The sequence below is a fragment of the Nocardia anaemiae NBRC 100462 genome (genome assembly GCF_001612725.1).
Taxonomy (GTDB): Bacteria; Actinomycetota; Actinomycetes; order Mycobacteriales; family Mycobacteriaceae; genus Nocardia; species Nocardia anaemiae.
In genome coordinates, this window is the sequence record NZ_BDAZ01000046.1 from 57,536 (window position 1) to 115,206 (window position 57,671).

Consider the following 57,671-nt stretch of genomic DNA (forward strand, 5'->3'; position numbering starts at 1 on the left):
GCCCGCGCTCCGGGCACCAGCACCGAGCCGATGACCAGATCCGCCGCCAATACGGCCCGCTCGATCTCGACCGCATTCGAGGCCACCGTCGAGACGCGCCCCTCGAACCGCGCGTCGAGCTCGCGCAGTCGCGTCAAATTCGTATCCAGCACAGTGACTTTCGCGCCCATCCCGGCCGCGACGGTGGCCGCGTTCGTCCCCGCGACGCCACCGCCGAGCACCACCACATGGGCCGGAAGCACCCCCGGCACCCCGCCGAGCAATAGCCCGGCACCGCCGAGCGGCGCCATCAGGTGATACGCGCCGACCTGCGGGCCGAGCTTGCCCGCGACCTCGCTCATCGGCGCGAGCAGTGGCAGCGACCCATCGGCCGCCCGCACGGTCTCATAGGCGATCGCGGTGATTCCGGACCGCAGAATCGCATCGGTGCATTCGCGCGACGCCGCCAGATGCAGATAGGTGAACAGCACCTGCTCCGGTCGCAGCCGCGGATATTCCTCGGCGATCGGCTCCTTGACCTTCAGCACCAACTCGCCCTCCCACCACAGCTGCTCGGCGGCGGGCACCATCCGCGCACCCGCGGCGATATAGTCCGCATCCGAGAATCCGGACCCCACCCCCGCACCGGCCTGGATCAGCACCTCATGCCCGTGCCGCACCAGTTCCCCGGCACCGGCCGGGGTGAGCGCCACCCGAAACTCCTGCTCCTTGACCTCCCGCGGAACTGCGATCCTCATATCGCCATCGTGGACCACCGACGGTCCCCGCGCCATGAACGCCGCGCTAACAGGGCCGTCGGTTTGCGAGGGCGCTCACACAGTGAACGTCTCACCCAGCTTCGGAATCCGAAGCTGCGCACCCCGCCCGGCGTACCCGAAATTCCGCTCCAGGCGCTCGAGCGTCTCACTGAAGTGCGCCCACCCCTCGGCGTGCACCGGCACGATCACCGCATCACCCAGCGCCTCGGCGGCCTGCACCGCGGTACGCGCGTTCAGCGTGAGATCGATATCGCCGAACCGGCCGACATTCGCGGCACCGGCGAACAGGATCGCGATATCGATCCTGCCGATCCGCGCCACGATTTGCTCGACGAGCTCGACCGAGGCATTGTCACCCGAGACGTACACGGTCGGCAGCCCCTCGGACTGCAATACGAACCCGGTGACCACACCGGTCTGCGATTCGCACCCCGCTGGCCCGTGCAGCGCGGGCACCGCGGTCACACGCACGTCACCCAGTGTGACGGTCTCCCAATTCGCCAGTCCCCGAACACCTTCGATTCGACCGGCCGCATCGGGGGTGGACAGCACGGTCGGCACCGTCGACAGGAATTCGCGGCCGGAGTGGTCCAGATTGTCGTCGTGCTGGTCGTGCGAGAGCAGTACGACGTCCACCGGTCCCACCTGCTCCACCGGAACCGCCGGACCGGTGAGCTTGTGCAGTGTGATCGGGCCCGGGTAATCACCTGGAGCGTCGAAGGTCGGATCGGTCAGCCACGTTAGGGTGCCGTACCGGAAGCGCAGGGTGGGCCCGCCGATGTGCAGGGCTTCGAACGTTGTGCGTGCGATCGTCTCGGTCATGGGATCAATACTTGTCGCCCCGATATTCGATCAATAGTGGCCCGCGAGCCGTGTAGCGATAATATCGGGCCATGCGTTCCGTTGCCGCTCTGGCCTTCGATGGGGTCATCCCCTTTCATCTGTCGGTGCCGACACTGGTTTTCGGCCGGGTCGGCACCGAGGGGACACCCGACTATCGCGTCGAGGTGTGTGCCGAACAGCCCGGCACGCTGCGGACCCCGGCCGGTTTCGACATCGTCGTGCAGACCGGACTCGACGCCTTCGAGCGCGCCGACCTGGTGGTGATCCCGAGCTGGCAGCGCGGCATGGGCATCTCCGAGCAACTGCGCGACGCACTCCATGCCGCACATGCCAGAGGTGCCCGGATCGTCGGCCTGTGCCTCGGTTCCTTCGCGGTGGCGGCGAGCGGCTTGGCGGACGGTCGGGAAGTCACCACCCACTGGGCCGCGGCCGCCGAATTGGCCGCGACCTATCCGCGGGTTCGGGTTCGCGCCGACACCCTCTGGACGGACCTCGGCGATATCGTGACCTCCGCGGGCGTCGCCGCCGCACTCGATTGCTGCCTGCACCTGGTCCGCGACGATCTGGGCAGCCGCGCCGCCACCGAACTGGCCAGATCGCTCGTGACCGCCCCGCACCGCAGCGGATCGCAGGCCCAGTACATACCGGTCGCCGTGCCCGAAGCCGCCGACGACGATCCGATCGAGCGCGCAATGGTCTGGGCGCGAACGAATCTCGGCGAGCCGATCGACCTGGACAACTGGGCCCGCATCGCCCTCATGTCCCGACGCACCTTCACCCGCCGTTTCCGCGAACGCACCGGGACCAGTCCGCAGCAATGGCTACTGCAACAACGCACCGACCGCGCCCGACTACTCCTGGAGTCCACCACCGACACCATGGATCGCATTGCCGCCGAAACCGGCTTCGGTACCGCGGTCAGCCTGCGCCACCACTTTCACCGCATCCTCGGCACCAGCCCGGCCGCCCATCGCGCGCTGTTCGCGGGAACGCCGGTCCCCGAATACGCGGCCGCGGAGTAACAGCGACGGATCGGATGCCGCCGACCGCCTCGTCTCAGTTCGCCCGCGCCGCAGCCTCCGTCCAGCCGTTTTGGCCCCCACCAGCTCTGCTGGCATCCGGCCGCTTATGTTTTCGGCATGAGGATCGAGGTAAGCGGACATACACCCGAAATCGACGAAACCGCGTGGATCGCACCGAACGCCACCGTGATCGGACGCGTGCAACTCGCCGCCGAGGTGAGCATCTGGTACAGCGCGGTGCTGCGCGGCGACCTCGAAGCGATCAGCGTCGGCGCGCGCACCAACATTCAGGACGGCTGCGTACTGCACGCCGATCCGGGCTTCCCGCTCACCGTCGGCACCGGAGTTTCGGTGGGACACAATGCGATCCTGCACGGCTGCATCGTGGGCGACGATGTGCTCGTCGGCATGGGCGCCACGGTGCTCAATGGCGCGGTGATCGGCGCGGGCAGTCTGATCGCCGCCAATGCCCTGATTCCCGAGGGCGCCCAGATTCCGCCCGGTTCGCTGGTCGCGGGTGTGCCCGGCAAGGTGCGTCGCGAGTTGAGCGAGGCCGAGCAGGACGGCATCCGGCTGAATGGCGCTGTGTACCTACACAACATGGCCAACCATCGAGATGCGAAGCAGGTGTGAGACAGAGCACACTGATCAATTGACCAAACTAAATCGCTGATAGCATTTTGCCAGCGTGCCCGGTGTCCCGGGATCTCCCGCCGACGCAGCTGTCGAGTGGTCTGTAGCACGGAGGGCGAGCCCACCGGGATGTTGGCCGCGCAGCGTGCAGGTAGGAGGTATCACGGTGGCGTACGTGCAGCAGAGTATGCACCGGCCGTCGGGGCGGATCAGCGTGGCCGATATCGCGGCCCAACCGGGTGGGATCGAGGCGCTAGAGCGGCGGGTGCACGAGTTGCGCTCCAGTGGAGTGGATTTCGCCGCCAATGCGATCGAAAAGGAGATGGCGGAACTGAATTTGCCACGCACCTGACTGTCATCGGTCGAGTCTCCTGCCGATCCGCGGTCGCACCGCCGCACCCCGGTGAAATAATGAACGGCACGCACCCGCACCGTCGCGACGCCCAGGCACCATCGGCGTCCCGAGCCGATTTCGACTGGAGCCTCGATGCCGACCGTTTCGCCCATCCTCCAGCGCATCCTGGAAAAGCCCGTCAGCGACGGCGAGAAGCTGCTGGAGAGCGCGCTGTCGGCGTTCCTGGACTTCGGCATCAAACGCACCAGCATGGGCGAGATCGCCCGCCGCGCCGGAATCAGCCCGGCCACCCTGTATCGCCGCTTCGAATCGAAGAACGATCTGGTGGAGGCGGTCAGTGTGCGCGAGGCGCAGCGTTTCGTCGCCGAGATCGATAAGCGGGTGCAGAAGGTCGAGGGCGTCGAGGAACAGCTGATCGAGATCTTCGTCGCGGTCATCACCGCGATCGCGGGCAACGAACTGTTGCGGCGGCTGCTGCGCACCGAGCCCGATCTCATCCTGCCCCGATTGACCACCGAGGCCGGACCGATCCTCGCGGTCGGGCGCACCTATCTGGCGGAGAAATTGCGCGAACTCCGCAGCGGCGCGGATGACGATTTCGACTTCGAACTCGTCGCCGAGATCATGGCGCGGCTGGCACTGTCGCTGGCATTGACGCCCGACGGGCTCATTCCGATCGATGACGTGGCGGCGGGTCGGGATTTCGCGCGACGCACCCTGCTGCCGATGGTCGGCGTCCGCGCCACCGCATAGCGATCAACGCATTTCGAATACCCGGGTGCCGAACGCGGCCGCCACCCACTCATCGAGCAGCCGGAGCGAATTCGCGTCGGGCACCCGGCCGTCGTCGATGAATTCCCGCACCAATTCGACGACTCCACCCGCCCGCATCGTGGTCGGATCCGGCAGCGGCAACCGTGACACATACTGGGTGATCCACCGTCGCCTACCCGAATACAGCCGATTCCCGCACACCGCATCGTAGAACCGCAGGCCCAACGCCGAATTCGCGACGCCCATCAGCAAATACGCCAACCGCTCCGCGGCACCGTCCACCCCGAGATCGGCCAGCGACATCCAATAGCAATCGCCGTTCACCACCGCCCCGGACCGATCCAAGGCGAATCGCGCCCGCTCACTGATATCGGGAAAGACGACCTTCGGCACCCGCCACAGATGCGGCCGCTGCGGCACCCAGATCTCGAACCATTCCCTGCCGCTGTCGGTCAGATATTTCCGACCGGCCAAGGTCTGCCGATGTGACTCCAAATATGCCGCCGCACCGGGAAACTCACGCAGGTCGACCGGCGTCCGGGCGGGCTGGGCCGTGTCATACGGATACAGCACCCGCACGTCGCGCTCCCGCGAGATCCGCCACGGATCGACATCCTGATGGGTGATCAAGTCGAATAGCAGCTCCCCCTCCGGCCGCGGCCGCACCTCGCCCCACCGATCGGAAATGAACACCCGATCCGCGGTCGTCTTGATCCCCACCCGAATCCGCCCAACCGCACCGAATGTCCGCCAGGTCCCGGCCTCTATCTCCGCCAGCCACCTGTCGACATCCGGCCGGGACATTCGCCACGCGCCGCTGTCCCCATCCCGGTCACGGCCATCCGCTTCATCACTCTGGCCGGAGTCGGCGATCCGCCAGGCAACCACCGGATCGCTTCGAATCGATCCATCCCCCATGATCCGATCGCCGCAAGCCCGACCGATCACCGTCCGATCACCGGTCGCCAACGTACCGACCTCGACCGCGAAAGTGCGCCCACCATGCTCCACACAGTGACTGGTTTCGGCCGCCAGTGCCTCGAAAAGATCGGTCCCACCGATGGTTTCGACAGCCTGCACCTCGTAGGCCGAAACATAGCGGCAGACCGCTTGCGATGCCGTACGAGTGGCGATGGTGACCGCGGGCAGCACCGCCGCCTCGAACAACTTCGTATCGCCGAGGTCGTACAGTTCGACCGGAGCCAACTCGGTGCGCAGCAGACTCCGAATATTCGCACCGGCCTTGGTGGTGAGAAACCGGTTGGCACACAGCAACCCGAGCACCCCACCCGACCGCAGCAGCCGCGGGGCAACGGCGACGAATGGATGGGTGAGATCGATCCGCCCCTGCAACCCGAACTGCTTGCTGAGCAACCGCGCGGTCTTCCCACCCAACTGCTGGGTCCGCACATACGGCGGATTGGTGATGATCGCATCGAACGATCCCGCAACGATCCCCGCCGATTCGATCAGGAAATCCCCGACATGCCACTCGACCGCGACTCCGGCGGCCGCCGCCCGCTCGCGCGCCGTCGCCACCCCGGCCGCATCCAGGTCGTACCCGACCAACTCCACCCGCACCCCCGGCAACATCTCCCGCACCACCCCATCCAGCGCAAGCAGCAATTCACCATCACCACAAGCCGGATCGAGCACCCGCAACACCCCGCCACCCGGCACATATTCGAGCAGCCGCCGCGCGAGAAAGCGCGCCAGGGCGGGTGGCGTGTAGTGCCTACCGTGCCGTTTGCGGTCGCGCGCGGCGGGCTCGCCCGGATTCATGCCTGGGATTCTGCCTCGTCAGAGCGCAACCGAGGCGCTAACGCGGTCAACCCGTTTCGCGTCGTCCCGGGCGCGGCGGCTGCCCAAGCGACGCATGACCGGTTCCGCACTGATCGACGGCCGAGCTGGCCTTCCGACCGGACTCGGCCGCCCCGATCAGCACACCGACGGAACATCGCCTGCGCGCTGGCCGACCGCGCTAGGGTGGCGGAACGAATCGGGGGTGGTTCGGTAACCCCTGCCGTTGATTGCACAACGAGGAGGTCGGCTTTTATGCGTTCCATCAGTGCACTCTCGACAGTCGTCGCGGCCGCGGTTCTGGCACTCGGCTTGGCGTCCTGCGACAAGGCGGACAACGACAACACCAAGGCCACGAGCACCACCGCGTCCACCGCGCGCACGACAACCACATCCGCCACCACAACTTATGCGCAAACCCCGACCACCGAACCGCCGACCACGGTCACTACCCCGCCGGTCCCCGAGCCCGCCACGATCTCCTGCGGCGCGGGCCCCTTCGGCCTGGCCGTCTTCGCCGTGACCACCAAGGGCGACGCCGCCTGCCCCACCGCCCTCGCGGTCACCAATGCCTATGCCGTGCAATCGGATCTGTGGGACGTCGGCTACGTCGTCCCCATCACAATCGGCACCAGCACCTGGGACTGCCAGGAACACATCGGCACCCCCAACCCCTACCAAGAGTGCGTCAGCCGCGACAACCCCGCCGAAAAGGCCCGCCTCGCTTCGTAATTACGCTATCGCATATCCAATGAGTCCCTCGCACAAGCTATAGCCTGTGCGAGGCACTCACTAGTTATGCGACCGCGCCCTAGGCTGATGCCTCTTCCGACGAGTAGGCGACCATTGGGTCCTTGTCTTCCAATGGCGGCACCTCTTCACCGTCGAGCACCTTGCGCATTCGGTCCGAATCCAACTGTCCCTCCCACTTCGCGACCACGAATGTCGCGACGCAATTGCCGAGCAGATTCACCGTGACTCGCATCGAATCCATCAGCCGATCGGCTCCGAGCAGCAGCGCGACCGCGGCCACCGGAATCGATCCGTGTCCGATCGCGGTGATCGTCGCCGACAGCGCCAGGAAGGACGAACCCGGCACGCCCGCCATACCTTTCGAGGTCAACATCAGCACGCCGACCGCCGTGATCTGTTCGCCGAGACTCAGATCCACCCCGAGCGCCTGCGCCAAGAACAGCACGCAGATGGACAAGTACAGCGTCGCGCCATCGAGATTGAACGAATATCCGGTCGGTATCACCAGCCCGGTGGTCGCCCGGGAGCAACCGGCCTCGGTCAGCTTGATCATGATCCGCGGCAGCACCACCTCGGTCGACGCGGTGCCCAGCGCGAGGAACAGCTCATCCTTGATGTATTTGACGAGCTTCCACAGGCTCACCCCCGCGAAGATCCGCACCACCACCGCGAGCACCAGCAGGAACAACACCGCCGCCCCATAACAACAGGCGATCAACTTGCCATAGCTGCTGAGTGCGGAAAGTCCGTACTGCCCGACGATATAGGCCATCGCCCCGAACGCACCCAGCGGCGCCAATTTCATGATCCAGCCGATGATCGTGAAGAAGATCTTCCCGATGTGATCGACCGCCTCCAGAATCACCGGCGGACCGTGTTCGCCGAACTTCGCCAGCGCCAAACCGAACAGCACCGCGAAGAACAACACCTGCAGCAGCGCATTCTCCGCGAATGCCGAAATCACCGATGCCGGAATGATATTCAGCACAAAGTCGACGGTATGCGGCAGCTCGCCGTTCTTGGTTGTCTTTGCGATCTTCTCGGCACCGGTCGCCAGGGTCTGCGCGTCGACATGAAAGCCCGCACCCGGCTTCACCAGGTTGCCGACCAGCAAGCCGAAGAGCAGCGCGAAGGTGGTGATCGCCTCGAAGTAGATCAGCGCCTTCACACCGATCCGCCCCACCGCCTTCATATCGCCCACATGGGCGATGCCGAGCACCACCGTGCAGAAGATGATCGGCGCGATCACCATTCTGATCAGCTTGATGAATCCGTCGGCCAGCGGTTTGAGATCCGCGCCGAAGCCGGGCCACAGCTTGCCGACCAGAATTCCGGCCACGATCGCAACCAGCAGTTGCAGGAATAGCGACCGGTACCAGGGCGGTTTGCGCACCGGGTCGGCTGCTGCGGTGGTTTCGATCGTCACGCTCATGCGCGCAACATACGAGCTATTCGTATCGCCGAAGTTTCAACTTTATTTCGGCGCGGAAACCCGATTGTCATCCCACGTCCGCCGAGCAGAACAATACGAACGAAAAGCGGGCCCCGGGAAATCCCGAGACCCGCTTTCCCAACCGAATTACAGCGGAATGTTCTTGTGGTGACTCTTGCGCACCGGCGCCGCCGCCAATGCCGCGGCGATGATGCTGCGCGTCTTGGCCGGATCGATGACCTCGTCCACCACGCCGATCGCGATCGCGCGCTCGACACCACCGGCGATGCGCTCGTGCTCGACCGTCAGACGCTCGTGCAGCGCCTCACGCTCTTCCTCCGGCGCGGCCGCGAGGGCCTTCTTGTGCAGGATGCCGACCGCGGCCTTGGCGCCCATCACGGCGACCTCCGAACCGGGCCAGGCATACACCGCGGTCGCACCGAGCGAACGGGCATTCATCGCGATGTAGGCGCCACCGTAGATCTTGCGGGTGACCAGCGTGACCCGCGGCACCCGGGCCTCGGCGAATGCGTGCAGCAGCTTCGCACCGCGTCGCACCACGCCTTCCCACTCCATGCTGACACCGGGCAGGTACCCGGGCACATCGGTGAGCACAACAAGCGGAATGCCGAACGCGTCGCACAACCGCACGAAACGCGCTGCCTTCTCGGCACTTTCGGAGTTCAAGCAGCCACCGAGGCGGATCGGGTTATTGGCGAGCACGCCAACGGTGCGCCCGCCGAGCCGTCCGAGACCGGTGACGATGCTGCGCGCGTAACCAGCCTGCAGTTCCTCGAACGAGGACTCACCGTCGACGTTGTCGAGCAGCTCGTGGACGATCGGCTTCACGTCGTAGGCGCGCTTGGCCGATTCCGGCATCATCGCCTTCAGATCGACATCACCGTGCGCGGCCGCGACCAGATCGAATTCGCCCTGTTCGGCGAACATCGAGACCAGGCGCCGACCACGATGCAGCGCATCGGCCTCGTCATCGGCGACGATGTGCGTGACACCGGACTTCTTGCCGTGCGTCTCCGGACCGCCCAGGGTGGCCATATCGACCTGCTCACCGGTCACACTGCGCACCACATCGGGACCGGTCACGAAGATCCGACCTTCGGGCGCCATGATCACGATGTCGGTGAGAGCGGGACCGTAGGCGGCGCCACCGGCCGCGAAGCCGAGCACCACCGAAATCTGCGGCACCAGACCGGATGCGCGAACCATGGCCTCGAAGACCAGACCGACCGCGTGCAGCGCCTCGACACCCTCGGCCAGTCGAGCGCCGCCGGAATGCCAGATGCCGACCACCGGAATGGCGGAATCGATAGCGGTGTCGATCGCGTCGACGATGTGCTTGCAGCCCTCCACACCCATCGCGCCGCCCATGACGGTGGCATCGGAGCAGTAGGCGACGGTGCGGACGCCGTCGACCTCGCCGATCGCGGCGAGCACACCGGACTTGTCGCGCGGATGCAGCGGGAGAACCGTTCCGGGGTCGAAGAAGCGTTGGAGCCGACCGAGCGGATCACGTGGATCGGTTGCAGTTTCTGGTCGAAACGCGGGAGCCATGATTGTCATCGCGTTTACTCCTCACCTCTAAGACGTGCGCCGCTACCGCGGCTGCGTATGTCGAACACCGGTGGGGTCGACCGATTCTGGCGTTGGTCGACCCCACCGGGGATTCGTCTGCAGTCTGTCGGTCTGTGCGGTCAAGCCCCGGAGGAACCAGCTCGGGTAGCCACGGAGGGCTCCGCACCGACCGAATCAGATACCGCGCGGCTATGCGCGACCGAAGGCGAGCGCGACATTGTGCCCACCGAAACCGAACGAGTTGTTGATGGCGTACTCGATCTCCTGACGGCGGGCCTCGCCGTGCACCACATCCAGATCGATCTCCGGATCCTGGTTGTCCAGGTTCAGCGTCGGCGGAACGAGGCCGTCCCGGATGCTGAGCACGGTCAGAATCGATTCCAGTGCGCCAACCGCGCCGATCGAATGTCCCAGCGCGGATTTCGGCGCGTACACCGAAGCGTGGTTACCGACGGCCTTGTTGATCGCATTGGCCTCGGCGGTATCGCCGATCGGGGTAGCGGTCGCATGCGCGTTGATGTGGGTGATGTCCTTGGGCGTCAGACCCGCGGTCTGCATCGCCCGCGTCATCGCCCGGGCGGCACCGTCACCCGTGGGATCCGGTGCGACCAGGTGGTAACCGTCGGAAGTGATACCGGCGCCCAGCAGGCGCGCATGGATCGTCGCGCCACGAGCCTTGGCGTGCTCCTCGGTCTCGATGACCATCAACGCACCGGCCTCGCCGAAGACGAAACCGTCGCGATCCTTGTCGAACGGACGCGAAGCGCCCTTCGGGTTGTCATTGCGGGTGCTCATCGCGCGCATCATGGTGAATGCCGCGATCGGCACCGCGTCGATGAAACCCTCCACGCCACCGGTGACGACCATATCGGCGTCACCCATGACGATCATTCGCCACGCATTGGCGATGGCCTCGGAGCCCGATGAGCATGCCGAGACCGGAGTGACCACTCCTGCCCTGGCCTTCAATTCGAGACCGACGACGGCCGACGGACCATTCGGCATGACCATCTGAACAGCCAGCGGCGAAATCTTGCGATAGCCACCGTTCTTCAGCTTGTCGACCGAGTCGATGAGGGCGTCACCGCCACCGAGCCCGGTACCGATCGCCACACCCAGCCGCTCCGGGTCGACCTCGGGGCTGCCCGCGTTCTGCCAGACCTCGCGACCGAGTACGGTCGCGAGCTGCTCGACGTAGGCCATGCGCCGACATTCGACACGGCTCAGCAGGGCCTCTGGCCGGACCTTCAGGTGACCGCCGATGCGGACCGGAAGGTCGTACTCCTCGACGAAGGGGTCCTCGAGAGTGTCGATTCCGCTCTCGCCGTTGAGGAGTCCCTTCCACGTCGCATCGACATCACCAGCGATCGACGTGGTCGCCGCCAGGCTTGTAACGACGACGTTGGGGAAGTTCCCGTTCAAGGTGGAAGGAGTGGTCACAGTGTCGGCCCTACTCGGCGTCGAACTTGGCCTTGAGCTCCGCGGCCGCCTCAGCGTTCTCGGCCTCGAGCTTCTGGATGTAGGCGACAGCGTCGCCGACCGTCTTCAGGCTGGCCAGATCCTCGTCCGGGATCTTGACGCCGTACTTGTCCTCGGTCTGAACCGCGATCTCGACCATGGACAGCGAGTCGATGTCCAGGTCATCGACGAAGGACTTCTCGATCGTCACCTCGGAGGGCTCGATACCGGTCACCTCTTCGATGATCTTGCCGAGTTCCTCGACGATTTGTTCCTGGGTCAGAGCGGCCACTTCGTGGCTCCCTTCTTATCTACTTTGTAGGGCTTCACTGTTGTTTTTCGAATCGAGCGAGCCGATGGTTACCGTCCGCTCGGTCACGATCGTGCATTTGGTTACACGGTCGCGGGGGAAAGCTAGCCGGAATTGGTGAGCCCGGCCAACGCGGGGAGGTCTTCGGGGGTCTTCAGGGCCAATGTTGGCGTGCCCTTCAGTTCCCGTTTTGCGATGCCGACGAGCGTGCCCGCCGGCGGCAGCTCCGCCACTGCCGAAACCGCCGCGGCACGGACGGTCTCGGTGCACAGGTCCCACCGGACGGGCCGGGTGACCTGCGCCGCGAGCTTAGCGACAGCATCGGCTCCTGAGGTAACCGGCTTGCCGTCGAAGTTCGAAAGCAGGGTCCTGGTCGGCTCGTTCGGTGCGATCTTGGATATGGCATCCGTCACAGCGTCCTGAGCCGGGGCCATGAACGCGGTGTGGAACGCACCCGCGACGGGCAGCGCACGCACCCGCGCCTTCTCGGGCGGGTTGGCGGCGAGTTCCGCAAGGGCGGTCAAACGTCCGGCGGCCACGATCTGACCCGCGGCATTGCGGTTGGCCGGGACGAGTTCGAGCTCTTCGAGCCGGGCGAGCACGGCGGCCTCATCGCCACCGAGCAGCGCGGACATGCCGGTCGGCTCCAGTGCGCACGCCTTGGCCATCTCCGCACCGCGGATGGCGGCCAGTCGCACCGCATCATCGGCGGAGATGACTCCGGCGACCGCGGCGGCGGCGAGTTCACCGACCGAATGTCCGGCGACGATGGTATCGGCCGGAAGTGAATCCGACTCGATTTCGGCGAAGGCCAGCAGTGCGGCGGCGACCACGAGCGGCTGGGTAACGGCGGTATCGGTGATCTCCTCCGCCGTAGCCGTGGTGCCGAGCCGTACCAGATCCAGGCCGGAGGCCTTGGACCAGAGGGCGAGGCGGTCAGTCGCGCCGGGAAGGTCGAGCCAAGGCGCGAGCATGCCGGGTGTCTGGGACCCCTGTCCTGGGGCGAACAACGCGATCACACCTCTAAGAAAACACTGTGAGGTGGGCCGCACGAGATGTCGACGCGAATGAACCTTTCGGAGCGCTTTTGTGGGGGTCCCACAAAAGCGCATGTGGGTTGTCCCGATCGACCGTTTCGACGGCTGCGTTACAGGCCTTCGTGACTCAGTGGGAATTGAGTGACTTCTGGGGTAGGAGTCGACGATTCGTTACGGGTTCGTGTCAAACGACCTACTGTGGCGGCGATCCGGAGCACATATGCGTCCCTCGGATTCATCGGATCACGCCCCGTGATCTCGGCTATCCGCTTGAGGCGATAGCGCACCGTATTTGGATGAACGTACAGCTGACGCGCACACGTCTCGACCGCGCCACCGCAATCCAGATAGGCCTCGAGAGTGTCGGCCAGCGCCGATCCGGCGGCGGCCAACGGTAGGACAAGATACTCGTTCAACGCGTCGATTGCAGCTCGGTCACCCAACAGCGCTCGCTCCGGTAACAATTCCGCAGCGTGCACCGGCCGCGGGGCCCCGCGCCAGCCGACAACGGCCTCCATTCCGGCCAGCGCCTCCACCGCGCTGGCATGCGCAGCACCGAGCGTGCGCATGGTCGGGCCGATCACCACCGGACCGTCGGAGAACACCTCGGCCAGCAGATCCGCGAGAAAGGGTGAGGCATAAGACGTATCGCCCAGATTCCCGCTGACCACCATCACCAGCCGCGAACCCTGGACCACGGCCAGCGCCGCGCGACCGTGCCGCGCGGCGATGGTGTGCACCGAGCCGACCATCGAGACGCCCTGATCCCCCGGCGGCGTGCCGACCAGCACCGTCGCCGGGGCGGTGGCATCCCAGTTCAGGGTCGCGGCCCGCGACAACATGTCCGGGCCGGTATCGCCGCGCACGACCGCGTCCACGACCAATGCCTCGAGCCGGGTATCCCATGCGCCACGTGATTCCGCGGCGCTCGCGTACACCGAGGCGGCGGCGAATCCGAGCTCGCGCCCGTAGCGCAACACCGCCTCGGTGAGTGCGACCAGCTGCCGGTCGTTGCGCGCGAGCGCGGGCAGCCATTGTTCGAAGAACTCCATGGCCACGCGAACCATGTCCACGGTCTGGCGCAGCGTCAGCCGCCGCGCCAGATCCTGCGGGATCACTTGGAAGGCGTCCAGGCTGAACCGGATATCGCTATCGGGGTCCTGTAGCCATTCCAGGAAGTTCACCACCGCGGTCTGCACCAGCATCTGCACGCCCGCGCGTTGCGCGGCATCCAGATCGGCGAAGAACGGCAACCGATCCTGCATCGACCCGACCGCCTCGGTGGAGAGGCGTCCGGAGAACTGCTTCACGCGTTTGAGCAGCGTGTCCGGCAGCGGGTCGCGAGTTTGCCGGTTCGGGGAGAGCGCGCCCGTCGGCAGATACACCTCGTGCTCGGAGGAGCCTTCGGAGATCCGACGCGGCCGCGGCGGTTTACGTTCCACCATCCAATCGTCCGCTATGCGAGTTCGTCTTCGGTGCCGGGAGCCGACTTCGGCGCGGCGTCGACATCATCGATGCGGTATTTGGCCGCAGCCTCGACGGCCTTGACCGGATCGATCTTGCCGGTGCGGCCGAGCGCGGCCAGAGCCGCGACCACGATCGACTGCGCGTCGACGTTGTAGACCCGGCGCGCGGCGGGACGGGTATCGGAGAAACCGAAACCGTCCGTGCCGAGCGTGGTGAAGTCGCCGGGCACCCACTTGCGCACCTGATCCGGCACCGCGCGCATCCAGTCCGTCGCGGCCACATACGGCCCCTCGACCCCGGCCAGCGCCTGGGTGACGTACGGAACGCCCGCATCGGTACCCGGATTGCGCAGCTGGGCGACCTCCTTGTCGAGTGCCTCCTTGCGGAGCTCACCCCACGAGGTCACCGACCACACATCGGCCTGCACACCCCACTCCTCGGCGAGCAGCGCCTGGGCACGCACGCCGTCGGGCACCGTGACGCCCGAGACCAGGATCTGAGCGCGCACATTGCCCTCACCGCCGCGCTTGTACAGATAGAGCCCTTTGAGCAGTCCGGCGATATCGAGATCGTCGGGCTCGGCGGGCTGTACATATGGCTCGTTGTAGAGGGTGATGTAGTAGAAGACGTCCTCGCCACCGAAGCCGCCCGCGGAACCGTGCGGATGCGTGCCCGGCAGTGCGCCGGGACCCGGCTCCGGGGTGCCGCCGCCGTACATGCGACGCAGACCATCGCGCACGATATGCGCGATCTCGAAGGAGAACGCCGGATCGTAGGTCACCACGGCCGGGTTGGTGGAGGCCAGCAGCAGCGAGTGGCCGTCGTTGTGCTGCAGCCCCTCACCGGTCAGCGTGGTTCGCCCGGCGGTTGCGCCGAGCACGAAGCCGCGGGCCAATTGGTCTGCCGCCGCCCACAATCCGTCGCCGGTGCGCTGGAATCCGAACATCGAGTAGAAGATGTACAGCGGGATCATCGGCTCGCCGTGCGTGGCGTACGAAGTGCCCGCCGCGGTGAACGATGCGGTCGATCCGGCCTCGTTGATGCCCTCGTGCAGAATCTGCCCGACGGCACTCTCTTTGTAGGCAAGCATCAATTCCGCGTCCACCGACGTGTACAACTGCCCATTGCGGTTGTAGATCTTCAACGAAGGGAACCACGAGTCCATACCGAACGTACGGGCCTCGTCCGGAATGATCGGCACGATCCGCTTGCCGATCTCCTTATCCCGCAGCAGCTCCTTCATGAGCCGAACCAGGGCCATCGTGGTGGCCACGTTCTGCTTGCCGGAACCCTTGCGCACCGACTTGTAGGCCTCGTCCCCGGGCAGTTGCAGCGGCTTTGCCGCGGCGCGTCGTTCGGGCAGGAAGCCGCCGAGCGCCTTGCGGCGATCGAGCATGTACTGGATTTCGCGTGCCTCCATACCCGGGTGGTAGTACGGGGGCAGGTAGGGATCCTTCTCCAGTTCGGCATCGGAGATCGGAATCCGCTGCAGGTCACGGAAATCCTTGAGGTCCTGCAGGGTCAGCTTCTTCATCTGGTGCGTGGCATTTCGGCCCTCGAAGTGCTTGCCGAGGGTGTAGCCTTTGATGGTCTTGGCCAGGATCACCGTCGGCTGGCCCTTGTGCGCCATCGCGGCCGCATAGGCGGCGTAGACCTTGCGGTAGTCGTGACCGCCGCGCTTGAGGTTCCAGATCTCCTGATCGGTGAGATCCTGCACCAGGGCTTTGGTGCGCGGATCGCGGCCGAAGAAGTGGTCGCGGACGTACGCGCCGTCATTGGCCTTGTAGGTCTGGTAGTCGCCGTCGGCGGTAGTGTTCATCAGGTTCACCAGCGCGCCGTCGCGATCGGCTCCGAGCAGCGCGTCCCACTCCCGGCCCCAGATGACCTTGATGACATTCCAGCCCGCGCCACGGAAGAACGACTCCAGTTCCTGGATGATCTTGCCGTTACCGCGCACCGGGCCGTCGAGGCGCTGCAGGTTGCAGTTGATCACGAAGGTCAGGTTGTCCAGCCCCTCGTTGGCGGCCACCTGGATCAGACCGCGCGACTCCGGCTCGTCCATCTCGCCGTCGCCGAGGAAGGCCCAGACGTGCTGATCGGAGGTGTCCTTGATGCCGCGGTCGTGCAGGTAGTGGTTGAACCGCGCCTGGTAGATGGCGTTCATCGGGCCCAAGCCCATGGACACCGTCGGGAACTCCCAGAAGTCGTTCATCAACCGCGGATGCGGATACGACGGCAGGCCGTGGCCCGGACCGCCATGGCTGTACTCCTGCCGGAAACCGTCCATCCGGTCGGTGCTCAACCGGCCCTCGAGGAAGGCGCGAGCATAGATGCCAGGCGAGGCGTGACCCTGGATGAAGATCGAATCGCCGCCGCCGGGATGGTCCTTACCGCGGAAGAAGTGGTTGAAGCCGACCTCGTATAGCGCCGCCGAGGAGGCGTAGGTCGAAATATGGCCGCCGACACCGATGCCGGGACGTTGCGCCCGGTGCACCATGATCGCCGCGTTCCAGCGGATCCAGGCACGGAAGCGCCGCTCAACCTCTTCGTCGCCGGGGAACCACGGCTCGTTCTCGGTGGGGATGGTGTTGACGTAGTCGGTGGAGGTCAGGGATGGAATGGCGACCCTACGCTCACCGGCGCGTTCCAACAGCCGGAGCATGAGGTAACGCGCGCGGCCCGGACCTTCCCGGTCGAGCATGTCGTCGAACGATTCGAGCCATTCGGAGGTTTCCTCCGGGTCGATGTCCGGTAGATAGGACGCCACCCCTTCGCGGATAACCCGCACCCGCCCGCCCGCAGGCGGCACCTGCGATCCATTCGGATCGCGCGGCGCGGAGTCGGTGCCAACGGATTTCGCTGGCGCGGAAGAGTGGATCAGGTCGGTCAAATCTGCTCCTCGTACAGGGGTGGACAAGCTGATGGGCGTCTGTTTCCCCGGGCGGCACACTTGGTTGGCGGACCACCCGTTTTACGAAAGGTTCCGGGCGCACCTCCATCCTTGCGGAAGATGTGGCCCAGGTCATCATGTCAGGGACATCTGCAGTACGGTTCCGCAGGGAACGTGAGTCGAGGACCGCCGGTGACACAGAGAGGCACGGAGGACGATGAAGGTGCTGGACCCACGCGGGTTCGCAGCGGTGTGCGCGGCAGCGGCGGTCGTGGTCGGCCTGACCATCGCGGGATGCGCGAAACACGTTGACGGCGTTGCCAATCCGAACACCTCGGAGCTGGCCGCCTACAAGACCGAGGCGGCCTCCTCCTCCGCGGCGGCGACCTCATCGCGCAAGGCGGCGGCCCAGGCCCAGGCGATCAGTGACAACTGCGGTCAGTTCGCCACAACCACAGGTGTGGGCGTTTCGAAGTACAACGAATTCGTAGACGCGCACGATGCGAACGCCGCAGACTACAACGCCAAGCGCGACACCGCGGCCAAAACCCTCGAAGACGCCGCGACCAAGGTGGAGACCGGGGTGAACAACGCAAACGGCGCGCTGCCCGCGGACCTGCAGGCCAAGTTCACCGAATACGTCGCCGCCGCACGCCAGCTCGCGGCGGAGACCCGCAAGATGACCTACACCGCTCCGGTCGGCGCACTCAACGATGCGAGCAAGCGGGTCAACGAGGCGCGCAACGCGGTGAAGGACGCCTGCCCGAAGCGCTGAATTCGGGGTGCCGGTGGCGAAAATCGGCCAACGACACGAGGTTGTCACGCGACATTCCATGGGTATTTCGTCCGATCAGCTTGCGCTCGAGGCGATAACCATGTTCGCTTGCAACTACCTATTGTCTGGAGTTGAGGAGGACACCACCGTGGTCGCCGCGGCGGACGCGCAGAACTACGCTCAGAAGCTTGGCATTACACACGGCATGGTTGTCCAGGAGCTGGGCTGGGACGAGGACACCGACGACGACCTGCGGGCCGACGTCGAAGAGGCCAGCGGTGGGGAGATGGTCGACGAAGACTCCGACGAGGTTGTCGACGCTGTCCTGCTGTGGTGGCGAGAAGGCGATGGCGACTTGGCCGATGAGCTGATGGATGTCATCACGCCACTGGCCGACGAAGGCTTCGTCTGGGTACTCACCCCTAAGACCGGCCAACCTGGTCATGTCGATCCAAGCGATATCGCAGAAGCAGCACCCACGGCGGGTCTGACACAAACCTCGGCGATCAGCCTCGGTGCCTGGTCCGGCAGCCGACTCGTGCAGCCCAAGGCACCCTCGAAACAGCGCTGACCGCTTTCGCTATGGTTTCGCCGGGCGGTGTTTCACCGCCCGGTGTAGCCCGACACGAGGAGGATCAGTGATGCCAGTCGAGGTTGGCCCGCTGGAAGTCGGCACGCTCGCGCCGGATTTCACTCTCAAGGATCAGAACAACCAGGACGTCACGCTCTCGAACTACCGGGGCAAGAAAAACGTGCTGATCGTGTTCTATCCGCTCGCCTTCACCGGCATCTGCCAGGGTGAGCTGTGCAAGGTCCGCGACGAGTTACCCAAATTCCAGAACGATGACGCGGAAATCCTCGCCATCTCCGTCGGCCCACCGCCCACCCACAAAATCTGGGCCGCCGAACAGGGCTACATCTTCCCGCTGCTGTCCGACTTCTGGCCGCACGGCGCCGTCGCCCAGTCCTACGGCGTCTTCAACCAGAAATCCGGCTACCCCAACCGAGGCACCTTCGTCGTCGACCGCGACGGCGTCATCCGCTTCGCCGAAATGAACGGCCCCGGAGAGCCCCGTGACCAGGCGGCTTGGGAGAAAGCGCTCGCCGCGCTAGAGTCCTAGACCGGCCCGTCGGTCACCCACCGACGGATCCCGGGCGTATAGCTCAGTGGTAGAGCTCTGGTTTTACACACCAGCGGTCGGGGGTTCGAACCCCTCTGCGCCCACAACTGAAGTTCCTGATAGGAGCAGTTTTCCCTCCTCTGAACAGACCGGCGGATCTGTCCGTCTGCTTTGGCCCTGGTGTGGGTCGGGTTGCACAGAGTATCGGGCAGGCACCGCCTGCCCGATAAGGCCTGCCTTTTTCGCGTAGAGGCTCCAGGTGGGTGGCCGCCAGGCCGCGCAGGCGACGCCGCCAGGCGCCCTTGACACTGGAGGGGCGCGGAAACACAATGCGGGCCGACCCACCACTAGGGCCACGCGACCGAAGGTCGCGAATGTTCCACGAGCATCGCTCGTGCACGCGGGCACCCATCGCCCGCGCATCGACCACGCATCGTGAACCGCCGTCCGATGACTTGTACCGTGCAGTTCTCGCGGATCTGTAGACCGCCACCGATGCAGACGAGTCGACCAGCTGGAAGCGACACCCCGAGGTGTCGATACGAACGACAACGGAGTCGGCGCCGGTACCGCCACCAGAGGTCCCGCCGACGGTGATCGAGGGCCCCTTGGTGGAGTAGTCGCCGATGCCCCATGTATCCGACAGCCAACGACACGAAGCGACGGGCTGGAACATGCGCCTGCTCCACGGTTTGCTCCACGCTGCTGCTGCTGGAGAAGATCATGGGCGCGGAGGATGCGACGGTCGCGGTAGTGCTAGGTCAGAAACAAGAGCCTTCGCTAAGCCGGTGCTGGGACGTGACTTCATTCTCTGAACCCATTGCGCGATGGCTGCGATGGCCGAGAATATCGCCGTCGCACCGGCCAGCCACGCGGTATCGGTGAGTTTCGCGGTCTCGAACTCGACCTTCCGTAGCCCCGGCACTGGATATTGTCCGTTGCCCGAGGCCCATCGGATCACGAAGCCGACCTGGGTCCCGAGGTCGGTCGGAGGGCCGGAGCCGATCATGGAGCGCAGCTCCGGTCCCTTCCCGTTGAGATAGACCAGCGTGAACGTGATGAAAAGTGCCACTGCCACCGCGGAAACGGTCGTCAAACCGGCAAGGGCCTTGGTGCGCGCCCAGAGATTGATCGACGCGGCGAGGATGGTCAGGAAGATCGCGAGGCTGGCGAGAATGGCCCACTTGCCGCTGAGGTTGGAGTGGGACGGTGGATTCTTCGACCAGAGACCCACGAGCGTGGTGGTGATGTGGGTTTGGCCGAAGGCATTGCTCCAGATCGTGCCGTCGGGGCCGCCCGTGGCGAGCCACGGTTTGAACAACAGGGTGAACGTGATGATGCTCCCGATCGCGGCACACAGGAAACCCCAGTTGTCACGGAGCAGGGTCGCCAGTGGTTGCACCCCCATCCGGAGTTTGGCGAGGTCGACCCGGCGCCTCCGGGCACGGCCCGGAGAGCTTCTCGTCGAGCCTGCCTGCAGCTGCCGGTCTCGACTCGCTCGCCAAGGAGTTGGCTGCACCATCGCGCTAGTTCCTCCTCATTGGATCGATAGATGATGTGCCATCCATTAACGGCTCGCTGATCATGGAAGGAGGTTGTTCCGTTGGTTTCGCCACGGACAGCGGATCCGCGATGTCCTCCAGGGACTGACCTTCGGCGTTCACGCCGAAGAACCAGGCGACCAGACCACCGAAGATCATGAACCCGGCGCCGATGATGTACCCCACCGTGAGCGGGAACCGGTCGGGACTCGGGTTGTCGGCGCCACCTACCAGATGCCCGAAGAGGAACGGCGCTACGACCCCGCCGGCGCCCTGCGCGATGGCGAAGAAGAACGAGATGGCTTGACCGCGCAATTCCAGCGGGAAGATCTCGCTGACCGTGAGATAAGCAGAGGACGCCCCCGCCGAGGCGAAGAAGAAGATGACGCACCAGAAGAGAGTCTGGGTGGTGGCATCGAGAATGCCCGCATTGAATGCCCATGCGGAAACGAAAAGCAGGAAACCGGAGCCCAGGTAGGTCGCGCATATCATCTTCCGGCGACCGATGTTGTCGAAGAGGGGGCCAAGTACCAATGGGCCGATCAAGTTACCGATGGCGAACGGGAAGAAATAGTATCCCGTGTGATCGGCTGGGACGTCGTAGAAATTGATCAGCACCAAACCGACGGTGAAGAAGATTGCATTGTAGAGGAATGCTTGCGTTGCCATCATCGTGAAGCCGAGAAAAGACCGGGAAGGGTAGCGGCCGAAGAAGATCCGAGCCATCTGAATATAGGAGAGCCGGTCGGTGTCGACGATGTCGAGGGCTTTGCTGTCATCGACCGGAGGCAGTTCGACGCCTTGGCCGCGGACCTGCGCTTCGATCTCATCGACGGTGCGTTCGGCTTCGGCTGCCCGGCCGTGGGTGAGCAGCCAGCGCGGGCTTTCGGGAATGTGGCGGCGCACGAATATGATGATGAATCCGAGGACGGGTCCGATGAAGAAGCCGAGCCGCCATCCCCATTCGGTTGGAATGAATCGCTCATTGAACAGGATGAGGCTGGCCGCCGCGCCTATTGCCGCGCCGCCCCAATAGGTCCCGTTGATCGCGATGTCCACGCGGCCCCGATACCTGGAAGGCATGATCTCGTCGATGGCCGAGTTGATCGCGGTGTATTCACCGCCGATTCCCGTGCCTGCGATGAAGCGGAACAGATACAGCGACCAGGCACTCCAGGCGAACCCGGCGAGACCACTGCCGACCAGGTAGATCGCAAGTGTGAGGATGAACAGTCGCTTGCGGCCGAGCCGGTCGGTAAGCCGGCCGAACACGAGCGCGCCGACGACTTGGCCCGCCAGATACCACGACGCCATCGCGCCGACCTGCCCGCTTGTCAGATGTAGGGTGCTTGCATGCTGCAGGGGCCCGCCCATGCTGCTGACAATCTGGATCTCTATACCGTCCAAAACCCAGGACACACCGAGACCGACGACGATGAGCCAATGGAACTTCGTCCACGGCAGCCGGTCCATTCGGGCGGGAACGAGGCTCCGGATTACTTCTTTTTGCGATGTTGTCACTTGACGATCACCCAACCTGTCAATGGAAATTAGTTCGTCCACGGCCCTATATTGGTTCCAGCTAGTTGCAGATCGACATATACGGCCCTATTCTTCTGCCGTATCGCTTCCTGGCGGAGATTTTGATCGTCCGGAGTTCGGTAATATCGTTCTCCCGTTTCGGCCAGATCCCGGGAAAGCCGGTACGCAATGTACCTGCGGGTGTCTTCATCGGCTTGTGCAAACCTTCCTGGTGTTACGACACGCTGAAAATCATCGAACGTCGCATAGTTCCGCCGCACCGTATCCCAAACCAATGGATCGGTTTCCCAATCCGCATCACTGCGATTGCGCATGGGCCGGGGGCTGAGGCGGTGGAACAGTGCCGCGGATTCCGCGAATTGGGCATTGTGGGCGTTTCGCTCGGCGGCGCCGTATTGCCGGGAGTTTTCGGCCAGGTCCAAGGCGGCCGCAACTCTTTTCAACGGGCCGTATTCCACCGGATTGTCATCGGCGGACTGCATGGTACGGGCATGCGCCTCGGCCGCCCATCTGCGGATTTCGTTGGGAAAGCGGGCGACAGCGAGAGCACCGATGGCGTCGGCGCGGTCGGCGCCGAGACTGAGGATTGTAGTCATGGCTGCCGAAGCGGCTCGCGCGTTGGTGCCGCCGAAGTCGTCCGCGGCAGCCCTGGCGGCCGCATCGTGCGCATTCTTTCCCAAGGTGAGCCGCGCCATCCAGCTCCCGGCGGCCCGCGGCGGTACATTTCCTCGGAGCAATTCGTAATTCAGGTAATTCATTTCCTGCATGCGCCCGGAGTAATACGTCAACGGTGATGGGCGACGGAACATAAATGACGCTACGGGGTTCGCGTTGAATTCGGCGATACCACGCATTGCCGTTCCCATGGCATGGCCCGGTGACAGCGAGTAGCGCAGGCCCGCCGCGCCGATGTCGGTAGCCGGCCCGCCGGCAGGCGGCCTGCCCTCGAGCACCGCACGAATCTTGTCGACGGTCTGGCTCTGGGCACCGAGCATGTTGAGATCGAGACGTCGCACCAGTATGAAGCCTGCGATCAGCACGACCCCGCCGACGAAGATGGTGGCGGTACCACTGCCCGGTGCCGATTCGAAGATATCGTCCAGCACAAGGGAGTAACCGCCCAAGAACACGATGTAGCCCACCAGCGACCCGGTATCGCCTACAATGCCGACCGCGTTGCGCACCAGAATTGTCTGAGGAAGGCCCGGTATGAAACCTCCCACGGCGAAACAGAGAATGAGGAAAATCGCGCGGAAGACCGCCGACAGTGCGGCGAGGAAGATTTTGATCGAAAGATAGGACATGAACAGCAGGAGGACGGTGCCGAATATAAGAAGTATCAGCCCGGTGCCGATCTGCCCGGGACTCGGATTCTTGATCTTGGCGTAGGCGTAGGCGTCACCGCAGTCGCGCATGCCTCGTGCGACCTGCGATTCACTGCCCGCTAGAGTTCCGGACGACCAGGCTGTACGGCATCTCGGCGAATCGTCGATGACATGACCGAAATTCCATACCTGCAGCGGATGTCGAGCGAAATTGTCGGCCACGGTGCTGTTCAGGTCGGCGACAATTGCTCTCGGGTCCGCGTTGGATTCGCCGTTCAGCCCCGCCGCGACCGAGATCCCGACGTCGCGCCCCTGGGCCAGAAGGCCGTTCGACGACAACACAGCGGCAAGCGGATGCGCCAGATAGCCGACGCCGACCACGGCTACAGCCAGCATGAACACGACCTGTAGTGCAGCCTTGGCGTGGTATCCGCGGACGACGAACCAAGCGACGACGAATGCGCCGATAGACACCGCCACGGTCAGCATGATCGGGGTCGCGATCTGATCCCTCAGGCCGTCGGCGACCGCATTCAACGGTTTGCTGAGCCAATCGAGCCAGCGAAAACTCACCACGAAGCCGGTCAGCCAAATCGCACTGATCACGATGACCATGTACACCGTGAAGAGCAGGCCCAACACCATCGCAAAAGCCGTCTCCCGCGGGTTGAGAATGCTGCTGTCGGTCGCAAACAGGTAGTTCGACAACGGAATTCCGGACGAGTCGCGGATATCCGTCCAGGCCAGTCCGTCGATCGCGGATGTGCTCCGGCCGCCGCCGACCGTGTCCGCGCGCCCGGCGGCGGCACCGCCCGAGAGGGGCCAGATCACCAGCAGAACCAGCAAGGTGATGAGGAGACGGACGGTGATGCGCCGGGGGCGGGTGGCGGCGGCCCAGACCCGACATCGTCCGAGTACGGCCCACGGCGACCAGCACATCGGGTCCCATGCCTTGGACCAGCGAAGACGGAAGTCCGGATCAAGCCTCGGCAGATACTGTCGCATGTGGCTTCCTCTCGGCCAGCCCGGAAGGCCAGATTGCCTGTGAGTTACGTCACCGTTGCTCCACTATTAAACGTGCCGTTACTTGTTGGTGCAATGTTTCGGTCACTTTGAGGGGTGGGGTCAGGCGGCTGTGACGGCCTGAATGGATCCATTAGCGCCCGACCGGCAACCGTGTTGTCCCGATGTCCCGGCGCAGCACCTGCGGAATCCTCCCCGAGAACGACCGCTGACAGCTGCCACGTCGTTGCCTGACCGACGGTGCAACCCCTCTTGACATTCGCGCCGCCTACGCGCTGACATCATTGTTGGGTGCTGGACATGTACGTCGCATCTGGAACGAAAAACAGTTAGTCGCAGGCGATTACGTGTTTCCGCCGACGAGAAGACCTCGCTGGCGGCCATGCAGTACTTGGTGGCGTAGACGATCACCGCACAGATCCACCAGAGCCCACCACCGATCGTTTCGAACTCGCTGAAGTCGGTCTGCCACACTCGGTTCCGCTCCATGGATCGTGGAATACCTTGCGCTGCAAGAGCACCCATGTCTTGCGGTCGGCCCGATAGCCGCGGCAACAGCAGCCTGCGCCGTCGCAGTGCCCGCTGCACCGTCGAGGTCGAGACCTCGTGGCCGTCGGCGCGCATTCTCGATACGCTGCCGGATCGCTTCCACCGTGCGATCTTTCGCGATGCGCTCGGGCCAGCAGAGGGCCGCGATGAACACGATCAGCGGCAGACCGAACACGATGAACGACCCGAGCGCGATCATCGGTGCACCCCGCCGATGATCGACCAGCGGGCGAAAGTCTCACGCGGGCAGGCGCATTCGATGCCACACGCCCCATCGGTCGATTCAGCGTCACCGCGTCGATATGGCCGGAACTCGGAGCAAAACCACATCGGTACCCGATGCCTGGCGGCGCGCTTTTACACACCAGCGGTCGGGGGTTCGAACCCCTCTGCGCCCACCGAAGAGGTACCGGCTAGACAAGTGTTAGCTGGTTTCAGACGTTTGCCCACACCCGGTTCGTGAGGGCACCAGGGCGAGGCCAGCCCAGTGCGCATGGTCGTCAGCCCCTCGTGGTGCAGCCTTGACGCGTGGTTCCGCTTGTGGATGGCTCGTTGTTGCGTGTGCTGTTATGAGGGCACGAAGATCGCGGTCGCTTCGTGAGAGAGTCCCGCAGGACGCGGGGAATCTTCATCGGTTTGTGCCAGGTGTAGCAGGCCGAGGATGGCCGCGTAGGCGATCCGCGCCCGATGTTCCGCACGCTCTGGAGCAGGCCGAGTTCGCGGTAAGTGCGGGTCATGAGTTCCAGCCGGGCACCGTTCACCCGGCCGACCGCGTCCCTGCCCCTGGGATCGTTGCGGTCGCCGAGCAGGCTCAGATGCACCGACGGCGCGAGCGGCTGGACGGCCTGCACGACCGTGATGAGCAGCTCGCGCAGCCGCCGTTCGGGATCGGCGATCGCGGCAAATTCGGCGAGCCCGCCTTCGCCGTGACTGCGCACCCACTCCGCGAGTGCTGCCGCCTAACCTCCCGCAGCCCCCCGCTCGGCGAGCTGGATATGCACGATGATGCCCGCCAGGCGTACCGTCGAGCTTGTGAGCAGTGGCGCCGTGCCAGCGGCAGCGGTGAACGGCTCGGACCTGTGGGCCCGGGTTTTCGCGGCGCTGTATGACCCTCTGCTGTGGATGGGCGAGAGGTCAGGGATGGGCGCTCGGCGACGGGATTTGCTCGGCCGTGCGAGGGGACGGACTGTCGAACTCGGCAGCGGTACTGGGCTCAACCTGGAGTACTACCGTGACGGCCTCGACGAACTGATCCTGACCGAACCGGAGCCCGCGATGCGTACGCGGTTGGCGCAGAGACTGCATCGCAATCGACGTCAGGCACGTGTGCTCGATGCACCGGCGGAACAACTGCCGTTCGAGGATGAAACCGTGGATACGGTCGTCTCAACGCTCGTGTTGTGTACTGTCGACGACCCTGATCCGGTGTTGCGGGAGATCGGGCGCGTGTTGCGCCCCGGCGGCCAGCTGCTGTTCATCGAGCACGTGCGTTCGGAATCGCCGCGACTCGCCCATTGGCAGGACCGCCTCGCCAGCCCGTGGCGCCGGTTCGCGGAGGGCTGCCACTGCAACCGCGCCACCCTCGACCTGATCCGAGCGTCCGGCCTGGAGCTCGAAGACGTACAGGAAACGTCGTGGCGTCGAATGCCCCCGATTGTTCGACCGCTGATTATGGGCGCGGCGACCAAAGCTACATCTGACTGAAGCTGCGCCCCACTCGGCCGCGTGCCGACGAGCTCGCGCAACCCGCGCGAGTGGTACCAACCTCACCAGGCACACAAATAGAATGACGAGGTGCAGCGTGCTGCAGTGACGGATCCTTCGCGGGTCGTGGTTCTCGGGTCCGGGTTCGCGGGTCTGTGGGCGGCTCTCGGGGCGGCGCGGCGGCTCGACGAGCTCGGGGTAGCGGTCGGAACCGTCGACGTCACGATGATCAGTTCCACGCCATACCACGACATCCGCGTGCGCGACTATGAGACCGATCTGAGCACATCCCGCATCCCGCTGAGCGCTCTTCTCGATCCGGTCGGAATCAAGCACATTATCGGCGAAGTGACGGCGATTGATGCTCTTGCGCGGGTGGTGGAATCCACCGCGGGGACTCATGGCTACGACCGACTGGTGCTCGCGTTGGGCAGCCAGGTGGTCAAGCCCGATATCCCTGGCCTGCGGGAGTTCGGTTTCGACATCGACACCCACGACGCGGCGACCAGACTGCAAGCGCACCTGCGCGGGCTTGGAAAGGGCCCCGCTGACCCGGCGGCCGCGACAGTAGTCGTCGTCGGGGCGGGTTTGACCGGGATCGAAGAGGCGACTGAGCTGCCCGCGATACTCGCCGACGCCTTCGCGACATGTGCTGTCGCACCGCGGGTCATCCTGATCGACCACAACCCCTTCGTCGGCTCGGACATGGGCGCATCGGCGCGACCGGTCATCGAGGCTGCGCTGGCCCACATCGGCATCGAGACCAAGTTGGGTGTCAGGGTCGTCGCCATCGATGAGCGCGGCGTGACGCTCTCCTCGGGTGAGGTGGTGGCCGCCGCCACCGTCGTCTGGTGTGCTGGCATGCGGGCCAACCCGTTGACCGCCGATTTCGGGATCGACCGTGACGGGCTGGGTCGACTCCCCGTCGACGACTATCTACGGGTCTGCGGTGTGCCCGGGGTATTCGCCGCCGGTGACGTCGCCGCCGCGAAAATGGACGACGAACACATATCGGTGATGTCCTGTCAGCACAGCCGCCCGATGGGCCGATGGGCCGGATATAACGTCATCGGCGATCTTCTGGGCAAGCCTATGAAGCCGTTGCAGATCCCTTGGTATGTAACGGTTCTCGATCTGGGACCGGCAGGCGCGGTGTACACCGAGGGCTGGGAGCGTCACGTGGTGGCGCGCGGCGTCGAGGCCAAAGACACCAAACGCGCCATCAACACCCGGCGTATCTACCCTCCGTTGAGCCGGGACCGCGACGCATTGCTGGCCGCGGCCGCCCCCGAACTTCAGGCGGCACCCGAGCACGGGCCCGAGTCCACCCATTGACTACCAACGGGATACAGAATCCGACAGCGGGCAACCCGGTTCAGCTGCGGACACCGAGTGTGCCGTTCCAGTTGGGAGTGTCGAGACCGGCGCGGCTGGCCAGTGCGAACATGGCGGCGAGGTCGTTGTCGGTGCGCGGTTCGGGAATGGTGCGGCGGCTCGCGCTCCTCGTCACGGTCGTAGGTCGCGACCGCTACGGCCGCCCACCACGCCCATAGGAGTCGCGCATCCGGCAGGTCGTCGGGGCGCCCGGGCCGGTGCAGCTTCGCCAATGTTGTTCTCCTGGTTCGCGTTCGGTGTCAGCATAGCCATGGAGCCATTCGGTGAGGCAGCTTTGTCATGGGATGCAGTGAGGCGAACGCCGCCGTGTCTTCCCGATCGCGGCACCGCTTGGATCGTTTGGGCAGTCCGGGTGGATCAACCGACGGGGAGTTTCACCACCGGATCGGGGCCCAAGTCGGTGACATATACGTCTCCCGCCGTGTCGACCGCCAAACCCTGGGGATTCTTCAGGCCGGTGAACGGCAGCGGGGTCGGCGTCGACGCGCCCGCCGCCAACCTCACCACCCATTTGTTACCCCAGTCGACGACGTATACGTCTCCGGCCGTGTCGACTGCCAAACCCTGGGGATCTTTGAGCCCGGTGAACGGGAATATGGTCGGTGCCGACGCGCCCGCCGCCAACCTTGTCACGTGCTCGGTACCCAATTCGGTGACGTATACGTTGCCCGCCGTATCGACCGCCACACCGTCGGGACCTTGCAGACCCGTCAACGGCAGCGTCGTCGGCGCCGACGCGCCCGCCGCCAATTTCAACACCCGGTCGTTACCCCGGTCGGCGACATATACGTCTCCCGCCCTGTCGACCGCCACACCACGCGGATCCTTCAGGCCGGTGAACGGCAGCGGAGTCGGCGCCGACGCGCCCGCCGCCAGTTTCATCACCCGATCGTTACTCGTGTCGCTGACGTATATGTTGCCCGCCGTGTCGACCGCCAGATCCTGGGGATTCTTCAGGCCGGTGAACGGCAGCGGGGTCGGCGCCGAGGCGCCCGCCGCCAGTTTCATCACCCGATCGTCACCCATGTCGGTGACGTATACGTTGCCCGCAGCGTCGACCGCCACGGCGGTGGGGAGGGATACGTCGGTGAACGGCAGGGAAGTCTGTGGCGAGTAGCCCCCGGCTATAGGTGCGGGCGGGTTGCCACCGCCGCCTGATTCCCGTTGGACGCCGATGACGACAGCTACGGCGGCCACCACCGTCACCGCGACCGCGGCGGCGAGCAGCCCAGCGGCCTTGGGCGACAATCTGATTCGCCGCCGGAGGCGCGCGGCCACGCCCCCGGTGGTGCTGACCGCGGAATCGCCCACCGCCGCGCAGGCGGCCGCGGCCAGCTCGCGCACGGTCTGGTAACGGTCGTTGGGATCTTTGGCCATTCCCTTGGCGATGACCGCATCGAACGCAGTCGGTACATCGGGTGTAGTCGTGCTGGGACGCGGCGGCGGGGTGTGCAGGTGATGGGCCAGCACACCCTGCATCCCCAAGGTGCTCGCAAACGGCGGCCGACCGGTCAGGCACTCATGCAGCACGCACGTCAACGCGTACACGTCCACTCGGGCATCGGCCTTGACGTCCGAGCCGATCTCCTCCGGCGCCATGTAGGCGACGGTGCCGATGGTCTCGCCGGTCGTGGTCAGCGTACGGTCGTCGGCGGCGTGGGCGATCCCGAAGTCGATCAGGTAGGCGAACTCATCGGCCCCCAGCAGGATGTTGGTGGGTTTGACATCGCGATGAACCAGCCCGGCATCGTGGGCCGCCTGCAGCGCGCCTGCCACCTGCGCGATGATCGCCACTGCCCGCCGCGGCGACAAGGCCCCTTCTCGCGAAAGCACTTTGCGCAGGTCGGTGCCCTCGATCAAGCGCATGTTCAGATAGAGCCGACCTTCGATGTCGCCGAAGTCGTGGATGGGGATCACGTGCGGCTCGGTCAGCTGTGCCACCGCCCGGCACTCCCGACGGAACCGCTCGCGCAGCTGCTCGTCATCGGCGAAGCGCTCGGGCAACAGTTTCAGCGCCACCACCCGATTGGTCAGCGAATCATGCGCCCGCCACACCTGGCCCATGCCGCCCTGACCCAGCAGCGACAGGAACCGATAACGTCCGAACGTCTGCTCTGGTCCCCAAGTGGCGTCCCCGCCACCCACTGACATGTCATCCATTGTGCCGTCCCCTGACCACTTGTCTGGCTAACGGCCGTACTCGCTTCCAACCCGCGCCCGCGAGCAGGCGAATTCAGAACCTGTCCGGGAACTGGGTGACGATGCCCTGGCTGAGGACGTCGGCGAAACCCATCATGTGCGCCTTGGCCTCGTCGAACGTGGCGGTCGCCTCGCTGTTCCTGCCGCCGATGACGGCGCCGGAGTCCGCGACGGTCTGGTCGATGTGAATGCCCAGCGCCTCACGCATGTCCTGCTGCGGCCAGTTGGGGTTGAGCCCAGCGAAGAAGTCGGCGATATCTCGAGCGTTGGCATGCCAGTCCGCGACTGCCCTGTCGAGTGCTGGTTTGTAGCCGATCCTGGTGGCGGTGAGGACTGGCACCGCCTGCAAGATGTGGATGGTCAGCAGGCCGGTGAGCTGCCGGGCGACCTCCTGGCCGTAGTACGGTGCGAACGCGTTTCCGATGTCGACCTGGTTGCGCAGCAGTCGATCCAGACGAGGCAGCAGTGCGACGGGGTCGTCGGCGAATGCGACCACGACCGCCCAGGTCCCGTCCATGTGCTGACCCCATAGCGTCCGCATCTCGGCGTAGAACTCGGTTTGCGCTGTCGCGGCGGGCGAGGCGTGCAACACCTGCGCCGACGCGATTGCCGCAGAATCGCACACGGGGAGGACGCCGCCGGGGAATGCGAGGACTGCCATCGTCGCCGCAGTGACCGCGGTAACGGGCAATGTGCTGGATGGGCATGATGGTGCCTTCCTGAAAGAAATTCACCGTAGTCGGGCCCTGATGCGCTGCCGACCTGAACTGGTTCAACCCGACCCGATAGTGGTCGAAGTTTCCGCAATACCCAATACAAATCGGATTCTACGACACCGCCGTCGGCTACGAGCCGCGTCGCCGATAGTGGTCATCTCGATCCCAGCCCGCGGATACCGGCACGCCCGTTCGTCGGTGGATGTCCATGGCGCCGACCACCACCGACGGTTCGGTAGGCCCACGATTCTCGCAGTACTCGGGCGATGGCAAGCGGCTGCCGACGCGGCTCTACGGGCGGAGACCGTGGGCTGGCCAGCACCTGACTCGGATCTCACAAGAGGGGAGCCGGGCCCTGTGATAGTGCAGGCCTCGATAGCATCGGTCACCGTACAGATCGAAGGGGCTTGTGTTGACTACCGACCATCTTGACCGCTGGAACGCTCACGAGGCCTCGGCGGAGGCGATGATTCCGATCATCGGCAGGCTGTATCGCGAGAAGGGCGTGACCATCCTCCTGCACAGCCGTTCGCTGGTGAACAAGTCGGTGATCAGCATTCTGCGGACGCACCGGTTCGCGCGGCAGATCGAGGGTGAGGAACTGTCGGTCGAGGAGACGCTGCCGTTCCTCGAAGTGCTCAGCGGGTTGGATCTGGGGGCTTGCAAGATCGACCTCGGTCGACTGGTGATGGCCTATCGCACCGACGAGCGCGGATTGTCGATTCCGGAGTTCACCGCCGCGGTGTTGGCCGATGTCACCGATGGCAACAAGGCCGAGCCGCAGGGCCCTCGGGACGTGGTGCTGTACGGCTTCGGGCGGATCGGTCGTCTGGTCACTCGGCTGCTCATCGAGAAGGTCGGGTCCGGCAACGGGCTGAACCTGCGGGCCGTGGTGGTGCGCAAGGGTGGCGAGGGTGATCTGGCCAAGCGGGCATCGTTGCTGCGCCGGGATTCGGTGCACGGGCAGTTCAATGGAACGATCAAGGTCGACGCCGAGAACGACACGATCATCGCGAACGGCAATGTCATCAAGTTCATCTACAGCGATGATCCGACGACGATCGACTACACCGAGTACGGGATCAACGAAGCGATCCTGATCGACAACACCGGCAAGTGGCGCGACCGCAGCGGGCTGTCGCAGCACCTGCGTCCCGGTATCGCGAAGGTTGTGCTCACCGCGCCCGGCAAGGGCGACATCCCGAATATCGTGCACGGCGTCAACCACCGCGACCTGGATCTGTCGGAGCGGATCTACTCGTGCGCCTCGTGCACGACCAATGCGATCGTGCCGCCGCTGAAGGCGATGGACGACGAGTACAGCATTGTGCGTGGTCACGTGGAGACGGTGCATTCGTTCACCAACGACCAGAACCTGCTGGACAACTTCCACAAGGCCGACCGTCGTGGTCGCTCCGCCCCGTTCAACCTCGTGCTCACCGAAACCGGCGCTCAGTCCGCCGTGGCCAAGGCGATGCCGGACTTCAAGGCAAAGATCACCGGCAGTTCGATTCGCGTTCCCACACCGGATGTTTCGGTCGCCATCCTCAACCTGCAGCTGCAGCGCAAGACAACAAAGAGCGAGGTGCTCGAATATCTGCGTCAGGTCTCGCTGGCCGGACCGTTGAGCCGCAACCTCGACTACACCGCGGCCACCGATGTGGTCTCCAGCGACTTCATCGGCTCCCGCGCGGCCTCCATCGTCGATGCCAACGCCACCATCGTCGACGGCGACACCGCGATCCTGTACCTCTGGTACGACAACGAATTCGGCTATTCGTGCCAGGTTGTGCGGACCGTGCAGTACATCTCGGGCATCGAGTATCCGACGTACCCGCCGGTGAGCGCGCAGGATCGGACCGACGACGTGCCCGCGCCGACCGCCGTCGCCGCACGGTAGTTCGCGCCCCACGAATTCGGCCGAACCTGGTCGGCCGCTATGGTTTCCGAGTTCACAGTCAAGGAATGCCGCCCGGATGCTGATGCCGCCGAGAACCACGCAGAAGCGGAGAAGCGCGGGCTGATCTGAGCCCTCGCCCCACTACCCAGGGCCTGCGAAGGAGTTACGTCCGGTACGGATCCGTCGGCGTCCGGGCGATTGCGTGCGCGAAGCTGGCGTTTGCGATCGGAGCATCCTCAACGCATCGCCACGGTACCCGGCCGCCGGTAATTTTCGGCGCCGTCACCTGGGCCGAACCGCGACTCGACGTGAGCGATCACAACGTACGAAACCACCGAGTCCTTGACACGGAGCAAATGTTCGCGCTAACAATGTTTGCGTTAACATTGTTAGGAGCGTCACAGTGGCGGACACGTATGTGGTGGGTGTCGACTTCGGCACGTTGTCCGGGCGGGCAGTTGTTGTCAGGGTGCGCGATGGGGCCGAGTTCGCCAGTGCGGTAAGCGAATACCGGCATGGCGTCATCGATCGCGCGCTACCCGCGACAGGGGTCGAGCTGCCGCCGGATTGGGCGCTGCAGGACCCTGAGGACTATCTCGATGTGCTGCGGACGGCGGTACCGGCGGCGCTGGTGGACTCGGGTGTCGACCCGGGCGATGTCATCGGAATCGCCACGGATTTCACGGCGTGCACGGTGCTGCCGACACTCGCCGACGGGACACCGCTGTGTCGGGTGCCAGAGTTCGCGGGGCGTCCGCATGCCTATCCGAAGCTGTGGAAGCACCATGCGGCACAGCCTCAGGCGGATCGGATCAATACCCTCGCCCATGAACGGGCCGAACCATGGATCAACCGGTATGGCGGCAAGATCTCGGCGGAATGGGAGTTCGCCAAGGCGCTGCAGATGTTGGAAGAGGATCCGGAGATCTACGCCAGGGCCGAGCGTTTCATCGAGGCGGCGGACTGGATCATCTGGCAGCTGTGCGGCCGGGAGACTCGCAACGTCTGCACGGCCGGTTACAAGGGAATTCACCAGGACGGAAGCTGGCCGAGCCGCGACTACCTCGCCGCGCTGAATCCGGACTTCGCCGATTTCGCGGTCGGCAAGCTGGTCCACCCGCTGTCCCCGCTCGGTGGCCGTGCCGGAGGCCTGACCGAGCGGGCAGCGGGATGGACGGGGCTGCGGCCCGGGATCGCGGTCGCTGTCGGCAATGTCGACGCACATGTCACCGCGCCCGCCGCGCAGGCGGTCGAGGACGGACAGTTGCTCGCGGTGATGGGCACCTCCACCTGCCATGTCATGAACAGTGATCACCTCGCCGAGGTGCCTGGCATGTGCGGCGTGGTGGATGGCGGAATCATCAGTGGCAGTTGGGGTTACGAGGCGGGACAGAGTGGTGTCGGCGATATCTTCGCGTGGTTCGTCGACTCGTCGCTGCCGAGGAGCTATCACGCCGAGGCCGCCGCGTGTGGCTTGGATGCCCACGCATATCTGACCGAGTCGGCTCGGCGGCAGCGGGTCGGTGAGCACGGCTTGGTCGCGCTGGATTGGCACAGCGGAAACCGTTCGGTACTCGTCGACCACGATCTGTCCGGGGTCATGGTCGGCCTCACGCTCGCGACGAAACCCGAGGACATCTACCGCGCATTGCTGGAGGCCACCGCCTTCGGCACCCGCACCATCATCGAAACCTTCAATGCCGCAGGCGTTCCCGTTCGCGAACTCGTGATTGCCGGTGGCCTGCTGAAGAACTCGCTGCTGATGCAGATCTACGCCGATGTGACGCGGTTACCGCTGTCGATCATCGGCTCGGATCAGGGCCCGGCGCTCGGCTCGGCCATCCATGCCGCTGTCGCCGCCGGGGCCTACCCGGATGTCCGTGCCGCCGCCAAGGCGATGGGTCGGGTGCACCGCAACGCCTACCTTCCCGATCCCGACCGCGCCGCCGCCTACGACGCCATCTATGCCGAATACCAGGCCCTCCACGACCATTTCGGCCGCGGCGGCACCGAGGTGTTGCACCGGCTGCGACGCATCCGCAACGAGGCACGAAGGGAAGTCGCCACCGCATGAGTCGAACCGCCATTACCGGGTTGCGTGAGCAGCTGGTCGATCTGCATCGAGAACTACTGCGCTGGGGGCTGGTGGTGTGGACCGCTGGCAATGTCTCCGCCCGGGTGCCGGGTGAGGAATTGCTGGTCATCAAGCCGAGCGGGGTGTCCTACGACGAACTCACCGCGAATTCGATGGTGGTCTGCGATTTCGACGGCAAGCTGGTCGAAGGCGATCTGGCACCGTCCAGCGATACCGCCGCACACGCCTATATCTACCGGGCGATGCCCGAGGTGGGCGGTGTGGTGCATACCCATTCGACCTACGCGAGCGCGTGGGCCGCACGCGCGGAACCGATTCCGTGTGCGCTGACCGCGATGGCCGATGAGTTCGGCGGCGAAATTCCGGTCGGTCCGTTCGCGCTCATCGGCAACGACGATATCGGCCGGGGTGTGGTCGCGACGCTGTCGGGGCACCGCTCCCCCGCCGTCCTGATGCGCAACCACGGCGTCTTCGCGGTCGGGCGCGACGCGCGTGCCGCGGTCAAGGCGGCCGTCATGTGCGAGGACGTGGCTCGCACCGTGCACATCGCGCGCCAGCTCGGTGAACCGGTCCCCATCGCGCAGGCCGATGTGGACAGCCTGCACGACCGCTACCAGAACGTATACGGCCAGCACTGAATTCCGGCCGCCGACAAAGGAGTACGTCCTCGATGAATCCGAAACCCCGCATCGGCCTACTCGGCATCATGCAGGCCCTCTACGACGACATGATCCCGGGCATCGCCGAGCGCCAGGACCGCTACGCCCACGATATCGCCGAACAACTCGCCGACCTCGCCGACTGGACCGTCGGACGCCCGGTCAAGGACCGTCGCGACGCCGAGGCGGTCATGCGCGAATTCGTCAATGCCGATCTCGACGGCGTCATGGTGGTGATGCTCACCTACGGCCCGGCGATGCGGGTGGCGCGGTTGTTCAACGAGAACCGACTTCCGGTGCTACTGGCCAATATTCAACCCGAGCCGAACGTCACCGCGGCCTGGGATATGGCCGATATGACCTACAACCAGGGCATCCACGGCGCTCAGGACACCGCGAATGCGATGGTTCGTGCCGACCGTCCGTTCACCGTCGTCACCGACGACTGGAGAAGCCCGGAATTCGCGGTGCGCGTCGACCGTTGGGCACGCGCCGCGCGCGCGGTGACCGCATGGCGGTCGCTGAAGGTCGGCGTATTCGGCTATGCCATGAACGATATGGGCGATATCCGCGTCGACGAGAACGCGCTGTTGCGGGCGCTCGGTCCGGAGATCAGCTTCGTGGCACCCGGCGACCTATACCGCGGCAGCCAAGCGGTAACCGATGACGAGGTCGCGGCGCTGATGGCTTGGGAGGACAGCGAATTCGCCATCGATCCGGCACTGACCGGAGCGGAACGCGAAGACCACGCCCGGATGCAGATCGCCATCGAACGCATTCTCACCGACCGCGGCTACGGTGCGTACTCGACGCATTTCGACGCGATCGGCGAAGACGGCCGATTCCAGCGCCTGCCGCTGGCCGCGGCGTCGAGCCTGATGGCCAAGGGGTACGGCTATGGCGCCGAGGGCGATGCGATGGCCGCCGCCATGGTCTACGCGGGACATCAGCTCATCGGCGACGGCCATTTCACCGAGATGTACGCGATGGACTTCCCCTCCGACTCGATCCTGATGAGCCATATGGGCGAAGGGAATTGGCGCATCGCGCGCGAGGATGAACCGGTCCGGCTGATCCGGCGTGAACTCGGCATCGGCAAGCTCGACGAACCGCCGACCTTCCTGTTCCGCTACCGGCCGGGACCCGCGACGCTGGCCTGCCTGGTTTCACTCGGCGGCGAAAAGTTCCGCATGGTGGTGGCCGAGGGCGACGTGCTCGACAGCCAGCACCTGCCCGCCCTGGAAATGCCCTACGGCCAGTTCCGGCCCGCGAGCGGGGTGCGCGCCTGCATGGACGGCTGGCTCACCGCGGGTGGGCCGCACCACCAGGTCATGAATATCGGCCACCACGCCGCCGACTGGCAGGTCTTCTGCCAGCTCACCGGCATCGAGTTCGTCCAGGTCTAGTCAAGGAGTTGTGCCATGCCCACCATCAACCGACGCGGACTCTTCGCCGGAGCCGCCGGTGTCGCCGCGCTGTTGGCCGCCGCCGCGTGTTCCGTTGAGGACAGCGGGAATTCGTCCGGAACCGGCGGCATGATCGGCATCGCCATGCCGACGAAATCCTCCGAACGCTGGGTCGCCGACGGCAACAATATCGTCAAGCAGTTCAAGGACCTCGGCTACGACACCGATCTGCAGTACGCCGAGGACGTCATCGAGACGCAGGTCTCCCAGATCGAGAACATGATCACCCGGGGCGTCAAGGCGCTGGTGATCGCGGCGATCGACAACAAATCGCTCACCGGCGTGCTGCAGCAGGCCAAGTCGAACAAGATCGCGGTAATCGCCTACGACCGGCTCATCCGCGACACCGCGAACGTCGACTACTACGCCACCTTCGACAACTTCAAAGTCGGTGTGCTGGAAGCGAATTACATCGTCGACCGACTCGGTCTGCGCGATGGCAAGGGCCCGTTCTCGATCGAACTGTTCGCCGGTTCCCCCGACGACAACAACACCTACTACTTCTTCAACGGCGCCATGTCGGTGATCCGGCCCTATCTGGACTCCGGCAAGCTGGTGGTCCGCTCCGGACAGACCGCCGTCGACCAGGTGACCACCCTGCGCTGGGAGGGCGCCACCGCACAGTCCCGGATGGAGAACCTGCTCAGCGCCAACTACTCCACCGCGAATATCGATGCCGTGCTGTCCCCCTATGACGGTCTCAGCATCGGCATCGTCTCGGCACTCAAGGCGGTCGGCTACGGCAGGGGCGATAAGAAGATGCCGGTGGTCACCGGTCAGGATGCCGAGAAGGCGTCGGTGAAGTCGATCATCGCGGGCGAGCAGACCATGACCGTCTTCAAGGACACCCGCGACCTCGCCAAACGCGCCGTTCAGATGGTCAATGCGATCTTGACCAGCGGCACACCGGAAACCAATGACACCACCTCCTACGACAACGGCGCGAAGAAGGTGCCGTCGTATCTGCTGCAGCCGGTCTCGGTCGACAAGGACAACTACCGCAAGGTGCTGATCGAGTCCGGCTACTACTCCGAGCGCGACTTCGCCTGACGACCGGAAGGTGCCCATGACCAAGCACATTCTCGAAATGCGCGGGATCACCATGGAATTCCCGGGTGTGAAGGCGCTGGACGCGGTGGACTTCGCGGTGGCCGACGGCGAAATCCACGCTCTGGTCGGCGAGAACGGCGCGGGCAAATCCACACTCATGAAGGTGGTCAGCGGCGTCTACCCGCACGGCTCCTACAGCGGGCAGATGCTCATGGACGGTGCCGATGTGGCGTTCAAGGATATTCGCGGCAGCGAGGCGGCGGGTATCGCGATCATTCACCAGGAATTGGCGCTGGTGCCGCAGCTTTCGATCGCGGAGAACATCTTTCTCGGCAATGAACGGCTGCGCAGCCGGACCGTCGACTGGCACGAGACCAATCGGCAGGCAATGCTGCTGATGCGGCAGGTCGGTCTCGTCGAGGATCCCGAAACGCTGGTCGCCGCTCTGGGCGTCGGCAAACAGCAACTCGTTGAGATCGCCAAGGCGCTGTCCAAGCAGGTGCGATTGCTCATTCTCGACGAACCGACCGCGGCGCTCAACGAGACCGACAGCGCGAGCCTGCTCGCGCTGTTGCGGCAACTGCGTGAGCAGGGCATCACCTCGATCCTTATCTCGCACAAGCTGAACGAGGTTTTGGCCGTCGCGGATTCGATCACCGTGCTGCGCGACGGCCGGACCATCGAGACCCTGGACGCGGCGGCCGCGGAGGTAACCGAGGATCGCATCATCAAGGGCATGGTCGGGCGCGATCTCGACCACCGGTTCCCGCCGCGGCCGGATCCGCAGATCGGCGAGGTGTTCTTCGAGATCGCCGATTGGAATGTCGACCACCCGACCATTGCCGACCGCCGGATCGTGCGGGATGCGGCGCTGAATGTGCGGCGCGGTGAAATCGTCGGCATCGCCGGGTTGATGGGTGCCGGGCGCACGGAATTGGCGATGAGTGTTTTCGGCCGGTCCTACGGTCGCAATATTCGCGGCACGATTCGCAAAGACGGTGCAGTGCTGAAAATTTCGTCGGTACATGACGCTATCGGCGCCGGGATCGCCTATGTCTCGGAGGACCGTAAGCAATACGGATTGATCCTCGATGAAGACATCCGCCGCAATATGACCCTCGCCAATCTTCCCGCGGTCTCCCGGCATACCGTCATCGACACCCACCGCGAGATCGTCGAAGCCGAGCGTCTGCGCACTCGGCTGACAGTGAAGACCCCGACGGTATTCCAGAAGGTGGGCAATCTCTCCGGCGGAAACCAGCAGAAGGTCGTGCTCGGCAAATGGATCTTCACCGAGCCCGATCTGCTGATCCTCGACGAGCCGACCCGCGGCATCGACGTCGGCGCCAAATACGAGATCTACCTGATCGTTCAGCAGCTCGCCGCCGCCGGAAAGGGCGTGCTGATCATCTCCTCGGAACTGCCGGAACTGCTCGGCCTGTGCGACCGCGTCTACGCGATGAGCCAGGGCCGGATAACCGGTGAACTACCGAAACACGAAGCCACACAGGAGGCTGTCATGAAACTGATGACGCGCGGCACCGCCACGGCCGAGGCGGTACCCGAATGACGTTGCTGGACAAGCTCGAGGACGATGGCTCCACCGAGGTTATCGCGAAGGCCGTCGAGCAGAAACAGGTCGGCGCGCTGGCCGCCCTTCGCCGGACCCTGCGCGGCAATGTGCGCCAATACGGCATGATCGTGGCGCTCGTGGTGATCACGCTGCTGTTCCAAATCCTCACCACGGCGAAGCTTTCCGACGGCGTCAGCCTGTTGACCCCGCTCAATGTCACGAATGTCATCCTGCAGAACGGCTACATCCTGGTGCTGGCCATCGGGATGATGCTGGTGATCATCAACGGACACATCGACTTATCGGTCGGATCACTGTGCGCGCTGGTCGGCGCGGTGACCGGTATCGCCATTGTGCAATGGCATTGGCCGTGGCCGGTGGTCGTGCTTGCGGCCATCGCGATGGGCGCGGCCATCGGTGCGTGGCAGGGGTATTGGATCGCCTACGTCAAAATTCCGGCGTTCATCGTCACCCTGGGCGGCATGCTGCTGTTCCGTGGTCTGGCGCAGTTGGTGCTCCAGGGTCAGTCGATCGGCCCGTTCCCGCAGGGCTTCGTGAATATCGCGGCCGGATATCTGCCGAATTGGTTGCCGCTGCATGCCGTTCAGTTCGCCGGGTTCAACGGAGTCGCCATTCGGCTGCGTGTGGGTGAGCTGAACGGTTTGACCCTGCTCATCGGCGTGCTCGCGGTCGCGGCGCTGGTGTGGTCGCAATGGCGGGTGCGCCAGCGCCGCAATTCCTACGGTCTGCCTGCCGGACCGCGCTCGTTGTTCATCGCGAAGTCGGCGGCGCTCGGCGCGGTCATCCTGGCATTCAGCTTCGTATTGGCTTCCTACAACGGGATTCCGATTATCGGCGTCATTCTGATCGCTTTGATCGTGCTGTATTCGTTCGTCATGAACCGCTCGGTGATCGGGCGGCGGATCTACGCCGTCGGCGGCAATGAGAAGGCCGCACAATTGTCCGGGGTGAATACCAAGGCCAATACGTTCTGGGTTTTCGTCAATATGGGCGTGCTCGCGGCATTGGCGGGTGTCATCTTCGCGGCCCGGCTCGGCGCGGCGACTCCGAAGGCCGGACAGAACTTCGAACTCGATGCCATCGCCGCGGCATTCGTCGGTGGCGCGTCGGCCAGCGGCGGTATCGGCACGGTCGTTGGGGCGATCGTCGGGGCGCTGGTGATGGGCGTGATGAACAACGGCATGTCGATGCTCGGCGTCGGCAGCGACTGGCAGTTGGTCATCAAGGGTCTGGTGCTGCTGGCCGCCGTGGCATTCGACGTCTACAACAAGAAGCGCGCGGCGGCCTGACCCCTCACCGCTGGGCCGGTGCCGCCGTGCTGTCGCGCGTGACCAGCGTCGGCAGCACCGAAGGCGATGCCGGTTCGGCGGTGATGCCGTCGAATTCCAAGAGCCGCAACAACATCTGCATGCTGCGGCGGCCCACCTCGTCGAAGTCCTGTCGGACGGTCGTCAGCGGCGGCGAGAGGTAGGCGGCCTCCGGAATATCGTCGAAACCGACCACCGAGATGTCGGCGGGCACCCGGATACCGCGTTCGGTGAAGGCGCGCAGCATGCCGAGCGCCATCTGGTCATTGGCCGCGAATACCGCGGTCACATCGGGCTGCGCGGCGAGCAGCAGGCCCGCTTCGTAGCCGGAGTGCGCGCTCCAATCCCCGCCGATCACCGGCGGAATCGGTGCGCCTGCGGCCTCCAGTGTGCGTCGCCACCCCTCGATGCGATCGCGCGCCTCCAGCCAGTCACTGGGACCGGCGACCTGCCATACCGTGCGATGCCCCAGATCGAGCAGATGCTGCACGGCCAGCCGGGCACCCTCGACCTGATCCACCGAAACCGACGGCAAGCCACTGTCCTGTCCTGCCTCGACCGCGACGGCGAGCAGGCGTTCGGGCAGATTGTGCAGTGCCGCGGCGGCGGCCATCTGCGGGGCGATGACGATGATCCCGTCCACGCCCTGATCGGCCAGACTGTTCGCGGCGGCCAGCACACTGGAGCGGTCCACCGTCTCCAGCGCGAAGATGCTGACACCGTAACCCGCTGTGCGAGCGGCACGTTCGATGCCGAGCAGGGTGCACGCCGGTCCATACAGGATGGTGTCGAAGCTGACCACGCCGAGCATATTCGAGCGCCTGCTGACCAGCCCCCTGGCCATGGCGTTGGGGCGGTAGCCGAGTTGTTCGACGGCGCGCAGTACCCGCTCACGAGTCTCCGCGCGCACGTTCGCGCTGCCGTTGAGCACCCGCGACACCGTCTGATGGGAGACTCCGGCGAGTTTGGCGACATCGGTCATGACCGCCGGGCGCGTACCCGTCGGCCGAACCGCCGTTGAGGTATCCCCGGCGGCAAATCCGTCCCTGTCCCTCACATCCCACCTTCCAAAGCGTCTCGTCCCGGTTCCCTCAGGTTAACGCTCACACGGCCGATCGCCGCGGCACGGCGCGACTGCCGTGCCGACCTCGGCAACCGACATCCGGTCGTCGCCATCAGATTACGACCGTCCGAGCTCTTGACTAGAAGAATGTGAGCGCTAACACTAACAGGACTACCGCACCTCGGTGCAACACGTTTCACAATTCAAGGGAGAGCCTGATCGTGTTGAAGAGGCTTCTGATCACCGCCAGCGCACTTGTCATCACCGCAGCAACGGCCGTCGGCTGCGGCAGCTCGGGAAGCGACCAGACCGTACTCGGGTTCTCCCAGGTCGGCGCCGAAAGCGGTTGGCGCACCGCGAATACGAAATCCATCCAGGACGCCGCGGCCGCAGCCGGAATACAGCTGAAATTCGCCGATGCCCAACAGAAACAGGAAAACCAGATCAAGGCGATCCGCACCTTCATCCAGCAACGCGTGGACGTCATCGCCTTCTCCCCCGTCGTCGCATCCGGATGGGACACCGTCCTGAAGGAGGCCAAGGACGCCAAGATTCCGGTGATCCTCACCGACCGCGCGGTCGACTCGGCCGACACCTCGCTGTATGTAACCTTCCTCGGCTCGGATTTCGTCGAAGAGGGCCGCAGGGCGGCGAATTGGCTCGTCGACGCGACCAAGAATTCGAATGACACCGTGAATATCGCCGAACTGCAGGGCACCACCGGATCCGCGCCCGCGACCGACCGGAAGAAGGGTTTCCAGGAGGTCATCGGCGCCGACCCGAAGTTCAAGATCATCGCATCGCAGACCGCGGAGTTCACTCGCGCGAAGGGTAAAGAGGTCATGCAGGCGTTCCTGGCCGCGCACCGGGATATCAACGTGCTCTACGCGCACAACGACGATATGGCGCTCGGCGCGATCCAGGCGATCGAAGAGGCCGGGCTGAAGCCGGGTAAGGACATCAAGATCATCTCGATCGACGGGACCCGAGATGCCTTCCAGGCCATGGCCGACGGCAAGATCAATGTGGTCGTCGAATGCAATCCGCTGCTCGGCCCGAAGCTGATGGACATCACCAAGGAGGTCGTGGCGGGTCACCCGACGCCCAAGCGGATCGTCACCGACGAGGGCGTCTACACCCAGGACCAGGCCGCCGCGGCGCTGCCCACCCGGACGTACTGAGCCGGAGGGCGTGCATGTCGGAGCCGACTGTCACACCGGCACTTCGGATGTCGGGCATCGTCAAGCGTTTCGCGGGTGTCACCGCGCTGTCCGAGGTGGACCTGCGACTGTTCCCCGGCGAGATACACGCACTCGTCGGTGAGAACGGTGCGGGCAAATCCACCCTGATCAAGGTGCTCACCGGAATCCACGACGCCGACGCCGGGAGCATCGAACTCGACGGCCGCCCAGTGCGATTCACCGGCCCGCAGCAGGCGCTGCGGGCCGGGGTGAGCACCGTCTATCAGGAAGTGAATCTGTGCCCGAATCTGTCGGTCGCGGAGAATATCTATATCGGACGGGAACCGCGGCGGGCCGGGTTGATCCGCTTCGCCGCTATGCGTCGCGATGCGGCCCGGCTGCTGGACAGACTGCATCTGAAAATCGATGTCGCTGCCCAACTGGGCTCGTATTCGCTTGCGGTGCAACAGCTTATCGCTATTGCCCGAGCCGTCGACCTGGATGCGAAGGTCCTCATCCTGGATGAGCCCACTTCGTCGCTGGATACCGGCGAGGTCGAGCAACTGTTCGCGGTGATGCGCAGGCTCGCCGCCGAGGGCGTGGCCATCGGGTTCGTCACCCACTTCCTCGATCAGATCTTCGAGATCTGCGACCGAGCCACCGTGCTGCGCAACGGAACCCTGGTCGGTGAGTATCCGGTGGCGCAGCTGACCCAGAAGGATCTCATCGCGCACATGCTCGGTACCGCGCTGAGCACGCTCGACGAGATCGAACACGAGAAACCGGATCCCGAGGTGGTGGCGCGGCACGAACCGCTGCTGCAGGCCACCGGGATCGGCGGGCGACGCAATTCCGTCGCGCCGTTCGATCTCACTGTCCGCGACGGCGAGGTGGTCGGATTGGCCGGGCTGCTCGGCTCCGGTCGCACCGAGGTGGCACGGCTGCTCTTCGGTGCCGACCGCGCGTCCACCGGGGATCTGCGCGTGTCCGGAGCACCGACGGCACTGCGCTCCCCACGCACCGCGATCGACCATCGGATCGCCTTCTGCCCCGAGGACCGCAAATCCCAGGGCCTGATTCTCGACCTGTCGGTGCGCGACAATATCGTGCTCGCGGTCCAAGCCGCGCGCGGCTGGGCCCGACCGCTGTCCGCGCGCAAGCGTGACGAACTCGTCGCCGGGTACATCACGTCGCTGCGGATCGTCCCAGCCGACCCGGATACGCCGGTGAAATTCCTCAGCGGCGGCAACCAGCAGAAGGTGCTGCTGGCCCGCTGGCTGGCCACCCGGCCGAAACTGCTGATCCTCGACGAGCCGACCCGCGGCATCGATATCGGTGCCAAGGCGGAAATCCAGCGGCTGGTCATCTCGCTGTCCGAGGAGGGTATGTCGGTGCTGTTCATCTCCGCCGAACTCGAGGAAGTGCTGCGGCTGAGTCACAAGGTGGCGATCCTGCGCGATCGGCGGCTGGTCGCCGAACTGGTCAACGATGCCACCTTGACGATGGACCGCCTCACCGAAACCATTGCGAGCGGGGCGATTTCATGACGATCATCCGAAACCATCTGTTCTGGCCCGCGGCCGCGCTCATCGCACTGCTGATCGTCAACGTCGCGTTCACGCCCGGCTTCCTCTCGGTCCGCATCCAGGACGGACACCTCTACGGCAGCCTGATCGACATCCTGCGCTACGGCGCACCACTGGTGCTGATCTCGCTCGGCATGACGCTGGTCATCGCGACGCGCGGCATCGACCTGTCGGTCGGCACGGTCGTGGCGATCGCGGGTGCGCTGGCCTGTCTGCACATCAGCAATATGCCGGATCAGGCCGATGCCGGAGGTGTCGTCATCGCCGTGCTGATCGCGTTGGGCGTGGCGGTGGCGCTCGGGTTGTGGAACGGGCTGCTGGTGGCGCGCTTCGGGATTCAGCCGATCGTGGCGACGTTGATCCTGATGGTGGCCGGACGTGGTGTCGCACAGCTGATTACCTCGGGACAGATCATCACGGTCAACAGTCCGCCGTACAAGGTCATCGGTGGTGGCTATCTACTCGGGTTGCCGGTGCCCGTCCTGGTCGCCGCCGCCGTGTTCGTCGGGCTGGCGATGTTGTTGCGGCGCAGTGCGCTCGGGCTGCTGTTGGAATCGGTTGGCGGCAACGCCGAGGCGGCGCGTTTGGTCGGCATCCGGGCGGGTGGTCTGATCGTCGCCGCGTACGCGGTCTGTGCGTGCTGCGCGGCGATCGCGGGGCTGATGATCAGTTCGAATGTCTCTGCGGCGGACGGTAATAACGCCGGATTGTGGATCGAACTCGATGCGATTCTCGCGGTCGTCATCGGAGGTACCGCGCTGACCGGTGGACGCTTTCAGCTCGGCGGCACCGTGCTCGGAGCGCTGGTGATCCAGACGCTCACCACCACGATCTACACCGTCGGGGTGCCACCGGAGACGACGCTGGTCTCCAAGGCGGTCGTGGTGATCGCGGTGTGCCTGATCCAGTCACCGGCGTTCCGCGCCAAGGTTTTCCGCCGTCGCCGTCAACCGGTCGGCACCCCATCGACACCGTCGGAGGCGACCATATGAACGCGCTGACCGCGGCCGCGGCCAAGGCCCCTGTACTGCGCCGAACAACGATTCGCGGACACCGCAGCCGGTACATCCCGGTGCTGGCGACCGCGGCACTGTTCGCCGTTATCTACGGCGTCGGGGTGATCCGTTATCCGGCATTCGGCTACCCGCAGGTTTTCGTGAACCTGTTCATAGACAACGCCTTTCTGCTGGTCCTCGCCGTCGGGACGACCTTCGTGATCCTCACCGGCGGCATCGATCTGTCCGTCGGTGCGGTGCTGGCGCTGTCCACCGTGGTCTCGGCCTGGCTGGTGACCGTGCACGGGTGGCCGCCGCTGCTGGTCATGCCGCTGATGTTGGTCGGCGGCACGCTCTTCGGAGCCGCGATGGGCGCGGTCATCCACTACTTCGAGATCCAGCCGTTCATCGTGACGCTGGCCGGTATGTTCCTCGCGCGCGGGCTGGCCTATGTGATCAGCACGGATTCCATCACGATCACCGATCCGGTGTATACCGATCTGGCGCAGCGTCGATTCCGGCTCGGCGGGGATGTGTTCCTGACGGTCAGCATGATCGTCGCGCTGGTGATCCTCGCCGCGGCGTTCGTCGTTCTGCACTACACCCGACTCGGTCGCACCGCGTATGCGATCGGCGGCAACGAACAGTCGGCGCTCATGATGGGGCTGCCGGTGGCCAGGACCAAGGTCGCCGTGTACGCGATCAGCGGCTTCTGCTCGGCACTCGCGGGCATCCTATTCACGCTCTACACCTTGTCCGGGTGGAGCCTGCACGCGGTCGGCATGGAACTCGACGCCATCGCCGCAGTCGTCATCGGCGGCACCCTGCTCACCGGCGGCTCCGGATTCGTCCTCGGCTCGGTACTCGGCGTCCTGACCCTCGGCGTAATCCAAACGATCATCAGCTTCGAAGGCACCCTGAGTTCCTGGTGGACCAAGATCTTCATCGGCGTCCTGCTACTCGCCTTCATCCTGCTGCAGCGCACGATCGGAACCCGCGACGGGTAATGCCTCGAATGCCCAACGGCACTTGTCGCGTGTTTGCGCAGATTTAACGCGCCCGCAAGTGCGGCACAACACGATCCGAACACTCTGGCAATACCGTGACTTTCGCATCTTCGATATCGACAGCGTCGTCTCCGAGTCATCAGCGACAACATGGGAGCGCGTATGACCAGCACGGACCAGACGGACCTCGACTATCTCCAATGCCACGAATCGGTTGCCGCCCAGTCGACGGCATCCGGCCCCGCTTCGGCCTGCCATCTCGATGTCCGGATCACGACACCGGGCGAACAGTACGCCGCGAGCCCGGATCGCATGGATTCCGTTGCGTCCGACGTCACTATCCCGCTGTCGAATGAATACCGGACGCCGCGGCAACTGAGTTCGCTCGACCTGCAACTGCTCGACGGCGAATCGCCCACTACGCCACTGCATGTCGGTGCGCTCACCGTGCTGGAGCCCGCCGCCGAGCCGCTGACCGTCGCGGCCGTGCGTCGGTTGATCGCCGATCGGCTGCCCATGCTCGCACCACTGCGGTGGCGATTGCGCACCGTCCCGTTCGGCCTCGACCTGCCGTATTGGGAGGATTGCGCCCATATCGATCTCGGATATCACGTCCGCGAAACGCGCCTGCCCCACGAGGCGACCGAAGAACAACTGGCCGAGCTCGTTTCCCGCATGCACGCGATACCGCTGGACCGCACCCGCCCGCTCTGGGAATGCCGACTGATCTCGGGATTGCCCGATGGGCGCCAAGCGCTCTACACCAAGGTGCACCACGCGGTGATCGACGGCGTATCGGCGGCGGAAATCATGGCGGCACTGCTCGATGTCACGGCCGAGCCACACTCGGCACCGGTCCCCGCCGACGGGGTAAGCCTGCACCGCACCCCCGGTACCGCCGAAATGCTCGTTCGCAGTGTCCCGAACGCCCTCACCCGCCAGTCCGACCGCGTGCGATCGTCGCTGCACATGGGTCCCACATTGCTGCGCACGCTGGCCGATATCGGGAAGAAGCACCCCGCGGTGCCGTTCAATGGCCCCACTACCGCCAATCGAAGTTTCGCGTACAGCTCGCTGTCGCTGGACGAGGTCAAGGCGGTGAAGAATAGCTTCGGCGGTACCGTCAACGATGTCGTCATGGCCCTGTGCACCTCGGCGCTGCGCCGATGGCTCATCGAACACGACGCACCGGCCGACCGGCCACTGCTGGCCGCCGTCCCGGCCTCCGTCCGCACCGCCGAACAACTCGGCACCGCCGGAAACCAGTTCTCGATCATGCTGTGCGAGTTGCCGATCGACGAACCCGAACCACAGCACCGGATGAAACTACTGCACAGCAACTTGCTCGAGGTGAAACAACGGTTCCGGTCCAACTCGCCGACTGTTCTGCACGAGGCCACATCGATGATCCCGCCGCTACTGCACGGCCTGGCCACCCGCACGCTGCTGCGGGTATCGGCGTCGGCGCTACCGCTGGCCAATGTGATCATCTCCAATGTGCCGGGACCACAGTTCCCGCTGTACGCCGTAGGCAGCCGAGTGAGCGCGAGCTACCCGGTCTCGGTGCTCACCGAACTCTCCGGCGGCCTCAATATCACCGTGATGTCTTACGACGGCCACCTCGACTTCGGCATCCTCGCCTGCCCCGACGCCGTGCCCGATGTGTGGGATATCGCCGATTACCTACGCGAGGCCCTCGCGGAGCTGCTCGATTAATACGCGGGTTCCGGCGCGACCACTACCATTGCGGCATGTCCACTCCGCACCTCGAGCGGCCCGACCTCCCCGAGTACATGACCTGGGAGGAACTGGAACGACTTCCTGAAGAGATAGCCGACCAGATCGAGCTGTGGAACGGTCGCGTGGTCTGGCTTCGCCGCGGCCCAGGCGAACACCAGGTGTTCATGCGCCGATTGACCAACGCTTTCGAACGTTGCGCGCGCGAAGACATGTCGGCACGTACCGCACATTGCTGGCGCGCCAATCTCGAGACCAATGTCTTCTTCGGGACGACCGGGAAGTCAGACTTCGTGACACCCGACTTCCTTGTGCACCGCTGTCTCGAATCCCCTTACCAGGACGTCCGCGCGAGCGACGTACTGCTCGTCGGCGAAGTGTTGTCCCCGTCCAATACCCAGTCCGATATGGAAGCGAAGAAAGCCCGCTACGCCAACGCGGGAATTGCCTGGTATTGGGAGGTCACCTTGGCCCGCGAGGCCAGCGCCATTGCGGTGGTTCGCGCGTACGCCCTCCAGACCACGCACGGCAGTCTCCCGGAAGGCGTCCACCCTCTGCGCCCGGCGAACTACCTTCTCATCGACGAGTGGACCCACGACAACCCCAACGGCATCGACTTCGAGTTCCCGTTCCCGATCACCATTCCCTGGACCGAACTCGAATACTGATCGACATCAGCGGAGATCCGGCCGGACCGATGTGCTGTTCCGCGTAGCCGCAGAACAGCACATATCCCACCTACTCGTGACAACACCGCGAGACCACAATTGAATCCGACGTCAGTTTCAATTAATGTCGGAGCCGTACGGGACTCGATCCCCTGAGGTCGGTGTTCCTGACGAACGCCCCGGTCAGCGCGCATGAACATGGAGGTCTCCGGTCGTGAAGAGCCGAGAGGTACATCTGGTGGCCAGGCCCACCGGCGAACCCGCATCATCCGATTTCCGGATGGTCACCACGGATGTTCCGGATCCGGGCAGCGGGCAGTTGCTGGTTCGCAACGACTGGATGTCCGTCGATCCCTATATGCGCAACCGCATGAACGACGTGAAGTCCTACATCCCCCCGTTCCGGCTCGACAAGCCGATGGACGGCGGCGCGGTAGGTACCGTCGTCGCCTCGGGCGTACCGGGAATCGAAGTCGGCGCGACCGTGCTGCACGATCTCGGCTGGCGGGAGTACGCGCTGCTGGAGGCGCGGCAGGCGCGCGTGGTCGACACCGCGCTGGCCCCGGGCGAGGCCTACCTCGGCCCGCTCGGCATCCCAGGGCTGACGGCGTATGTGGGACTGAAGGAAATCGCGCCGGTCCGGCCGGGTGATGTCGTCTTCATCTCGGGTGCGGCGGGCGCTGTCGGTCTGGCCGCGTGCCGGGTGGCCAGACACTTCGGCGCGTCCAGGATCATCGGGTCGGCGGGCGGTCCGGAGAAGGCACGGCGGCTGGTCGAGGAATTCGGCTACGACGCCGCGATCGACTACCGGGCGGGCAGCCTCGGGAAACGGTTGCGCGAGGCGGCCCCGGACGGCATCGACGTCTACTTCGACAATGTCGGCGGCGACCATTTGCAGGCGGCGATCGCTGCGATGCGCGACTTCGGCCGCATCGCACTGTGCGGAGCCGTGGCCGGGTACAACGCCGAAACTCCGCCGCCCGGCCCGAAGAATCTGGCGCTGGCGGTGGTTCGCCGACTGTCGTTGCGCGGCTTCATCGTTACCGACCACAGTGACCTGGCACCGGAATACGCGACGCTCGCGGCGGACTGGGTGCGCGACGGTAGTCTCCGCGTCCCCACCACGGTGCTGACCGGTATCGATAACGCCGTCGATGCCCTCCTCGGCCTGCTGCGCGGTGCCAATACCGGCAAGATGCTGGTCCGGCTGAATGCCGAGGCGAACTGATGCGCGTGCAGAACACCATCGCGATCGTGACCGGCGCCGCGGGCGGCATCGGTGCGGCCATCGCGCAACGCCTGCTCGAACACGGCGCCAGGGTCCTGATCACCGACCGCGACGCGGACCGGCTCGCGACGACGACACGGCAATTGGCCGAGGCATTTCCTGACGATGTGTCCGGCCAGGCGGGTGACGCCGCATCCGAATCCGATCTGCGCAAGCTCATCGACACGGCCACAACAGAATTCGGCCCCGTCGACATGTTCTTCGCGAACGCCGGTGTCGGCGGCGGCCCCGGCTTGGACGCCACCGACGCGCAGTGGGAACAAGCACTGGAGGTCAACGCACTTGCGCACGTGCGGGCGGCGCGCTTGCTAGTCCCCGGCTGGCTGGAGCGCGGTAGCGGCTACTTCGTGAGCACCGCATCGGCGGCGGGGCTGCTCACCCAGATCGGTTCGGCCACCTACACCGTCTCCAAGCACGCAGCGGTCGGCTTCGCCGAATGGCTGGCAGTGACCTACGGGGATCTGGGTGTGCGGGTCAGCTGTCTGTGTCCGATGGGTGTCGATACCGCCCTGCTCACCGGGCTCGGCACGGACGGCGGATCCGCCGGTGACCTGGCCACCCGGGCCGTCACCGGAGCCGGGGCGGTGCTGGCTCCCCTCGATGTGGCCGATCGGGTGATCGAGGCGATCGAGGCCGAACGTTTCCTCGTGCTGCCACATCCGGAAGTCCGAGAATTCCTGCAGCGCAAGGCTTCCGACCACGACCGGTGGATCGCTGGCATGCAGCGGTATCGGCGGTCGCTGTCATGAGCGGGCGCACCGCCGTGCTGTTCGATTTCGGCGGCGTGCTCACCACCGCCGTACTCGCCGCCTTCGCCGAGTTCGGCGCGGAGCTCGGCGACCCACGGCTACCGCTGCGGCTGCTCGCGCGCGATCCGGAAAGCAGTGCGCTGCTGGTGGATCACGAGGAGGGGCGCATCGGTCAGCGTGAATTCGAGGTCGGGTTCGCGCGGCGGCTGCGCGCGCACGGGGTCGATATTGCCGATGAGGGCCTTGTCGATCGCATCCAGTCCCGGCTGCTTCCCGATCCGGAGATGATCGAGCTGGTGGCAGGTGTCCGCGCGGCGGGCTATCGCGTCGGTCTGCTGTCGAATTCGCTCGGCGACGACTGCTACGCGGGCTTCGACCTACCGGCAATGTTCGACGCGGTGACCATCTCCGCGGAGATCGGCACCCGCAAACCCTCGCGCCGGGCCTATCTCGTCGGCTGCGAACGGCTCGGTGTCGCGCCCGAGCAGACCATCATGGTCGATGACCTCGAACAGAACATCACCGCGGCCGAACTGCTCGGACTCGGCGGCATCGTGCACCGCGACGCGGCGTCGACGGCCGCCCTGCTGTGGCCCGCACTACAAGCCCCCAGCTGACCCACCCACCTTGCGGCGCAGTCTTTTTCGACCGCCCGCACCAACGATCGGAGCCTCGATGGACCTGTTCGGCACGTCCGAGCGCAGCCAACGGTATCAACGCGATCTGCGCGCCTTCATGGACGAATGCGTATACCCGGCCGAGTCGGAATACGAAAAGCAGATGGCGGCATCCGGCGATCCGCACCACCATCCGCAGATCGTCGAGGACCTCAAGACCGAGGCCCGCGCCCGCGGTCTGTGGAATCTGTTCCATCCGCATCCCGAATGGGGTCCGGGCCTGACCAATCTGGAATACGCCCCGCTGGCCGAGATCATGGGCCGCAGCCCGCATCTGGCACCGGAAGCGTGCAACTGTTCGGCGCCCGACACCGGCAATATGGAGGTGTTCACCCTCTTCGGCACCGAGGAGCACAAGGAGCGCTGGCTGGAACCGCTGCTGAACGGCACCATTCGCTCCGCCTTCGCCATGACCGAGCCCGCCGTCGCCAGCTCCGACGCCACCAATATCCAGCTGAGCATGACGCGCGACGGCGACCACTATGTGCTGAATGGCCGGAAGTGGTTCGCCTCCAACGCATTGCACAAGAACTGCAAGGTGCTCATCGTGATGGGCAAGACCGATCCGGACGCACCCAAGCATCGCCAGCAGTCGATGATGGTCGTGCCCATCGACGCGCCCGGTGTCACGGTCATGCGCAATCTGCCGGTCTTCGGATACGCCGACCGTGAGGGCCACGCCGAGATCGATTTCACCGACGTGCGGGTTCCGGTCACCGATGTATTGAAGGGCGAGGGTGAGGGTTTCGCGATCAGCCAGGCCCGACTCGGCCCTGGCCGAATCCACCACTGCATGCGCGCCATCGGCATGGCCGAACGCGCGCTGGAGCTGATGTGCGCACGCGCCGAATCACGAATCACCTTCGGGCAGAAGCTGAGTGAGCGCGCCAATATCCAGGACTGGATCGCCGAGGCCCGCATCGATATCGAGCAGGCGCGGCTGCTGACGCTCAAGGCCGCCTGGATGATGGATACCGTCGGCAATAAGGCGGCCCAGGTCGAGATCGCCGCGATCAAGATCGCCGCACCGGAGATGGCGCTGCGGATCGTGGACCGCGCCATCCAGGTGCACGGCGGCGCCGGTGTCACCGACGATTTCCCGCTCGCCAGCATGTACGCACACCTGCGCACCTTGCGTCTGGCCGACGGACCGGACGAAGTACACAAACGAGCCATCGCGCGCGCCGAACTCGGTAAGTTCAGGGCCGGGGCGTAGGCGTAGGGACGGACAGGAACGAATGCAGACAAGTAACGGGCTCATTCAGCCCACCGCGGACGCGACCGGCTTCGATATCGATGCGGCCGCGTTCGCGGACTGGGTGTCCTCGCTCGGTTCGACGTGTACTACTCCGGTGCGGGCCGAACGCGTGGGGATCGGCCAGTCCAACCTGACCTTCCTGATCACCGATGCGGACGGGCGGCGTTGGGTGTTGCGCCGCCCGCCGCTCGGCCACCTGCTGGCGTCCGCGCATGATGTGGCGCGGGAGGCTCGCGTCATGGCGGCGCTCGCGCCGACCGATGTCCCGGTGCCGCGGGTCCACGATGTCCGGCAGGAGGGCGAAATCTCGCTCGTGCTGATGGAATTCGTCGACGGACTGGTCATCGACGGGGTCGAGACCGCCGATGGACTCAGCGCCGACCTGCGTCGCAGCGCCGGGCTGTCACTGGTGCGGACGCTGGCCGAGATCCACGCCGTCGATTTGGAAGCCACCGAGCTGACCGACCTGGCCAGTCACAAGCCGTATGCGCAGCGACAGCTCAAACGATGGTCGGCACAGTGGGAGAAATCGAAGACGCGGGACCTGCCGCTGCTGGACCGCCTCACCGAACGGCTCCGCGCCGCTGTTCCCGAACAGCGCGAACTCGCGCTCGTGCACGGCGATTACAACCTGCGCAATGTGATCACCACACCCGAGACGGGTGCGATCGCCGCCGTACTCGACTGGGAGCTGTGCACCCTCGGCGATCCGCTGGCCGATATCGGCAGTCTGCTCGCCTACTGGCCGATGCCCGGCGAAGCCGCCATTCCCGGCACGGAAATGTGCATGCTGCCGGGTTTTCCGTCCCGCGCCGAACTGGTCGAGGAATATCTCGCGATCACCGGACGCGATCGGCAGGCACTCGGGTTCTGGCACGCACTCGGTCTGTGGAAACTGGCGGTCATTGCCGAGGGTGTGTACCGCCGCGGGCTCGACGACCCGCGCAACCGCGCCGCGGCGGGCATTCCGACTACCGATCTGGTCGACGAACTCACCAGGACCGCCGATCGCATCGCCACCGAAGCCGGGTTCTGAGACAAAACGGCCTGTCTCCCGATACTGCCATGGAGACAGGCCGTTTCGCGCATTCGCTCGAACGAAATAACCGCCGGATACACAATGTCCGGCGGCTATTTCTCTCAGGGCACGAGCACCGACAGCGCTTCGGCGATACAGGCGGGCTTGTCGCCACCTTCGCGTTCTATGGTCACCAGAGCCGTCACCTGGACCCCCGCTTTGGTCGGCTCGAGCTTGACCAGTTCAACTCCCGCGCGCACGCGACTACCCGATGGCACCGGCGACGGGAAGCGAACCTTGTTGCTGCCGTAGTTGATTCCCATCTTCAGCCCGTCGACGCGATACACCTGCGAGACCAGCAGCGGCAATAGCGACAGGGTCAGATAGCCGTGGGCGATCGTCGTACCGAACGGTCCCTGCGCGGCCCGCTCCGGATCGACGTGAATCCACTGCCGGTCACCGGTCGCCTCGGCGAACAGATCGATCTGTTCCTGGGTTACGGTGTGCCACTCGCTGTAGCCGAGATGGGTGCCGACGGCCTGCTCGAGTTCGCCGATTCCATTGAATACCTTCATTGTTCGCGCCTCAGACCGTCGGCGCACCGGCGACGTAGAGCACCTGTCCGGTGACATAGGACGCGCCCTCGCTGACGAAGAACGACACCGTGTGCGCGATATCCTCGGGCTTGCCGACACGTCCCACCGGAATCCGCGCTACCAGGGTCTTGCTGAACTCCTCGAACGGAACACCCATGCGCTCGGCGGTTGCGACGGTCATCTCGGTTTCGATGAATCCCGGCGCGACCGCGTTCACCGTCACGCCGAATTTGCCGAGTTCGATCGCCAGAGTCTTGGTGAATCCCTGCAATCCGGCCTTGGCCGCGGCGTAGTTGGCCTGGCCGCGATTGCCGAGCGCCGAGGTGCTGGAGAGATTGACGATGCGGCCCCAGCCCGCGTCGGTCATGTACTTCTGCGCCGCGCGGCTCATCAGGAAGGATCCGCGCAGGTGCACGCCCATGACCGCGTCCCAGTCGTCGACACTCATCTTGTACAGCATGTTGTCGCGGATGATGCCCGCATTGTTCACCAGGACGGTCGGCGCGCCCAGTTCGGCGGCGACCCGCTCGACCGCCGAGGCCACGGCCTGTTCGTCGGCGACGTTGGCACCCACCGCGAGCGCCCGGCCACCGGCCGATTCGATCTCGGCGACAACGGTTTTGCAGGCCTGCTCGTCGAGATCCAGGACGGCGACCGCGAATCCGTCCGCCGCCAGCCGCTTGGCGACGGACGCACCGATTCCGCGCGCCGCGCCGGTCACGATGGCGGTACGGGTTGTCTCACTGCTCATTACGGTTCTCCTTGTCGAATTCGATTGGCACCGTTCATGGTTCGAAGACCACACGGCCGACGGTCTTGCCGTCGGCGAGGCGCTGCAGTCCGTGAGCCACGCTATCCAGTGGCAGCCGCTCGCCGATCAGGGGTTTCACCGAACCCCGCTCGGCCAGCCCGGTCAACTCCAGATGGCAGTCGCGTACCGCCTGTGGGTCCTTGGCGCGGTACAGGCCCCAGTGCAGGCCGAGGATCGAATAGTTCTTCACCAGTGCGTGATTCAGCGCGGCGGACTGGATCTGCCCGCCCGCGAAACCGACGACCAGGATGCGTCCCTCGAAGGCGACGCACTTGGTGGACCGCTGATACACCTCACCGCCGACCGGGTCGTACACCACGTCCGCACCGCGACCGTCGGTCGCGTCCCGCACGACCGAGACGAAATCCGTTGCGCTGCGATCCACCACGATGTCGGCACCGAGTGCCCGTGCGACCTCGGCCTTGGCCGCGCTGCCGACCACCCCGATCACCCGGGCTCCGGCCGCCTTACCCAATTGCACTGCCGCGCTGCCGACGCCACCGGCCGCCGCATGGACCAGCAGCGTCTCCCCCGCCCGCAGACCAGCGCGCCGATGCAGTCCGAACCAGCCCGTCTGGTAGCCGATGAAGAGCGAGGCGGCCTCGGCGTCGTCGAGCGAGGCGGGAGCGGGAAAGACATCAGCGGCGTCCATGACCGCCAGTTCCGCGAACCCGCCCCAGGGCAGCGCCGTACTGCCGAGCACCCGATCGCCGATCGCGATGCCGTCGACGTCGGCGCCGACCGCGACCACCTCGCCGCACAGTTCCACCCCGGGGGTGAACGGGAGTTCCGGCTTGATCTGGTACTCGCCCCGGCACATCAGCACGTCCGGGAAGTTCGCGGCCGCGGTGCGGGTCCGCACCACCACCTGGCCCGGACCCGGCTCGGGCTCTGCCAGTTCGACCAGTCGCAATACCTGCGCCGGTTCGCCCAATTCCGTTACCCGCCAAGCCTTCACGCCACGCCTCCAGTCAGGGTGACACCGCCGTCGACAACGATCAGCTGGCCGGTCAACCACGCCGCGTCCTCGGAGAGCAGGAAGGCGGCGACACTGCCGATGTCTTCGGGTACGCCGAGACGCTTGAGCGGATAGGCCGAGGCGACCTGCTCCTCGCGACCGTCATAGAGTGCGGTGGCGAATTGGGTCTTGACCACAGCGGGCGCGATCGCGTTCACCCGGATCGACGGGCCGAGTTCGACCGCGAGTTCCTGGGTGATGTGCACCAGCATCGCCTTGGTCGCCCCGTAGAACCCGATGCCGGGCGCGGGCTTGATTCCGGCCACCGACGCGACATTGACCACCGAGCCACCGTGCTCGCCCAGCCATGCCTTGTGCGTCTGCTGCACCCAGGAGATCGCCGCGAGGCAGTTCACCTCGAAGACTTTACGGGCCGCGGCCAAGTCGAGCTCGACCATCGGCCCGTATACCGGGTTGATACCGGCATTGTTGACCAGGAAGTCGACCGAACCGAAGGTCGCCAGCGTGCGCTCGATGGCCTCGGTCTGATGTTCGACGTCATCGGCTCGTCCCGCGACGGCGATGGCGTGCTCGGGTCCGCCGAGTTCGGCGACCACCGCGTCCAGCGCGTCCTGTTTGCGGGCGGTCACACAGACCCGCGCACCGTCGGCAACCAGCCGCTGCGCGATGGCCAGCCCGATACCGCGGCTGGCTCCGGTGACAATCGCCGTCTTTCCGTCGAAACGACCCATTACGTAAGCCTCTCCTGATGCCCGACCTGCGTGACCCAGACTCACCGAACTTGATTCCGACGTCAAGTTCAAGTGAGCTCGCACGTCACGTGATACGGGTCACATGAATGATCGGCGCACATCGACCGGACGCGTGGCCGAGGTTCGGTCAGTGAGCTTCTTTCAACTGAAGGGCGTTGAACCACAACTGATTCAGCGTTTTCACCAGCTTTTCGAAGGACACCTTCCGCCCCTCGACGAA

At 65.1% G+C, this 57,671-nt stretch carries 51 protein-coding genes and 1 tRNA gene (2 of these 52 running past the window's edge); 29 read left to right on the forward strand and 23 right to left on the reverse strand.

Going from position 1 to position 57,671, the window contains the following annotated elements:
- Positions 1-737 carry the 5' portion of an alanine dehydrogenase gene (gene ald / locus NA5_RS25525; RefSeq protein ID WP_062990486.1) on the reverse strand. 379 nt of this gene lie to the left of the window's left edge, so only the first 737 of its 1,116 coding nucleotides appear in the window; the start codon lies at positions 735-737; its stop codon lies beyond the left edge, outside the window.
- Between the two features lie 75 nt (positions 738-812).
- Positions 813-1,580, reverse strand: coding sequence for an MBL fold metallo-hydrolase (locus NA5_RS25530; RefSeq protein WP_062990376.1), 768 nt, complete (start codon positions 1,578-1,580; stop codon positions 813-815).
- A 71-nt stretch (positions 1,581-1,651) separates the two neighbouring features.
- Between NA5_RS25530 and NA5_RS25535 the strand changes: the two genes are divergently transcribed.
- The 4 genes from NA5_RS25535 to NA5_RS25550 all read left to right on the forward strand — a co-directional run bounded on the left by NA5_RS25535 (position 1,652) and on the right by NA5_RS25550 (position 4,364).
- Complete coding sequence (locus tag NA5_RS25535) at positions 1,652-2,623, forward strand: GlxA family transcriptional regulator (RefSeq protein WP_062990378.1); 972 nt, start codon at positions 1,652-1,654, stop codon at positions 2,621-2,623.
- 117 nt (positions 2,624-2,740) lie between these two features.
- Positions 2,741-3,256, forward strand: coding sequence for a gamma carbonic anhydrase family protein (locus NA5_RS25540; RefSeq protein WP_062990380.1), 516 nt, complete (start codon positions 2,741-2,743; stop codon positions 3,254-3,256).
- A gap of 166 nt (positions 3,257-3,422) precedes the next feature.
- Positions 3,423-3,608 (forward strand): hypothetical protein, encoded by a 186-nt coding sequence (locus NA5_RS25545; protein WP_062990382.1) that lies wholly within the window; start codon positions 3,423-3,425, stop codon positions 3,606-3,608.
- 135 nt (positions 3,609-3,743) lie between these two features.
- Positions 3,744-4,364 (forward strand): TetR/AcrR family transcriptional regulator, encoded by a 621-nt coding sequence (locus NA5_RS25550; protein WP_062990384.1) that lies wholly within the window; start codon positions 3,744-3,746, stop codon positions 4,362-4,364.
- Positions 4,365-4,367: 3 nt separating this feature from the next.
- Here NA5_RS25550 and NA5_RS25555 read toward each other — a convergent pair whose 3' ends face one another.
- Positions 4,368-6,167, reverse strand: coding sequence for an Eco57I restriction-modification methylase domain-containing protein (locus NA5_RS25555; RefSeq protein WP_062990386.1), 1,800 nt, complete (start codon positions 6,165-6,167; stop codon positions 4,368-4,370).
- A gap of 273 nt (positions 6,168-6,440) precedes the next feature.
- On the opposite strand from NA5_RS25555, the gene NA5_RS25560 reads away from it, so the two are divergent.
- A complete protein-coding gene (locus NA5_RS25560; protein ID WP_062990388.1) occupies positions 6,441-6,917 on the forward strand; it encodes a hypothetical protein in 477 nt (158 codons plus the stop codon).
- 79 nt (positions 6,918-6,996) lie between these two features.
- Here NA5_RS25560 and dctA read toward each other — a convergent pair whose 3' ends face one another.
- From dctA to aceE, 7 genes are all read right to left on the reverse strand, one after another.
- Entirely contained in the window at positions 6,997-8,370 is a 1,374-nt protein-coding gene (dctA, locus tag NA5_RS25565) for a C4-dicarboxylate transporter DctA (RefSeq protein WP_062990390.1), read from the reverse strand.
- A gap of 147 nt (positions 8,371-8,517) precedes the next feature.
- Positions 8,518-9,951: an acyl-CoA carboxylase subunit beta gene (locus NA5_RS25570; protein WP_062990391.1), complete on the reverse strand. Its 1,434-nt coding sequence runs from the start codon at positions 9,949-9,951 to the stop codon at positions 8,518-8,520.
- Positions 9,952-10,152: 201 nt separating this feature from the next.
- Entirely contained in the window at positions 10,153-11,403 is a 1,251-nt protein-coding gene (locus NA5_RS25575; RefSeq protein ID WP_062990393.1) for a KasA/KasB family beta-ketoacyl-ACP synthase, read from the reverse strand.
- Positions 11,404-11,413: 10 nt separating this feature from the next.
- On the reverse strand, positions 11,414-11,713 hold the full coding sequence (gene acpM / locus NA5_RS25580) for a meromycolate extension acyl carrier protein AcpM (RefSeq protein ID WP_040688302.1): 300 nt from the start codon (positions 11,711-11,713) through the stop codon (positions 11,414-11,416).
- 122 nt (positions 11,714-11,835) lie between these two features.
- The gene (locus tag NA5_RS25585; protein WP_062990395.1) at positions 11,836-12,750 is read right to left on the reverse strand and encodes an ACP S-malonyltransferase; all 915 of its coding nucleotides are present in this window, start codon (positions 12,748-12,750) and stop codon (positions 11,836-11,838) included.
- Positions 12,751-12,878: 128 nt separating this feature from the next.
- On the reverse strand, positions 12,879-14,213 hold the full coding sequence (locus NA5_RS25590; protein WP_062990397.1) for a PucR family transcriptional regulator: 1,335 nt from the start codon (positions 14,211-14,213) through the stop codon (positions 12,879-12,881).
- A gap of 11 nt (positions 14,214-14,224) precedes the next feature.
- A complete protein-coding gene (aceE, locus tag NA5_RS25595) occupies positions 14,225-17,044 on the reverse strand; it encodes a pyruvate dehydrogenase (acetyl-transferring), homodimeric type (protein ID WP_245672399.1) in 2,820 nt (939 codons plus the stop codon).
- Positions 17,045-17,342: 298 nt separating this feature from the next.
- On the opposite strand from aceE, the gene NA5_RS25600 reads away from it, so the two are divergent.
- The 4 genes from NA5_RS25600 to NA5_RS25615 all read left to right on the forward strand — a co-directional run bounded on the left by NA5_RS25600 (position 17,343) and on the right by NA5_RS25615 (position 19,125).
- The gene (locus NA5_RS25600; protein ID WP_062990400.1) at positions 17,343-17,900 is read left to right on the forward strand and encodes an Rv2240c family protein; all 558 of its coding nucleotides are present in this window, start codon (positions 17,343-17,345) and stop codon (positions 17,898-17,900) included.
- 148 nt (positions 17,901-18,048) lie between these two features.
- Positions 18,049-18,471, forward strand: coding sequence for a DUF3052 domain-containing protein (locus NA5_RS25605; RefSeq protein ID WP_062990488.1), 423 nt, complete (start codon positions 18,049-18,051; stop codon positions 18,469-18,471).
- 70 nt (positions 18,472-18,541) lie between these two features.
- Positions 18,542-19,021 (forward strand): peroxiredoxin, encoded by a 480-nt coding sequence (locus NA5_RS25610; protein ID WP_062990402.1) that lies wholly within the window; start codon positions 18,542-18,544, stop codon positions 19,019-19,021.
- 32 nt (positions 19,022-19,053) lie between these two features.
- Positions 19,054-19,125, forward strand: a tRNA-Val gene (locus NA5_RS25615).
- 617 nt (positions 19,126-19,742) lie between these two features.
- Here the strand turns inward: NA5_RS25615 and NA5_RS25620 are convergent.
- From NA5_RS25620 to NA5_RS25640, 4 genes are all read right to left on the reverse strand, one after another.
- Positions 19,743-20,342, reverse strand: coding sequence for a hypothetical protein (locus NA5_RS25620; RefSeq protein WP_157110622.1), 600 nt, complete (start codon positions 20,340-20,342; stop codon positions 19,743-19,745).
- Between the two features lie 205 nt (positions 20,343-20,547).
- Complete coding sequence (locus NA5_RS25625) at positions 20,548-22,125, reverse strand: MFS transporter (RefSeq protein WP_245672393.1); 1,578 nt, start codon at positions 22,123-22,125, stop codon at positions 20,548-20,550.
- A complete protein-coding gene (locus NA5_RS25630; protein ID WP_157110623.1) occupies positions 22,113-24,275 on the reverse strand; it encodes a hypothetical protein in 2,163 nt (720 codons plus the stop codon). The genes NA5_RS25625 and NA5_RS25630 overlap by 13 nt, the downstream gene beginning before the upstream one ends.
- Positions 24,276-25,501: 1,226 nt before the next feature.
- Positions 25,502-25,939 carry a hypothetical protein gene (locus NA5_RS25640; RefSeq protein WP_174555269.1) on the reverse strand — a complete coding sequence of 146 codons (438 nt, stop codon included), beginning with the start codon at positions 25,937-25,939 and terminating at the stop codon, positions 25,502-25,504.
- Positions 25,940-26,033: 94 nt separating this feature from the next.
- On the opposite strand from NA5_RS25640, the gene NA5_RS25645 reads away from it, so the two are divergent.
- Together NA5_RS25645 and NA5_RS25650 are read left to right on the forward strand one after the other, a co-directional pair.
- Entirely contained in the window at positions 26,034-26,705 is a 672-nt protein-coding gene (locus NA5_RS25645) for a class I SAM-dependent methyltransferase (RefSeq protein ID WP_245672394.1), read from the forward strand.
- A 105-nt stretch (positions 26,706-26,810) separates the two neighbouring features.
- Positions 26,811-28,040, forward strand: coding sequence for an NAD(P)/FAD-dependent oxidoreductase (locus NA5_RS25650; protein WP_062990410.1), 1,230 nt, complete (start codon positions 26,811-26,813; stop codon positions 28,038-28,040).
- A gap of 40 nt (positions 28,041-28,080) precedes the next feature.
- Here NA5_RS25650 and NA5_RS42905 read toward each other — a convergent pair whose 3' ends face one another.
- From NA5_RS42905 to NA5_RS25660, 3 genes are all read right to left on the reverse strand, one after another.
- Complete coding sequence (locus tag NA5_RS42905; RefSeq protein WP_281201757.1) at positions 28,081-28,215, reverse strand: hypothetical protein; 135 nt, start codon at positions 28,213-28,215, stop codon at positions 28,081-28,083.
- 242 nt (positions 28,216-28,457) lie between these two features.
- Positions 28,458-30,251: a serine/threonine-protein kinase PknD gene (locus NA5_RS25655; protein ID WP_371856459.1), complete on the reverse strand. Its 1,794-nt coding sequence runs from the start codon at positions 30,249-30,251 to the stop codon at positions 28,458-28,460.
- Between the two features lie 82 nt (positions 30,252-30,333).
- Complete coding sequence (locus NA5_RS25660; RefSeq protein WP_062990414.1) at positions 30,334-30,960, reverse strand: hypothetical protein; 627 nt, start codon at positions 30,958-30,960, stop codon at positions 30,334-30,336.
- A 467-nt stretch (positions 30,961-31,427) separates the two neighbouring features.
- Between NA5_RS25660 and NA5_RS25665 the strand changes: the two genes are divergently transcribed.
- From NA5_RS25665 to mmsB, 7 genes are all read left to right on the forward strand, one after another.
- Positions 31,428-32,915 (forward strand): glyceraldehyde-3-phosphate dehydrogenase, encoded by a 1,488-nt coding sequence (locus NA5_RS25665; RefSeq protein ID WP_062990492.1) that lies wholly within the window; start codon positions 31,428-31,430, stop codon positions 32,913-32,915.
- A gap of 403 nt (positions 32,916-33,318) precedes the next feature.
- On the forward strand, positions 33,319-34,989 hold the full coding sequence (gene araB, locus NA5_RS25670; protein WP_084484409.1) for a ribulokinase: 1,671 nt from the start codon (positions 33,319-33,321) through the stop codon (positions 34,987-34,989).
- Positions 34,986-35,648, forward strand: a complete 663-nt coding sequence (locus NA5_RS25675; protein WP_062990418.1) for an L-ribulose-5-phosphate 4-epimerase — start codon at positions 34,986-34,988, stop codon at positions 35,646-35,648. The genes araB and NA5_RS25675 overlap by 4 nt, the downstream gene beginning before the upstream one ends.
- A 32-nt stretch (positions 35,649-35,680) precedes the next feature.
- Positions 35,681-37,075 carry an L-fucose/L-arabinose isomerase family protein gene (locus NA5_RS25680; RefSeq protein WP_062990419.1) on the forward strand — a complete coding sequence of 465 codons (1,395 nt, stop codon included), beginning with the start codon at positions 35,681-35,683 and terminating at the stop codon, positions 37,073-37,075.
- A 15-nt stretch (positions 37,076-37,090) separates the two neighbouring features.
- Positions 37,091-38,185: a multiple monosaccharide ABC transporter substrate-binding protein gene (gene chvE / locus NA5_RS25685; RefSeq protein WP_084484410.1), complete on the forward strand. Its 1,095-nt coding sequence runs from the start codon at positions 37,091-37,093 to the stop codon at positions 38,183-38,185.
- A gap of 16 nt (positions 38,186-38,201) precedes the next feature.
- Positions 38,202-39,755: a multiple monosaccharide ABC transporter ATP-binding protein gene (mmsA, locus tag NA5_RS25690; protein ID WP_062990421.1), complete on the forward strand. Its 1,554-nt coding sequence runs from the start codon at positions 38,202-38,204 to the stop codon at positions 39,753-39,755.
- Positions 39,752-41,068 carry a multiple monosaccharide ABC transporter permease gene (gene mmsB, locus NA5_RS25695; RefSeq protein WP_062990423.1) on the forward strand — a complete coding sequence of 439 codons (1,317 nt, stop codon included), beginning with the start codon at positions 39,752-39,754 and terminating at the stop codon, positions 41,066-41,068. Before mmsA ends, mmsB begins: the two co-directional genes overlap by 4 nt.
- 4 nt (positions 41,069-41,072) lie before the next feature.
- Here the strand turns inward: mmsB and NA5_RS25700 are convergent, their stop codons facing one another.
- On the reverse strand, positions 41,073-42,143 hold the full coding sequence (locus tag NA5_RS25700) for a LacI family DNA-binding transcriptional regulator (protein WP_245672395.1): 1,071 nt from the start codon (positions 42,141-42,143) through the stop codon (positions 41,073-41,075).
- 227 nt (positions 42,144-42,370) lie between these two features.
- Between NA5_RS25700 and NA5_RS25705 the strand changes: the two genes are divergently transcribed.
- From NA5_RS25705 to NA5_RS25755, 11 genes are all read left to right on the forward strand, one after another.
- Positions 42,371-43,330, forward strand: coding sequence for an ABC transporter substrate-binding protein (locus NA5_RS25705; protein WP_062990428.1), 960 nt, complete (start codon positions 42,371-42,373; stop codon positions 43,328-43,330).
- A 14-nt stretch (positions 43,331-43,344) separates the two neighbouring features.
- Positions 43,345-44,877 (forward strand): sugar ABC transporter ATP-binding protein, encoded by a 1,533-nt coding sequence (locus tag NA5_RS25710; protein ID WP_062990430.1) that lies wholly within the window; start codon positions 43,345-43,347, stop codon positions 44,875-44,877.
- Positions 44,874-45,908 (forward strand): ABC transporter permease, encoded by a 1,035-nt coding sequence (locus NA5_RS25715; RefSeq protein WP_062990432.1) that lies wholly within the window; start codon positions 44,874-44,876, stop codon positions 45,906-45,908. Before NA5_RS25710 ends, NA5_RS25715 begins: the two co-directional genes overlap by 4 nt.
- Complete coding sequence (gene yjfF / locus NA5_RS25720; protein ID WP_084484411.1) at positions 45,905-46,918, forward strand: galactofuranose ABC transporter, permease protein YjfF; 1,014 nt, start codon at positions 45,905-45,907, stop codon at positions 46,916-46,918. Before NA5_RS25715 ends, yjfF begins: the two co-directional genes overlap by 4 nt.
- Before the next feature lie 162 nt (positions 46,919-47,080).
- On the forward strand, positions 47,081-48,634 hold the full coding sequence (locus NA5_RS25725) for a WS/DGAT/MGAT family O-acyltransferase (RefSeq protein WP_169811361.1): 1,554 nt from the start codon (positions 47,081-47,083) through the stop codon (positions 48,632-48,634).
- A 35-nt stretch (positions 48,635-48,669) separates the two neighbouring features.
- Positions 48,670-49,323: a Uma2 family endonuclease gene (locus NA5_RS25730; protein ID WP_062990435.1), complete on the forward strand. Its 654-nt coding sequence runs from the start codon at positions 48,670-48,672 to the stop codon at positions 49,321-49,323.
- Between the two features lie 214 nt (positions 49,324-49,537).
- On the forward strand, positions 49,538-50,551 hold the full coding sequence (locus NA5_RS25735; RefSeq protein ID WP_218020153.1) for an NADP-dependent oxidoreductase: 1,014 nt from the start codon (positions 49,538-49,540) through the stop codon (positions 50,549-50,551).
- Positions 50,551-51,360, forward strand: a complete 810-nt coding sequence (locus NA5_RS25740) for an SDR family oxidoreductase (protein ID WP_062990439.1) — start codon at positions 50,551-50,553, stop codon at positions 51,358-51,360. Before NA5_RS25735 ends, NA5_RS25740 begins: the two co-directional genes overlap by 1 nt.
- Entirely contained in the window at positions 51,357-51,977 is a 621-nt protein-coding gene (locus NA5_RS25745; protein WP_062990440.1) for an HAD family hydrolase, read from the forward strand. The genes NA5_RS25740 and NA5_RS25745 overlap by 4 nt, the downstream gene beginning before the upstream one ends.
- A 58-nt stretch (positions 51,978-52,035) precedes the next feature.
- Complete coding sequence (locus NA5_RS25750) at positions 52,036-53,253, forward strand: acyl-CoA dehydrogenase family protein (protein ID WP_062990442.1); 1,218 nt, start codon at positions 52,036-52,038, stop codon at positions 53,251-53,253.
- Positions 53,254-53,275: 22 nt separating this feature from the next.
- Positions 53,276-54,331: a phosphotransferase family protein gene (locus NA5_RS25755; RefSeq protein ID WP_062990444.1), complete on the forward strand. Its 1,056-nt coding sequence runs from the start codon at positions 53,276-53,278 to the stop codon at positions 54,329-54,331.
- A 104-nt stretch (positions 54,332-54,435) separates the two neighbouring features.
- Here the strand turns inward: NA5_RS25755 and NA5_RS25760 are convergent, their stop codons facing one another.
- The 5 genes from NA5_RS25760 to NA5_RS25780 form a co-directional block, all read right to left on the reverse strand.
- The gene (locus NA5_RS25760; protein ID WP_062990446.1) at positions 54,436-54,888 is read right to left on the reverse strand and encodes a MaoC family dehydratase; all 453 of its coding nucleotides are present in this window, start codon (positions 54,886-54,888) and stop codon (positions 54,436-54,438) included.
- A gap of 10 nt (positions 54,889-54,898) precedes the next feature.
- Complete coding sequence (gene fabG / locus NA5_RS25765) at positions 54,899-55,660, reverse strand: 3-oxoacyl-ACP reductase FabG (RefSeq protein ID WP_062990448.1); 762 nt, start codon at positions 55,658-55,660, stop codon at positions 54,899-54,901.
- 34 nt (positions 55,661-55,694) lie between these two features.
- Positions 55,695-56,678 carry an NADPH:quinone oxidoreductase family protein gene (locus NA5_RS25770; protein WP_062990450.1) on the reverse strand — a complete coding sequence of 328 codons (984 nt, stop codon included), beginning with the start codon at positions 56,676-56,678 and terminating at the stop codon, positions 55,695-55,697.
- Positions 56,675-57,430, reverse strand: a complete 756-nt coding sequence (locus NA5_RS25775; RefSeq protein WP_062990452.1) for an SDR family oxidoreductase — start codon at positions 57,428-57,430, stop codon at positions 56,675-56,677. The genes NA5_RS25770 and NA5_RS25775 overlap by 4 nt, the downstream gene beginning before the upstream one ends.
- A 148-nt stretch (positions 57,431-57,578) precedes the next feature.
- Positions 57,579-57,671 carry the 3' end of a TetR/AcrR family transcriptional regulator gene (locus NA5_RS25780; RefSeq protein WP_062990454.1) on the reverse strand. The gene runs 486 nt beyond the window's last position, so the window shows 93 of its 579 coding nt (coding positions 487-579); its start codon lies off the right edge, out of view; its stop codon occupies positions 57,579-57,581.

Bases quoted from the DNA above. Each gene is read 5' to 3' on its own strand.
- NA5_RS25530 (WP_062990376.1), bottom strand. From the start codon at position 1,580: ATGACCGAGACGATCGCACGCACAACGTTCGAAGCCCTGCACATCGGC.
- NA5_RS25535 (WP_062990378.1), top strand. From the start codon at position 1,652: ATGCGTTCCGTTGCCGCTCTGGCCTTCGATGGGGTCATCCCCTTTCAT.
- NA5_RS25540 (WP_062990380.1), top strand. From the start codon at position 2,741: ATGAGGATCGAGGTAAGCGGACATACACCCGAAATCGACGAAACCGCG.
- NA5_RS25550 (WP_062990384.1), top strand. From the start codon at position 3,744: ATGCCGACCGTTTCGCCCATCCTCCAGCGCATCCTGGAAAAGCCCGTC.
- NA5_RS25555 (WP_062990386.1), bottom strand. From the start codon at position 6,167: ATGAATCCGGGCGAGCCCGCCGCGCGCGACCGCAAACGGCACGGTAGG.
- NA5_RS25560 (WP_062990388.1), top strand. From the start codon at position 6,441: ATGCGTTCCATCAGTGCACTCTCGACAGTCGTCGCGGCCGCGGTTCTG.
- dctA (WP_062990390.1), bottom strand. From the start codon at position 8,370: ATGAGCGTGACGATCGAAACCACCGCAGCAGCCGACCCGGTGCGCAAA.
- NA5_RS25570 (WP_062990391.1), bottom strand. From the start codon at position 9,951: ATGACAATCATGGCTCCCGCGTTTCGACCAGAAACTGCAACCGATCCA.
- NA5_RS25590 (WP_062990397.1), bottom strand. From the start codon at position 14,213: ATGGTGGAACGTAAACCGCCGCGGCCGCGTCGGATCTCCGAAGGCTCC.
- NA5_RS25600 (WP_062990400.1), top strand. From the start codon at position 17,343: ATGAAGGTGCTGGACCCACGCGGGTTCGCAGCGGTGTGCGCGGCAGCG.
- NA5_RS25610 (WP_062990402.1), top strand. From the start codon at position 18,542: ATGCCAGTCGAGGTTGGCCCGCTGGAAGTCGGCACGCTCGCGCCGGAT.
- NA5_RS25655 (WP_371856459.1), bottom strand. From the start codon at position 30,251: ATGTCAGTGGGTGGCGGGGACGCCACTTGGGGACCAGAGCAGACGTTC.
- NA5_RS25660 (WP_062990414.1), bottom strand. From the start codon at position 30,960: ATGGCAGTCCTCGCATTCCCCGGCGGCGTCCTCCCCGTGTGCGATTCT.
- NA5_RS25675 (WP_062990418.1), top strand. From the start codon at position 34,986: ATGAGTCGAACCGCCATTACCGGGTTGCGTGAGCAGCTGGTCGATCTG.
- NA5_RS25680 (WP_062990419.1), top strand. From the start codon at position 35,681: ATGAATCCGAAACCCCGCATCGGCCTACTCGGCATCATGCAGGCCCTC.
- chvE (WP_084484410.1), top strand. From the start codon at position 37,091: ATGCCCACCATCAACCGACGCGGACTCTTCGCCGGAGCCGCCGGTGTC.
- mmsA (WP_062990421.1), top strand. From the start codon at position 38,202: ATGACCAAGCACATTCTCGAAATGCGCGGGATCACCATGGAATTCCCG.
- mmsB (WP_062990423.1), top strand. From the start codon at position 39,752: ATGACGTTGCTGGACAAGCTCGAGGACGATGGCTCCACCGAGGTTATC.
- NA5_RS25710 (WP_062990430.1), top strand. From the start codon at position 43,345: ATGTCGGAGCCGACTGTCACACCGGCACTTCGGATGTCGGGCATCGTC.
- NA5_RS25715 (WP_062990432.1), top strand. From the start codon at position 44,874: ATGACGATCATCCGAAACCATCTGTTCTGGCCCGCGGCCGCGCTCATC.
- yjfF (WP_084484411.1), top strand. From the start codon at position 45,905: ATGAACGCGCTGACCGCGGCCGCGGCCAAGGCCCCTGTACTGCGCCGA.
- NA5_RS25725 (WP_169811361.1), top strand. From the start codon at position 47,081: ATGACCAGCACGGACCAGACGGACCTCGACTATCTCCAATGCCACGAA.
- NA5_RS25730 (WP_062990435.1), top strand. From the start codon at position 48,670: ATGTCCACTCCGCACCTCGAGCGGCCCGACCTCCCCGAGTACATGACC.
- NA5_RS25740 (WP_062990439.1), top strand. From the start codon at position 50,551: ATGCGCGTGCAGAACACCATCGCGATCGTGACCGGCGCCGCGGGCGGC.
- NA5_RS25745 (WP_062990440.1), top strand. From the start codon at position 51,357: ATGAGCGGGCGCACCGCCGTGCTGTTCGATTTCGGCGGCGTGCTCACC.
- NA5_RS25750 (WP_062990442.1), top strand. From the start codon at position 52,036: ATGGACCTGTTCGGCACGTCCGAGCGCAGCCAACGGTATCAACGCGAT.
- NA5_RS25755 (WP_062990444.1), top strand. From the start codon at position 53,276: ATGCAGACAAGTAACGGGCTCATTCAGCCCACCGCGGACGCGACCGGC.
- NA5_RS25760 (WP_062990446.1), bottom strand. From the start codon at position 54,888: ATGAAGGTATTCAATGGAATCGGCGAACTCGAGCAGGCCGTCGGCACC.
- fabG (WP_062990448.1), bottom strand. From the start codon at position 55,660: ATGAGCAGTGAGACAACCCGTACCGCCATCGTGACCGGCGCGGCGCGC.
- NA5_RS25775 (WP_062990452.1), bottom strand. From the start codon at position 57,430: ATGGGTCGTTTCGACGGAAAGACGGCGATTGTCACCGGAGCCAGCCGC.